Below are 57,671 nucleotides of genomic sequence, written 5' to 3'. Positions count from 1 at the left end.
GGGGAAGGAATTTGCGCACCGTGGTGTAGGAGCCCAGCAGGGCTTCTGGTGCCGGATCGTCATCCTCACTGGCCAGAAGCGCCACTGTGGCCATGGCGTCCTGAACATCCAGCTCACTCACGCAGGTCCGTACCGCCTCACGAATGCCCTGTGCAGGAATCTCCGAATCCATCACGATGCTGGCGACCGCCCTCAGGAGGAGCGCCGCATGATCGAGGTCGCGCAGGGTTCGCAACCGATCGACTTTGCGGCGGGCCTCGCCGGTGGTAGCTAGCTTGCCCATGAGTGCGTCGAAGACCGCCAGGGCGTCATCGGTGGCGGTTCGTTCCAGATGCTGAAGAAACACCAGCAGCGTCGCCTGACGACGCTCTGCGGCCATCCGGGCAATCACCTGCACTCGCACCGTCTGGGCGTGCCTCACCAGAACGCCTTTGCGTGCATCCGGCACGTCGGCGAGGTCAACGCTGGCGATGTCAAGCGCGCGAACCTGTTCGATTCGCGCTAGCGCATCTGAGAGTGCCGGTGCAGACACCCGGGTGGGCGGCGTGCGGAGCACCTCGAGTGGGGTATGCCGCTGTCCCTCTTGGAGGGTCAGCAGGTCTTCGAGCGTGGCGATCTAGTGGTCTGTCAGCCGCTGACTCAGTCCCTCAAAGGTACGAACGGCGTGCCGTTCGCGCACCCGAGCGATCAAACGGGCCAGCACCGTGACGCCGGGCAGAATGATTCTGTGCTTTTCCAAGTAAGCGGTGGCCCCGTCAAACAGCTCAATGGGGCGTGGGTTCCCCAACGCCAGCTGGGCGAACAGCCAGCGGATGAGACGAACCGCCTGAAACCCATTGAAGGTCTGGTAGGCCAGATAGTCACGAATGAGGCGCTGATGTTCTCCACGGGTCTCCTCGCGGCGACCGTATTTGCTGAACACTTTGACGGGCAATCGGAGTTGCTGGGCCACGTGCTTGACCGCGACGAGCGGCACTCGAAGAGGATCGGTCAGGAAGGTGCCCAGAAACCGCAAGGTGCAGAGTTGTACCTCAAAGCCCAGCGTGTTGTGCTTGCGGCGGCGCTGGGCAACCAAAGCGTGATCCTGCTCGCTGAGGGTGAAGTACTGGGCCAGTTGCTCTGGTGTCGGATTACCATCAAACTGGCCGTAACGGGCGGCCTGCTCATCGGTCAGGAATTCAACGGGCATGGCAGCCTGCGGGAATTTCCCTTATCACAGCATTTCCTAATCCAGTCCTCGATGAACAGCCAGTCCAAGCTCCCCAGGTCATGCACCTCGTTCTACACTTATCGCGGGAATCGAAATCGACATGGATATTGCTACCCTTCAGGACCAAAGCCAGCGCTTCCTCAGCGAGCTGACCCGCAGCCCGAACACGGTCCGCGCTTACCGCGCGGACCTCATTCACCTGATTGCTTGGTTACAGGAACAGGGTCTGGATGGAGAACAGCTTGGTCGGTACTTCGCGGCCCATCCGCAGTGGGCCCCGGCCACCCGGAGCCGCAAGCAGACCACCTTCGAGCGTTTCTGCCGCTGGGCCTTGCAGCGTGACCTGCTGGACCGGGACCCCACCCTGCACCTGGAACGTCAACGCCTCCCGCCTCTACATCCGCGAGGCCTGCGACGCGCCGAGGTTGAACGCATCTTCGCCGCCATTCCTTCAGAGCAGACCCGGGACGCCCTGCTGTTCCGGTTGGTCTTCGAGACGGGCCTGCGGATCGGGGAGGCGCTCAACATCCACCTGGAGGACCTCGATCTGACCAGGGGGGACGAACACCTGACGGTGCTGGGCAAAGGTGGACGGAAAAGGACGGTGCTGCTGGACGACCCCAAGCTGGTGAACGCGTTGCGGCGCACCCTGCGGACGCTGGCCACGGATTGCTGTTTCAGGCAACGAAGAATGGGCGCGGCGGACCGCTGCGGTATCAGAGCGTGCAAAGCCGCTGGCAGGGGTATACGGCGCGTGCAGGCGTGACCTGCACGCTGCACCAACTACGTCACAGCCACGCCACCGAATTGATGAACGGCAGGGTCAGCTTGGCGACCATCCGGAAGCGGCTGGGCCATCAGCATATCCAGACCACGCTGCGCTACGCCGAAGTGAACGACACTACCGCAGACGTGGAAGTCCGGCAATGGAGGCGACGCCAGTAACAGATGATCAAGCAACAGGGGTGGCCGCCTGGATAGCCGTGGTCCACCAACAGGTCCCCCACTTGGCCAAAGGTTCACGCTCAGACCCTTACGCTAGAGGTTCCTGCCGCAGGGCGACGCGGCGCAGCAAGCGCATGCGTTCCGTGGCTTCCTGGGTCTCCTGATGCAAGTGGTCGGCTTCATCGGGCTGCCCGGCCTCCCGGAGGTGTTTGCCTAGGTGTGCCAGCAGCATTACCTGCTCATCGAGCGCGCGTACGGTGGACCACATCGAGTCCTCCACCATCTGACGTACCCCGGAGATCAACGTGCCGGAGGTAAAGGCATGCCCGGTGTGGCAGCGAAAGCGGGTGAGGCGACCTTCCTTGATCTGCATCATCACCCCGTGGCACTCCGGACAGGTAAAGGGCGAGAGCGGACCATGATTCAAGATGCCCGCCTCAAAGGAAGCCTCCTCGCCCGCGATGCCCAGTTCAAGGCCCAGACGCCTGCGTTCCGTTTGATCCACGCTGACTTTCACCTCTCTGGTGCCCAGGGTGTCCGCCCAGGCAACGAGTCGGGAAGCGATCTCATGCACGGGCAGGATGTCGTCCACCTCAACCTGCCGCACGGCACTGAGCGGCATGTCCTGATACTGGGCTTCCTCCGGGCGCTGGACGATGGCCGTTCCGCCGAACTGCTTGATCGCCCAGAGGCCGGATGTTCCGTCGTCCTGCATACCGGACAGGATGAGGCCCGCTGCGCGCGGTCCAAAGCTGTAGGCCGCCGAGCGAAACAGCACGTCGATGCTCGGCCGGGAGCGGTTCTCGCGCGGCCCACGTGAGAGTTGAAGGGTGGTGTGCCGGGCCAGCAGGTGATGGTCTGGAGGCGCAACGTAGATGTGCCCCCCCTGCAACTGCTCGCCGTCCTCGGCGGCCTTTGCGGGCAGAGGTCCTGCCCGATTCAACAATTCGGGCAGGACACTCGGCTGATCTGGAGGAATGTGCACGACCACCAAAAGGGCCGCCGGAAAGTCATTCGGCAACCCTCCCGCCAGGTCCAACAGGCCACCCAGTGCCCCAGCGGAGCCGCCGATGACCACCAATGGCGGCCCGGTCACGCTTTCGGAGCGGCCATTCACGCCAGGTCCTCCCTCTGGGGAGTTCGGGGCAGACTCACCCAGAAGGTGGCTCCCTCGCCCACCTTACCCTCCGCCCAGGTACGCCCGCCGTGCCGGTGAACCACCCGCCGGACCAGCGCCAGCCCCACGCCACTGCCCTCGAACTCCCCCTGGCGGTGGAGCCGCTGAAACACGGCGAACAGCCGGTCTTTCTGACGCATGTTAAACCCCACTCCGTTGTCACGCACGCCGAGAATGAACTCGCGCTCGTTCTCACGGGCAAACACGCTGATGCGGGCAGGGGCGCGGCCTCGCGTGAATTTGAGGGCGTTGCCCAGCAGGTTCGCAAACACGAGCTGCAAGGCGAGGCTGTTGCCGTGCACGGTGGGCAGCGCGTCGACTGTCAGCTGCACATCACGGCCTTCCAAGTCCGCCGCAAAGTCCCTGCGGACCTCCTGCATCACGGAGTCGAGCTTGACCTCCTGAAAGCGTAGGCGTCCCTGCCCCGTACGGAAAAAGGTCAACAGCGTGCTGAGTTGCTGCTCCATACGGTCCACCGAATGCTCGACGTGCTGCGCGTAACGTTCCTGCTCCGCTCCCAGAGGCTGGTACTGTTCCACGAGCAGACCTATAAAGCTGCGGATGTGCCGCAGGGGCGTTTGCAGGTCGTGGGTCACGGCGTACACGAACGTCTCTAACTCCCCGTTAAGTTCCAGAACCCGCTGAGTTCGCTGCTTGACCCGCTCCTCCAGTGACGCGTTGAGCCGTAGCACCTCGTCCTGGGCCTGGCGCTGCGGCGTGATGTCGGTAACAGTCAGGCGGGCGTGCGGGCCGCGCTCCCCAGAACGCTGCACCGCCTCGCCCTCAATCTGGGCTGCGAAGCGGGTGCCGGCCGCACTAACCAGCCAGAGTTCGGCGGTCCGGGGCCCGGAGTGCTCCATCATCCGCCGCAGGAATAGTGTAAAGGTGCTGATGCTCGCCGGGTCGAGGAACGCAGAGAACCGCCGGTTCAGTAGCCGGGCCCGCTCCACGCCCAGCATCCGGCACAGCGTGAGATTCACGCGCTGAACGCTGCCCGCCCCGTCGAGCGTCAAGTAGCCAACAGGGGCATGATCGAACAGCTCCTGATACTCCTGTCGGGCCTCCTCCAGCTCGGCATTGGTCCGGACGAGTTCGTCGTTTTGGAGACGCAGTTCGATCTGATGGACCTGCAACTCCTGGCGCTCCTGCTGAAGTTCCCGCAGTAATTGCTCCGGATCATTGGGCACGGAAGGCAACGTGACGGGCGGCTGCGTCTGAAGTTCACGTTCCGCCTGTTCACGCAGGTCGTCGGTACCTTCGGGTTCTCTGCTCACGTTGACACCTGATTGAGTTCGGCCCGGCCTGCTGGTTCGGGGGGGTGTCGTGGCAGTTTGTCACATCCAACCTGGTTTTTGATGCAAATAGTCGGGAGAATGAAACCAAACGGCGTGGGTTCAAACGTCAGCATATCCCAGTCCTTAAGACTGTAGATCAGCGTGGACTTCACTTCGTCCTCAGTTTCCCGGGACCGCGCTCACCCGAGGGCACTGCGAAAAGCCTATGGTTTCGAGGATTCGATCATGTCAGATGAACGTCCAGTCACCACCGCACCTACACTCCTGCCAACCGAGCCAGTGGGTACTCTGACCACGCGGCCTACCATTATCGTGGGCATCGGCGGGTCAGCGGGGGCACTCGACGGCTACGAGCGCTTCTTCCTCAGCCTCCCACAGGGAAGCGGCATGGCGTTCGTGGTGGTGCCTCATCTCGACCCGCACCACCAAGGCTTGATGCCCGATATTCTGCAACGCTGTACGTCCATGCCCATTGTTCTCATTGAGGACGGTTTGGCGGCCCAGCCTGATCAGGTATACGTGCTTCCACCCGGCCACAGCCTCACCATTATGAACGGCATCTTGCTTCTCGACGACCTCGAGCTGGCGAAGGGCAAGGTCATCGACCATTTTCTAGAGTCGCTCGCCGCCGACCAGGGCGAGCGTGGCGTCGGCATCATCCTATCGGGGATGGGCCGTGACGGGACGCGCGGCGTGCAGGCCATCCGGGAACACTTCGGCCTGGTGCTGGTGCAAGACCCCCAGACAGCGGAGTATCCCAGCATGCCGCGCAGCGCTGCCGAAACGCAGCTCGCCAACGACGTGCTCCCCGCTGAGGAACTGGCTCCCAGGCTCTATACCTTCGTGACCCAGAAGGCGGCGTTACGCACGGAAGACGTGTCAAACGAGGGCGGCCAGCCGGGTGCGCCGCTTCAAAAGATCCTGCGCCTCGTGCGGGTCCGCACTGGCCATGACTTCACCCGCTACAAGCGCAGCACGCTGGTGCGGCGCATTGACCGCCGGATGAAAAGCCACCGTCTGGAGGACATCACCGCGTACCTGAGACTTCTTCAGGACTCCCCAGAAGAGATTCAGGCATTGTTTCAGGACTTCACCATCAACGTCACGAGCTTTTTCCGCGACGTCGAAGCCTTTGACGAACTCAAGGAGCATTTGCGGGACTACATCCCGGCCCACAAGCAGGAGATGGACAATGTCCGGGTGTGGGTGGCAGGCTGTTCAACCGGCGAGGAGGCGTACTCGGTTGCCATCGTGCTGCACGAACTGATGGAGGAACTGAAGGACGAGAGGGCCTTCAAGGTGCAGGTCTTCGCCACAGATATCGACCCGGAAGCCATTGAAAAGGCCCGTACTGCGCTCTACCCCCGCGAGATCGAGTACGTCGTCTCGCCAGCGCGACTGCAGCGCGCCTTTCACAAGCAAGACGGCGGGTATCAGGTGCGCCCGGAAATCCGGAATCTGGTGACGTTCGCCATTCACAACACCTTCGGGGATCCCCCTTTTACGCGGCTGGACCTGTTGTGTTGCCGCAACATGCTGATCTACCTGTCATCCGAGTTGCAGGCCGAGATCATGTCGGTGTTTCACTTTGCTCTCCGCTCGGGGGGCCTGCTGTTCCTGGGGGCGAGCGAGACGGTCGGTCGGGACCGGGATCACTTCAGCCCCCTGAACCTGCGCTGGAAAATCCACCAGCGTGGCGACGGCGTGTCCGCCGCGTTGCCAGTCGGTCAGGTGTTCAGCACCAACAGTCTGGTTCCTTCTCCTCCCCGAAGCGTGGCGCCGCCGCGTCCCGCTCGAACGGAAAATGTGGCGCAACTCGCGCAGGGTCTGCTGCTCGCCCAGCACGTGCCGCCGGCCGTCATGGTGGGAGAGTCGGGCGAGATCCTATTTGTCCACGGCCCCACCGCCCGTTACCTGGAACTGCCGGCGGGAACGGTGCTGACCAACGTCTTCGAGATGGCGCGCGGAAACCTGCGCTACGAACTCCCCGCCGCCGTGCGGCAGGCCATTTCGGAACGCCGGGAGGTGGTGCGGGCGGGCGTCCCCGTTGAGGTGGAGGGATTGCTCCGTACGGTGGACCTCACGGTACGTCCGGTGCCGGGACTCATGCCCGGCCTCCTGCTGATTGAGTTTCAGGAGCGGCCGGAGGGAGGGGCGGTGCCGACCCCACCAGACCAGGCCGACCCAATGCTGACCTTACAACGTGAGCTTCAGTACAGTAAGGAAACGTTGCAGGCCACTGTTGAAGAGATGGGCGTGTCCATGGAGGAACTCCGGAGCGCCAACGAGGAACTTCAGACGACCAACGAGGAGCTTCAGAGCACCAACGAGGAACTCACCACCTCCAAGGAAGAGCTTCAGTCCCTCAACGAGGAACTCACCACCATTAACGCGGAGCACCACCGCGTGATTCACGACCTCGCCCAGGCCAACGACGACCTGAAGAACCTGCTCGACAGCGCAGGCATCGCCACGGTGTTCCTGGACAACGCCCTCAAGATCAAGCGCTTCACCCCGCAGATCTCGCAGGTCATCAACCTGATGCCGGTGGATGTGGGACGGCCTATCAGCGACATCAGCGTCAACTTGCAGTATGAATTCCTCGCGCGCGACATTGCCCGGGTGCTGGACACCCTGGAGGTCTTCGAGGCGCAGGTCCAGACGCGGGACGGATTGTGGTACCTGATGCGGATCACCCCCTACCGTACTTCAGACAACTTCATCGACGGCGTGGTGGTGGCGTTTACCAACATCCACCTCGTCAAGTCTCTGGAGCAGCAGGTTCAGGACACGGCTGCCTACGCCGAGCAGGTCCTGAACAGCCTCCACGATCCCCTGCTGATTCTGGATAACGACTTGCGGGTTCTGACCGCTAACCGCGCCCTGCTGAGCCTGTTGCATGCCAGTTGGGCGCAAGTCAAGGGTGAGCGCGTATATAACCTGGGCAACTTCGCGCTGGATACGCCGGAGCTGATCGGCCTGCTGCACGACGTCGTCGCCACAGAAGAAGGGGTCGTGGACCGGGTCATCGACCTCCAGTTGCCCCATCTAGGCAGGCGCAGGATGAAGGTTGAGGTGGAACCCATCGTGAGCGATGACCGGGCAGGTGTCCTGCTGTTGCTCAAGCTCGAAGACGTGACGGCCTTGCTCCGCCGTGCGGCAGTGGAAGGCGAGGATCTCACCGGAGACGCGCAGGAACCTGGGAGTGATTCTTGAAGTTGGGCGAGGCGTCACTCTGGTAAGGGTTCTGCATCTGCCAAGGGCGTGTAGGTGAGCACCAGACGGTGTAGGAGGTTCGCCCGCTGCTCAAGGAGCTGGGCTTGGTTCAGTAGGGCCTCCGCCCGCGCGCCCGGCAGCCGTTGGCCCAGCCGCTCCAGCAACAGAAAGCTTTCCTCCATCACCCGCTGTGTCTGGTAGAGCTTGTCCTCAATGCTCTCGGACAGCTCGGCCAGCAGGGCGTGCGCCGTGTAACCATGCCCGGTGTGACACCGGAAGCGCAGCGCCTCCTCCTCCTGAATCTGCACCATGGCACCGTGACATTCCGGGCAGGTAAACGGGGTGTAAGGCCCGAGGCGCCCCACGCTTGCTGGAGACTCCGGTCCCTCGGCGGCCATCTGGACTTCCATTTTGAGGCGTCCCCGTTCCTGTTCGCTCATGTCAACCTCTGTCTGCGCAGGGGCAGAGTCCCGAATCAGCCGGGCGAGGAGAGCGCCCATGTCCCGAGCACGGGCCTGATAATCCACTTCCACCTGTTCGAGGGCGTGACGGGGCATATCACTGAAGGCGGCCTCTGCGGGATCTTGCACGACTGCCAGGCCGCCCAGCCGTTTGATGTTCCAGAGGCCCGAGGTGCCGTCGTCGAGCACGCCGGAGAGCACCACGCCGATCACGTTCGGCGCGCGGGTATGTGCGGCAGAGCGGAATAAGGCGTCGACCGCTGGTCGGAAGCGGCTTTCCTTGGGGCCTTTCTTGATACCCAGCCTGTCCCCATCGACCAGCAGGTGGTGGTCCGGGGGCGCGACGTAGATGCAGCCGGGGCGAATGGCCTCTCCGTCGGAGGGATGGTGCGCAGGAAGCGGCCCAGCCCGGCTGAGGATGTCTGGGAGGGCGCTGGGGGTGGAGGCATTCAGGTGCAGCACGACGCAGACCGCCGCTGGAAAATCGTGTGGGAGTCCGGCGACCAGGGCTTGAAGGGCTTCGATGCCGCCGGCAGATGCGCCGACGACGACGATGGGAGCAGAAACCATGATGCCTATTGTGGCGCTTGTAGGTGGACGGCGTGGTGGCACTCCAATAGAAGGGCAGCGTGCGCGACAGGCTTCAGCTCGAACGCCGGGCGAGGTCCACAGCTCCGTGACGGACCATTGAGCCAGCACTGCTGTTCATGCAAGTTAGACTCGCTTCCACCAGTTGAGAACTTTGACGGACCAAGAGGCTCGCTTGGTCCGTGTGGCGCTGGCACCTCAGAATCAGGCGGCGCAGTTCGTCGAGCTGGGCTTGCGCTTCTGCGGAAAGGTGGAGTTCAAGGCTTGTCAACTGGTCGGTCGTCATAGGGTCACCCGGCGTGGGAAGACACGCTAGTAGCGTGCGGGTGCAGAAGAACTGATCGCGGGATGGGACGCGGTCTTCAGAACCAGACAAACCGCCGCAGGTCTGCGACTGCCGCAGCTGCCTCAAGGCTTGAGGCGCTCGGACAGACGGAAGGCCGGTCACCGAGTTGAACCGAGTGTGCGCCCTTCTAAGGGCGGTGTGGTGTGAATCACGTGGAGCCCACACGCTGGGAGGCCAGGAGGCCGTGAGCCACCATAACGTTGCGTTATCGCTGGTGCCCACACCTGCAGCCCTGCATCCTGTTCCCGTCGGGTCCCGCAGGTGTTAAAGAGAAGCCCCCGTTGCACCTCCCTGGAGTGCTCTTGCCGTGGAATCCGTGTTGCATGAGTAAAATCGGAGCTATGCCGGTTCGTCAGTTCATGCCGACCGTGAAGCCGACTTCCAGAGCCGGGTCAAGGACCGAACTGTCGGTATCGCTGCCTGGTTGAACCTTCATCGCAGGGTGCACTGAGAAACCCGAACACAAGCCGATGAAGAAAAAAGGGAATGACCGATGCTGTGGGCATATGTCAACGTTTTGGAGTGAGTCTTCCGCCTTCTGCCACGCCGCGCCGCCGTTCACGTCTGCCCTGGGTCCTGCTGGGACTGGGTGTGGCGGTGACCGGGCTGCTCAGCACGGGCTGGCACTTCGCTGATGCCCTCGTGTGGGCTCCGGCGGTGCGTCGCCGCGTACCCCGAACCCGTGTACTCGGCGTTCTGGATGATGGGCAGCCCCCCAGACTCCTTCTGACCCGCAACCCGGCCACCATTCGTCCCGGGGTCCTGGGGCTGGAGTGGGACGATCCTGCAGGCGTCCGGTTCCTTGCCCAACTCGGACCCACACTGGAGCAGACCCGGCGCACCGTCACCCGCGCCGTGGAGTGGCAGGAAGCGGCGCTGCTCCCAGGTCAGGAGGTGCGGCCCAGCACGGTGGGCTTGGGCACCCCTGCCTCGCGCGGCCTGCCATACGAGGACGTGCTCGTTCCGGCAGAACACGGCCTCATGCCCGCCTGGCTGGTGCCCGGAGGCCCGGGCGGTGGGGCGGCGGGCACCGACTGGGTGATCGTGACCCACGGCTACAAGGGCCTGCGGCAGGACGCCCTGCGCATTCTGCCCACCTTCGCCCGGCTGGGGTTGTCGAGCCTGACCATCACCTACCGCAACGCCCACGGCGCGCCCCGCACCCGGCAGGGCGTGTACCGCCTCAGCGCCGAGGAGTGGCAGGACCTGGAGGCGGCGGTACGGTACGCCCGTGAGCACGGCGCGCGCCGCGTGCTGCTGATGGGCTTTAGCATGGGAGGCGGAATTACACTGGCCTTTTTGCGCTACAGCGCCCTGGCTCCCCTAATTCGCGGCGTGATTCTGGACTCGCCGCCGCTGGAGTGGCGCTCCCTGATTCGCCACTACGCCCGGCGCTACCGTCTGCTGCCCCTCGCTGGACTGGTGGAGTGGCTGACGGTGTTCAAGAGCGGGCAGGACTTCGACGCCATCGACCACCACAGCGTCATGTACCGCTTCACCACCCCGATGCTGCTGTTTCACGGCAGCGCGGACCGCACGGTGCCCGTGGCGCATGTGGAACGGCTGGCCCATGCCCGGCCCGACATCGTGGAGTACCACCGTTTCGAGGGGGCAGAGCACGTCCGGCCCTGGAACATCAATCCGGAGCGCTACGAGCAGGTGCTCACCCGCTTCGTACGCCGGGTCCTACCCGATGAGGAACTTTAGCCCTGCGACCGCAGACTCTATATTCTTCCTCCAGCTGGCTTGTTGAGCCACCTGCCTGAGGCGACAGGGATTCGACGCCCATGTAGAAGGTCACTTCCTTGCTGATGAACCGTTAGCGGGAAATTCTGTTCCAACTCTCGTGCGACCCCTGTGACAGAAGATGTGAGCTGGGGTCAAAGGGCTTGTCCCTACAGGTCATCAGCCTGCTTAAACCCGGTGCTGAGGCCTCTGCGGCCTTCCTGACCGCAGGGCGCAGCTCAGATCTCCGCACAAGCCGCTCACCCTCACTTACTCTAGGGACATGAGTTACCGCATTGCGCTCAGTAGGGAACAGAACGGCGGTCTGACGGCCGAACTGTATGCGATCTGCAAGGTTAGCTCTCAGCTGATTCAGGGGGCTGCTGGGCAGGAACCCACCTTCCGAGAGATTTATGCCGACACCGGCCAGCGCCAGATCAAGTTCACGCTTCAGGAAGACAGTGTGGTTCTGGAGCCGGGCATCCTCTCGTACGCCCACGGCCGCCTGAAATACGAGGTGATTCAGCAGCAGCCGGGCCAGGCGGGCGGCTTCCTTGGCCGCGCCATGCGCAGCGCGGGCACCGGCGAATCGGCCTACGGCACCCGCGTCTCGGGCACCGGCGAGGTCTGGACGGAACCCACCCACAAGCACTTTGTCTTTGCCAACATGGAAAGTGGCGACAGCATGCTGGTGGACGATAAGGCCTACTACGCCGCGCAGGGCACGCTGCGGCTCAGCACCCACCAGCACAGCAAAGTGCAGGGGGCGCTCAGCGGCAACGGGCTCATGCAGCCCCGCCTGGACGGCCGCGGCCTCCTGGTCATCGAGTCCCCGGTCAGCGTGCACGAAATCGAGATGCTGGACGTGCCCCCAGGTGAAACCGTCACCGTGGACGGCGACATGATGCTGATGTACACCGCCACCATGAATCCCCGGCTGGGGCCGCTGGTGCGCGGTCTGCGCAATTCTCTGCGCAGCGGCGAAGGGCTGGTGTACACCCTGGACGGCCCCGGTCAGGTCTTTCTGACCCCGACCCATATCGCCGTGAGCAGCCTGGCCTGAGCCGCGTCAGGGCCGCTGTGGTCTGAGGCCCTCCCCAGCGCACAGGACGCCAATTTAACCCGAGAGCGGACGGCCTGGGCGTGTCAGACGGCTTCGGTCTGTCAGGCCCGCAGCCCAGAACGGGTTTACTAACATGCCCCCTGTGCTGCACAGCTGTCCAGGGCCGCTCGGAGGGAGCCGTTCTCGCCGGCGGCTCTCCCGAAGTCGGTCTTCACACCCCAGGCTTTCGCCTGCCGTTTTACGTTCCGGAGATACCATGAAGGTTTATTTCAACAAGAATTTCACGGGCACCGCCGACCAGCTGCGCGCACTTCAGTACAGCGGCCATGAGGTCGTCGTGTCGCATACTGACCCCCATCACGCCATGCTGGACGCCGCGCGCGAATGCGGCATGACCACCCTGCTGGAGCCGAAAAATATCGAGTCAGAGCCTTACCTGGACTACATTGAAGACCTGCTGCGCGTGCTGCGCATTGACGCGTTCCTGCCAGGCAAGCTGGCCGAGCAGTTCGCCGAGCAGCCAGAGCGTTTTCCGCAGGCGGTCGTGCCGGCGGCCCCAGAGACCCTGCGCCTGATTAACAACAAGGGGCGGTTCATGGCCGATTGGCCCGAGGCCCTTCTCCCGCTGCCGCGCTGGGTGATGTTCCAGACCCTGGACGAGTTCGATGCGGGCCGCGCGGCACTGACCCAGGCGGGCGTGCGACTGTGCATGAAACCCACCGAGGGCATTTACGCCAGTGGCTTCCGGATTCTGAATGACGTACCGCGCGTGAATAGTTTTCTTAAGGGCCAGCTGTACGAGATGAGTACAGCCGCTGCCCGGGAAATGATCGCCGCCGCCGACACGTGGCCCGAATACCTGCTGATGCACACCCTGGAAGGCGACGAGCGCAGCGTGGACTGCGCCGCCCTGCACGGCGACCTGCTGGGGTGCGTGGTCCGCCGCAAAGTCCGGCAGGAACAGATTATCGAGCCCCGCCCCGATCTGGTCGAGGTGGCCCGCGAAATGGCGCACCGCTATCACCTGAGCGGCCTGTTCAATTTCCAGACCCGTGACGACCGCGCAGGGGTGCCGCATCTACTGGAAATCAACACCCGCGCCTCGGGCGGCATCCGCAACGCCCTGGCGTCCGGCGTTAACCTGCCAGGGCTGCTGTTTGACGCCCTGAGTGGTGTCCAGCGCCCAGAGGTCCTGACCCCCACCCAGACCATTCATGTCCGGGAGGACAAGCACGCCCGCCGGGCGTAAGGCCCTTCACCATGTCCCAGTCCTCTGACCACCACATCACACTGCCCAGCGGCACCCTGCACCTGACGCTGGACCACGAGCAGCGGCCACTCTCAGACCTCGTCGCCTACGCCGTCCGGGAAAACCCCAAGCGCGGCTTTCTCTTTGTCAGCAAGGTGCTGGGCAAGCACATTCCGGTCTCTCCTGAGGTGGCGGCCTGGAGTCACCAGGCCCTGGCGGCGGCCCTACCGTCCCTGCGCCGGCCCCACTTCATTGGCCTGGCCGAAACGGCCACTGGGCTGGCCGAGGGGGTTTACGCCGCCTGGCAGGCTGCGCACCCCGACCAGCCGGGCACCTATCAGCACACCACCCGCTACCTGACAGGCGAGCCGGTGCTGCTGTGCTTTGACGAGCCGCATTCGCATGCCCCCGCCCACATCCTGCACCAGCCGGAAGGCGAGGCCGGCGCAGCCCGCGACCTGGTCCTAGTTGACGATGAAATCACCACCGGCACCACGCTGACCAACCTCGCTCAGGCGTGGTGTGCGCGCTTCCCGCAGACCGAGCGGGTCATTCTGGTCTGCCTGACCAGCTGGGCAGACCCCCAGGCCCTGCAGGCGCGCCTGACCCCGCAGCTTCAGCTCGTCAGCCTCACGCAGGGGCAGTACCAGTTCACCCCGAACCCGGCCTGGCAGCCGCCTGTGACGCCGCCTGTGCAGGTCACCAGTTCGCAGGTGAGGCCCCATCTGGGGCAGTCCAGGCGCACGGCCAGCCGGCCTCTGACCCTGCCCAGGCTAGAGGCCCTGGGCCTCACCCCGCAGGCCCGGCTGCTGGTGCTGGGCACCGGCGAGCACCAGTACCCGGCGTTTGCCCTGGCGCAGCACCTGTTCCCTCAGGTGGCCAGTGTGGTGTTCAGCGCCACCACCCGCTCGCCGGTGCTGCCGGGCCTGGCGATGCGGCACAAGCTGACATTCACCGACAACTATGGCGACGGCATGCCCAATTATCTCTACAACGTTGACCCGGCCGAGTACAGCGACATTCTCGTGGTGCATGAGCCCGGCTGCGAGGTGCCTGAGATGCTGGGACTCCTCGGCCCACACGCCCGGAGTGTGATGCTGTGACGCCAGCCTTTCTCGCCTTCAGTGATCTGGACGACACCCTGTTTCAGACGCAGGCCAAGTGTCCCCCGGACGCCGATCTGGCGCTGGCCGCGCACCATACCGTGGCGGCCCGCCAGAGCTACACGACCGGCCCGCAGCGGCAGCTCATAGACGTTTTGCAAGCGGCTGGAGGCTGCCTGATTCCGGTCACGGGCCGCACGCCCGCCGCCGTGGCCAGGGTGCAACTGCTGTTTGCCGCAGAGGTGATTTGCGACCACGGGGCCACTGTTCTAGAGCCGGACGGCCAGGTCAGTGCCGAGTGGGCGGCACGCATCCAGACGCTGCTGGCCGACGGGGCAGTTCTCCGGGTGCAGGCCGCGCTGGGCGCGCTGGCCGCGCAGCACGAGTGCACGCTCAGCACCCACGAGGTAGACAGGGCGGCCTATATGCACGTCCTCAAGCACCCCCAGCGGGGTGACCTGCGGGCGGCATATCACGCGGTTCGGGCGCTGGGCCTGCCCGGCCTGACCGTGATCGCCAACCCGTCCCACATCAGCCTGTTACACGCGGGGGTGACCAAGGCAGCGGCGGTGGCCTTCGTGCGCGCGCGCTACCCGGCGCACCTGCTGACCCTGGGGCTGGGTGACAGCCTCTCTGATCTGCCGTTCATGCGGACGTGCCAGTTCTGGCTGACCCCCACCGGCACGCAGCTGGACCGCGCCTTTGACCCGGACGGAGCCCACCTGTGAACCATACCTTTCCGCCGGAGGACGTGGTCTTCCACCTGAACGAAGGCCTGCCTCAGCTCGTCAGTGTGACTGAAAAAGAGCGGCTGCTGCGTGAAGGGACATCGTACGCCAGGCTCCTGACCCCGGAGGCGGCGCCCGTCTGGGGGGCAGCGTTCGACCAGCTCTTGCCCCTCCTGGCGCCCCGCACGGCCGGGCTGGTGGCCCGCGTCACCGCGCAGATTGCCGCGCACCACAGCCAGCCGCTGCTCGTCTCGCTGGCGCGCGGCGGCACCCCCGCCGGGGCACTCCTGCGCCGCGCAGCCGCCCGGCAGGGGCTCGACTGGCCGCACCACAGCCTCAGCATCATGCGCGACGAGGGGCTGGACCTCGTGGCCTACCGCGAAATCCTGGCGGCCCACCCGGACCGTGAAGTCATCTTCGTGGACGGCTGGACCGGCAAGGGCAGCATCCGAGGAGCGCTGGACCGCAGCGTCCCCGGCGCCCGGCTGGCCGTGCTGAGCGACCCGGCCGGGGTCAGCACCTACGCGGGGACCTTTCAGGACGTTTTGCTGCCGCACGCCCTGCTGAATGCCACAGTCTGCGGCCTGCTGTCCCGCACCTTTCTGGAAGGTGCCGGGCGTCACGCGGTGCGGGTCGAAGCGGGGCTACAGCCCCATGACCGCACCTGCGCCTATCTGGACGCCGTCAGTCAGGCTGTGCCGGTGCTCACAGAGCCCGGCCTGCGTCCGGTGAACCCTTTTGCGGCCACACAGGGCGTGGCGGCCCAGTATGGTGTGACAGAGCCGCACCGCATCAAGCCCAGCGTTGGTGAGGCTTCCCGCGTGCTGCTGCGCCGCGCGCCGGCAGGGCTGCTGCTCCGTCAGACGGGTCACCCGGACACCCAGCACCTGGAAACCCATGCCCACGCCTGCGCTGTGCCCGTCCACGTCCACGCCGACCTGCCCTATCAGGCCTGTGCCCTCATTCGATAAGGACTGCCCATGGCCCACCTTGGCATTACCCTGTATACCCCCGCCACACATCCAGCGCTGGCGGCCATCAGCGCGGGCAAATATCCCGGCCTGACCAACCACGTCTGGTGCACCGAAGACGCCATCCGCGACACCGAGGTCGGCGCCGCTGTCCAGAACATCCTGCGGCAGCTGGAGCATGCAGAGCCCTTTACCTGCCGCCTGTACCTGCGGGTGCGGTCCCCCGAGATTCTGGCCGAACTGGTCCGGCACGACCTGTCGCGCGTCCACGGCTTTATCCTGCCCAAAGTTCACGACGGCAACCTGCGCGCGTACATGGACGTACTGCCCTCCACCCACGCCGCGCAGCTCACCCTGGAGACGCGCGAGGCCCTGAGCGAACACCGCATGATGGTGCTGCGCGACCTCATCTTTCAGGAAGCCTGGCAGGGGCAGGTCGAGGGCCTGCGGATTGGGGGCAACGACCTGATGAACGTGCTGGGCGTGCGCCGCACACCGGGCCGCACCCTCTACGAGGGTCCACTGGAACGCAGCGTCAGCATGCTGCTGGGCATCTTCCGCCCCTACGGATTCCAGCTGTCCTCGCCGGTGTACGAGGTCTTCAGTGACCTCGCCACGCTGGCCCGCGAGGTCCGGCAGGACCTGGAATACGGATTGTCGGGCAAGACCATCATTCATCCGGTGCAGCTGCCCACCGTGCTGGGCGGCTACCGGGTACCGGCCCAGGAGCTTGAGGAGGCGCAGGCGATTCTTGCGCCCGACGCCCCAGCGGTGTTTCAGATGAACGGCCGCATGTGTGAACCCGCCACGCACCGCCGCTGGGCACAGGACATTACCGAGCGCGCGGCCCTGTATGGCCTCCTGCCCCCCACACCCGGCGACGCCCTGCATTACCTGCCGTCGCTCGGCGCGGTCTAAAGAAAGCATTGACCTAGGCGCCCGGAAACGCCGGGGCAAATATGGCTCCTGCTCACCAGCACGCCGACATAATGAAGCTCCGGGTCGCCGTCAGGCGGCCCACCCCCTGAGGAGGCATCACCATGGGATTCCTGAATAAACTCAAGAAGCTGGCTCAAGACGGCTCGGACCTGGCGCAGCAGAATGTGGCCCGCTTTCAGAACGCCGGGTTTGCCGACGCCACCATGGCGGCCTGCGCCCTGATCAGTGCGGCCGACGGCTCGGTCAGCCCCGAGGAGCGCCGCAAGACCGCCGGTTTCATCATGTCCAGCGACAAGCTCAAGGCATTTGACACCAACAAGCTCCGCACCCGCTACGACGAGTACTGCGGCAAGCTGGACACCGATTTCGATTTTGGCAAGATCGAACTCATGCAGGTGGTCGGCAAGATTAAAAAGCCCGAAGAAGCCCGCGCCGTGATTCAGCTGGCCATCGTGATCGGCAATGCGGACGGCACCTTTGACGAGCACGAGCAGAAGGTCGTGCGCGAACTGGTCCACGCCCTGAAACTCGACCCCGCCGAATTCGACCTGTAAGCTCGGGAGACGCCCAGCGGCCTTTCACCCTCTCTCGATAAGGAGTTCTGCCATGCCCGTATCCCTTTCCAAAGGCGGCAACGTGTCCCTCAGCAAAGAAGCCCCCGGCCTCACCGCCGTGCGTATCGGCCTGGGGTGGGACCCCCGCGTGACCGACGGCACCGAGTTCGACCTGGACGGCAGCGTGTTTCTGCTCAACGACCAGGGCAAGGTGCGCGGTGACTCGGATTTCATCTTCTATAACAACAAAACCTCCGCAGACGGCAGCGTTACCCACAACGGCGACAACCGCTCCGGGCAGGGCGAGGGCGACGACGAGAGCGTCGAGGTCAAGATTGCGGGCGTGCCGGCCGACGTGCAGCGCATCGCCTTCGGCGTGACCATCCATGAGGCCGACGCCCGCAGGCAGAGCTTCGGGCAGGTGCAAAACGCCTTCATCCGCGTGATCAACGCGGCTGACGACAAAGAAATTGCCCGCTACGACCTGTCTGAGGACTACTCCACGGAAACAGCCATGATCTTCGGAGAGCTGTACCGCAACGGGGCCGACTGGAAGTTCAAGGCCATCGGACAGGGCTACGCCGGTGGCCTGGCCGCGCTGGCGGGCAACTACGGCGTCAACGTCGGCTGACCTGTCTTTCCAGCGGGCGCTGCGTTCGTGCGACGAATGCAGCGCCCGTTTTGTCCTCTCTGGCGGCGCCGTGGTCCTTGACACGGCCTCTGCTGAGCCCTGGCAGTTTTCTGTGGCTTAGCCGACCGGAGGAGAAAGGACGGATTTTGCGGTATGGAAGCGGAGGCGGTGTCTGCCGGCACTCCGCTGAAACGAAGCAAAATCCCTATGAGGAGCGTTCATGACCACACTTGTTGCCGGTCAGCGTTTGCCCCTGGCCCAGTTGGGCCTGGACGGCGCTTTCCCCCTGACGGTCACCTGTGACCTTCCGGACACAGATTTCACCCTGTTTGGCCTGCTGGACGGCCAGCTGAAAGACGACCGCTGGATGGTCTTTTACAACCAGCCGCAGTCGCCTGATGGGGCGCTCAAGCAGCTCAGCCCCCAGCAGTTCACCCTGGATCTGAAGGGGCTGGGACCGAACATTGACGAGGTCTACCTGACCGCCACGCACGCCACCCTCCCGCTGAGTGCGGCGTCTACCCTGAGCGTGGACCTGGGGGGGCACGCCTTCGACGCCCGGCCTGCCCTGAAAGACGAGAAAGCGGTGATGCTCGTGCGCTTTTACCGCAAGGACGGCGCCTGGCGGCTGGCCACGGTCGCCCAGGGGTTTAACGGCGGCCTGGGCGACCTGGTGCAGCATTTTGGCGGAGAAGTGGCCGAAGAGACGGCGCCGGCGCCCCCTACGCCTGTTACCCCGACGCCCGTCAGTCTGATCAAGCAGCGTCAGCAGGTGCTGCTCGACAAAGCCGAACAGACGCAGCCTGGGCTGGTCAGTCTGATCAAAGCCGCGTCTGTCAGTCTGGCCAAACGCGGGCTGGATGAGGCCCGCTACCGCGTCAAACTGGTGCTGGATATCAGCGCGAGTATGCAGGAGGAATACCGCAGCGGCAGCGTGCAGGCCCTGGCCAACCGCGCCCTGGCGCTTGCGGCTCGGCTGGACGACGACGGCGAGGTCGAGGTGTATCTCTTTGGCATCAAGGCCCACCGCAAGGGCTCTCTCAGCCTGGACAATGCCCAGGATTTCGTGGCCAACATGCGGGTGCGCCTGGAAGGCGGCACCCACTACGGCCCCGTCATGAAGCTGATTCAGGAAGATGTCCAGAAAGAAGGCGGCGATCTGCCCACGCTGGTGCTGTTCATCACCGACGGCGGCACCAGCAACCCGAATAACGTGGTGAAGCTCATGCGCGACCTGTCCCGCAAGCCGATTTTCTGGAAGTTCATGGGCATCGAAGAGGGCCGCGTGAACTTCGACTTTCTGGAGAAGCTGGACGACCTGACCGGGCGTGCGGTTGACAATGCCGACTTTTTCAAGGTCAGAGCCCCGGTCCGCGTGCCCGACGCCGAACTGTTTGACCTGCTGGTTCACGAACTGGACAGCTGGCAGCTCGGCGCCCAGCGCGCGGGCATCTTGCCTTCACGCCGCTAGGGCAACATCGGGCACACCGGGCCCGCGCGCACACTACGATGACGCGGGGCCCTGCCTCACCCCAGCCTTCAGCCTCTCTTCGACCTCTTTCTCAAGGTGGTGCTTCGCCCTCCATGCTGACCTTTCAAACCGGCCAGAAATCCCCTCTGAACCAGCTTACCTCTCACCAGATCCTGACCCTGTCGGTCCGGGTGACTGGGCCAGCGGCCGACTACGACCTGAGCCTGTTCGGGCTGGACCCGGCGGGCAAACTGAGCGACGACCGGTATCTGGTGTTCTATAACCAGCCGGCCACCCCGGAAGGGGCCGTGCAGATGCACAGCGGCGTGCGGGGCGAAAAGGTCTTTCAGATTGACCTGACCCGGCTGCCTCAGAGCGTCCGGCGCCTGAGCCTGACGGCTTCGGTGGACGCAGGGACGTTTGGGCAGATTGACCATGCAGAAATCACCCTCTCGGCCGGAGGTCAGCCGGTGGCCACCTACCGCGTGACTGGGCGGGACTTCCAGCAGGAGCGGGCCGTCATGCTGCTTGACATCTACTTCAAGGACATGTGGCGGGTCGGGGCGGTGGGGCAGGGCTTCAATGGGGGCCTGGACGCGCTGGTCAAGCATTACGGCGGAACCGTCTCGGACCGCCCAGCGCCCAGCGCGCCGCCGCCCTCACCACCCCTAGCGCCGGCAGCGGCGCCCGCCCCCAGCGCTCCACCCCTCAACCTCAAAAAGGTCACGCTGGAGAAAAAGGGCGAAAGCACCCGCATTTCGCTCAAGAAGTCTGGTCACGCCGAGCCCATTCGCGTGAACCTGAACTGGGACCGTGGGGGCAAGCGGGGCGGGTTGCTGGGGCGGGCAGCAGCGTCAGCCGACCTTGACCTGGGCTGCATGTTCCTGCTCAACGACGGCACCCGCAGCGTCATTCAGGCCCTGGGTAACCGCTTTGGGTCCGAGCGCCTGTCGCCGCACATCCTGCTCGACAAAGACGACCGCACCGGCGCGGCCACTGACGGGGAGAACCTCACCATCTTCCGGCCCGACCTGATTCATACCGTGCTGGTGTTTGCCTGCATCTATGAAGGTACGAACGACTTTACTCAGGTCGGGGCCCGGCTGTCACTCAAGGACACCCAGGACAATGAAATCCTGATGCACCTGAGTAACCCGGACATTCAGCGCACCTTCTGCGGCATCGCCCTGATCGAGAACATCGGCGGCGATATTCGCGTGACCAAAGAGGAGCGGTACTTCTTTGGCCACCAGGACTGTGACGAGCACTACGGCTTCGGGTTTAACTGGGTGGCCGGCAGCAAGTAGATTCTGTTCAAGGAGACGCGATATGGCATTAAGTTTGAAAAAAGGCGAGCAAATCAGTCTGGCGAAGACCAGCGGCACCACCCTCACGGCGGTCCGAATGGGCGTGGGCTGGGAAGGCATCAAGAAAAAGGGCCTGCTGGGCTTCGGGGCGGGGCGCGAGGCGGTTGACCTCGATGCCAACGCCCTGATGTTTGACGCCTCGGGCACCCTGGTGGATCAGGTCTGGTTTCGCCAACTACAGAGCAAGGACGGCTCGGTGCGTCACAGCGGCGACAACCGCACCGGCGACGGCGCGGGCGACGATGAAACCATCACCATTCATCTCAACCGGCTGCCACAGAACGTGGTGACGGTCATTCTGAGCGTCAACAACTACAGCGGCCAGAGCTTTAACCGCATCGAGACGGCGTACTGCCGGCTGATCAACGAGCAGGGCGAAAAGGAACTGGCCCGCTACGAACTCGCCGGCCAGGGGGACCACAACGGCCTGATCATGGCCAGCCTGAAGCGTGAAGGCACGGACTGGACCTTCAAGGCCATCGGCGCGCCGGCTTCGGGGCGCACCTACCACGACAACCTGCCCGACATGCGCGCCCACCTGTAAGCGCCCAGCGGCCGAACTCTAGCCCCTGGTTGCTGCGCGCCCCAGTTCCCTTCGCCTCATTCCTGTCCCCGGAGGACCCCATGGCACTCTCCCTGTCGAAAGGCGGCAACATCTCGCTGAGTAAGGAAGCCCCGAACCTCACCCGCATTCTGGTTGGCCTGGGCTGGGACCCGCGCGTCAGTGACGGTCAGCAGTTTGACCTGGACGCCAGCGCCTTTTTGCTCAATGCCAGCGGCCGGGTGCGCGGCGACCACGATTTCATCTTCTACAACCAGCTGCGCAGTCAGGACGGCAGCGTGGAGCACACCGGCGACAACCGCACCGGGCAGGGCGAGGGCGACGACGAAACCATCAAGGTTGACCTGAGCCGCGTGCCGCAGGACATCAGCAAGATCGTTGTGGGCGTGACCATTGATGAGGCCGACGCCCGGCGCCAGAACTTTGGGCAGGTGGGCGGCGCCTTTATCCGCATTGTGGATGAGGCCACGGGCCGCGAGATCACCCGCTACGACCTGGGCGAGGACTTCAGCACCGAAACGGCAGTCGTCTTTGGTGAGGTCTACCGCCACAACAACGAGTGGAAGTTCCGCGCGGTGGGTCAGGGCTTTGCTGGCGGCCTGGGCCCGATGGCCCGCGGCTACGGCGTGAACGTCTAACCCTCTTTTCACCTGACTCTTCACGCCTCCCGGCGGCCCCTCCTGGGGACTGGGAGGCCCCTTTATCAAAGGACACCATGATCAACCGAGAATTTATTTTTGCCTTTGGCGTCACCTTCGTCTCTCTGATCCTGGCCTTCGTGTATGGCCTTCAGACCGGCGGTATCGGGACGGCCCTGAACTACCTGTTTATCGCGCTCGTGCTGGGCGTGATGGAAGTCAGCCTCAGCTTCGACAACGCGGTGGTCAACGCTTCGGTCCTCAAAAACATGACCAAGAAGTGGCAGGACCGCTTTCTGGTCTGGGGCATCCTGATTGCCGTGGTGGGGATGCGCCTTATTTTCCCCATCCTGATCGTGGCGCTGACCTCCGGCCTGGGCTTTGGTGAAGTGGCCAACCTGGCCCTGAATGATTCGGAACGCTACGCGGAATACCTGGAGCGCGCCGAGGTGGCCATCAGCGCCTTCGGCGGCGTCTTCCTGCTGCTGGTCGCCCTGAACTACCTGATCGACCCGGAAAAGGACGTGCACTGGCTGGGCGGTTTCGAGCGCCGTCTGGCGGGCATCGGCAAACTGGACACCATTCAGGTGGTTGTGACGGTCATCGCGCTGATGCTGGTCACGAAGTTCATGGTGGCGCCCGCAGAACAGACCACGGCCCTGATGGCCGGCCTGATTGGTCTGGCGCTGTACCTGGCCATGAACGCCATCGGCAACCTGTTCGATGCCGATGACATGGCCGCCAAGGCTGGTGCGGCGGGCCTGTCGGCCTTCCTGTACCTGGAAGTGCTGGACGCTAGCTTCTCGCTGGACGGCGTGATCGGCGCGTTCGCCATCACCAAGGTCGTCGTGATTATCGCGGCGGGTCTGGCCATCGGCGCGGTGTTCGTGCGTTCGCTGACGCTGTTTCTGGTTCACAAAGGCACGCTGGCCGAATACCGTTACCTGGAACACGGCGCCCACTACGGCATCCTGGCGCTGGCCATCATCATGCTGCTGAGCACCAACCGGAACCTGCATGTGCCGGAAGTGGTCACGGGTCTGATTGGCGTAGGCTTCATCGTCTGGTCTATCTTCTCGTCGCTGCGGGCCAACCGGCGCGACGCCCTTGAAAATGGTGGCCGACCTCAGGCCGACTGAGCCGCGCGCACTGCTATGCTGCCTCTGGAGGCCCCTGTGGCCCCAGAGGCTTTTTCTTGTGCCTGCGGAGGCCTGTCGAGACGTGAGGACGATGTTGTGGTGGAAAGGGTGACGGCCCTGCTGTTTCTTGGGGAGACTGCTTGGTGCTGGGCCGGCCCCAGCGGTCTTGGCGGTGCTCCTCGGTTAGCTCTGCAAAGCAGAAGCATCCTGAGGCGCCCTGATGGTCTGAGCCTGAACGTCGTCCTTGCAGGCTCGCTGCCCTGGTCAGTTCCCCTGAATCTCGTTTCCCTGGAAGCCATCCGATGACCCGGACCCTCGCGGCTGACCACCCTCTGCGCACGCGCGCCCTCAAACTGCTGCAACTCGCCCGCCGTGGGGTGGGCGGCGAGCGCAGCAATGCGGCCCGCCTGCTGCTGACCCATCTTCAGACCCACGACCTGACGCTATACGACATTGACCCTGGCCTGCCAGTCACGCAGGACCTGTCGGTGCTGGCCAGTATCCGGGAAGCGCAGCTGTATCTGGCAAAACTTGGTACTGATGAGCAGGACGAGGCGTTGGGTCACCTTGTCGACGATCCGTCTCTAACAGCCGCAGAAATCGCCCGGGTGGTCGAGGTTCTGGACCTGACCCTGCTGGCCCAGACCCGCGCCGCCACCTGGGCCCACCTGGACGGCGCTGATGAACAGGCGTACCTGGGGGCGGCGGCGCAGGTAACGCCTGCCGCGCTCTCTGACTTCGGGGGCAGCATCGCTGCGCGCACCCACGAGGCGGTGCGGCAAGCGCTGTGGCTGGCGACCCATCCACAGCGGCTCCTCAGGGTGCAGGGCGAGCTAGAGCAGCTGCTGGTGAGTGGGCTGCTGGCTGGCCTGGGCGCCCGGCGAATCCAGACCACCCCAGAAGGTGTGCAGGCCCACCTCAGCGGAGAGCAGCTGGCCCTCGTCCGGTCCATGATGGTGCATGACCTTGAACCCCTGAAATGTCAACTGCTGGAAGCTGGAAAGGTGCTGGCTGAACAACACGCCCGGCGGCGCGCGCCCAAATAAAGGAGCGGCCCAGCTTGGCTTGGCGGTGGGCGCCGATTCGGCGGCTGGGCGAGGGTGTTCTTGACGGCGAAAGGTAAAGATTAGGGGCGAGGGTCCTGTAAGTCTTGCTCGTAAGCTTCACGACTTCCAAAACCAAGAGTCTCTGCCTTCAAGAAATAGGGCGTTCGATCCAACAGTTCCTCCTCGTCATCTCCTTCAGGCAAAGGGAGATCCCAGATGGCGTCCAACATCCAATCAAGCCATCTTGGCTCTGGTGGAAACTGCCGAAAATATTCGATTCGTGCCGCTTCGTCCAGTGCTTGGCTTCTCCACCACGGCCACCACACCATGATGAACTCTTCTCCGCCACCCATCCGCCAGCACATGCTGTAAAGATGCTCATTCGGAAACACTACCCATGGCGGCGGGACTGTGCCGTACTGCCCTTCGAGTGTCTCAATCCTCGTGACCATCCAAGGCTCCATACCTTGATGGTTGCATGCCAACTGTCTATATCTCTTTGCCTACACGCCATAGCCCAGGCCCAGTTCATTCCTTCTGCTCGCCCATGAAGCGCCAGCAGTGAACTTAAAAAGAGAGGAGACGCTGGCTAAACTGCAAGGCGAACCCCAGAGCCCCTCAATGAGGTCACTCTGGGGTTGCTGCGCGGCTCTGTCGAAAAGCCGGAGAGCCTGTAACAAACGGCAGACGACCGCTGTCGGCCCTCATCGCCGCTAATGGTTCGGGAGGTGTTCCATCGCGGCCGCCTCTTCGTAAGGCTGCACAACCACAAAGCCGTTGCCCTGAAAAGCCATCTGAAGGGTTTCGCCGCCGCCACGCCCAAACATTGACCGCAAGTCCTGACTGACGCGCAGGTCGGGCCGCAGGTGGTCGCTCCAGGCAATGGTGGCGTTGGGGTCGGTGAACACCGGTTCCTGGGGCGTGACGCGCAGGGTCAGTGGCTGCCCGTGGCTCAGGATGGCGACCAGACCGTTGCCGCGCACCTGCACACTAAAGAGGCCCCCCGCCACCATTCCCGCCATAGAGCGCTGCATGGTGATCTCGTGGGTCACGGTGTCTTCAAACGCCAGCAGGCTCTTGCCGTTGATGTTCAGGGTATCGCCCTGGAGCCGAATGATGGAGATTTCCTTGCCCTGATCGGCGAGGTAGCACACCCCCTGTCCCTGGATGCTGACCAGCGGCCCCATCTCGCCGCTGCCCATCCGCATGGCGGCGCCCAGCAGCGCGCCCATGCGGTTCCCCCCCGAGCGCATGCCGCCCATCAGGTCACTGAGGGTGCTGGCCCGCTGAAAGTCGAGGCGGCCTTTGTAGGCAATCATTGCCCCAAGTTTGCTCCAGACCCGCCCGTTGACCTTGACCTCCAGCATCTTGCTCGACTCCAGCTCGAACACGTCGCCGGGCCGGTCCTGCTCCGCACTGCTCCGCAGAAAGTCCGAGATGCTGGTGCCCAGGCCCCCCGCCCCACTGGACCCGCCTGACGCGGGCGGCGGCGCTGGGGGAGGGACAGGCGCCGGGTCGGTCCAGGCTGGCGCCGGGGCGGGTGCTGGCACCGAGGGGGCTGGGGGCTGGGGGCTCTGATTCTCCACCGCCTGACCGCCAAAGTAGGTCAGGAGTGAATCCAGGCCGCCCTGAAATCCCTGCGCGACGCTGCCCAGCCGCCACTCTCCAGCGTGCCGGTAGAGTTCAGCAATCATCAGGGCTCGCTCGGCGGTAAAGAGGGTGCCGTTCAGGGGAATGACGGCCTGTTCGCTGCCCTGGGCCGTCTGAACGCTCAAGCGCAGCTGGCCCAGCTGGCTCATGGGCCGCTGGTCATGCGAAATCACGAACACCAGCCGCTCAATGCTGGCCGGCAGCGCCGAGAGGTCAAGGTCGAAGGTGGCGCGGCCGCCCTCAAGGTTCAGCGTGACCTCGCGCCCAGGACTCTGAAGCTGGTTATAAAAGATGAAATACCGGTCGTCGCGGAGCTTCCGTTCGCGGTCCAGACCGAAGAGGCTAACATCGGCCTGGGCCAGGTCGTGCGTGACCTGAATGCGCAAGCGCGAGTCGGGGAAGAAGTCGGACAGCCTGCGTTTCTCGCCGGGTTGAAGTTGCGTCATGGGGCACCTCGCGGGAAGGAACAGGGCCATCGGGTGCCCTGCCGAACGAATGAACTTCAGACCAGTCTAGCTGTCCTGCGGGTGTTCTCAGCACCACGGCCCTGGTCAGCCGCTGGGGTGTTGGCCTGAAGAGGCGCAGCTGATGCGGGCGTCAGGCATGACCCACCGGGCTTGCCCAGGTCGTGACTCCTCAGCTGCATACCTGAACTACCGTTCCGGGCTTGAGCTGAGAAAGTCATCTGGGACGACGTTTATGCCTGACGAGAGGGGAGACAGCTCAAGCCTCTTCCCACGAGTCGCCTCCTCTGTGCCACTCCTGGACCCAGGCCAGCAGCTCTGGCGCCGCCATGGGCCGACCAAACAGATATCCCTGCATGGCCGCGCAGCCCAGATTCAGCAGGCAGCGCGCCTGTTCCGTGGTTTCCACGCCCTCGGCGATCACGCCCAGATTCAGGCTGCGGCCCAGCGCAATCACGGCTTCGACCACTGCCGAGGCCTGTGGATCGTCCGGCACCGTTTTCAGAAAGGACCGGTCTATCTTCAGGGTCTGCACCGGAAAGTTTTGCAGGTAGCTCAGGCTGGAATAGCCTGTGCCGAAATCGTCAATCGAGACACACACCTCCAGGGCCTGCAGCGCCCGCAAGGTCTGCTGCACGCGGGCGATATCGGTGATGAGCATGCTTTCGGTCAATTCCAGTTCCAGCAGCCGGGGGGACAGGCCCGTGTTGCGCAGGCACCGCTCGACCATGTCCACAAACCCAGGGTCCGTAAACTGAACCGCTGAGATATTGACCGAAACGGCGAGTTCTTCGCCCGAAGCCTGCGCCCAGGCGCGGCTCTGCTGACAGGCTGTTTCTAGCACCCAGGCGCCCAGCGGCACAATCAGGCCGCTGGCCTCGGCGAGCGGAATGAATTCCAGAGGCGAGATGGGCCGGCCATCCGGGCGCGTCCAGCGCAGCAGCGCTTCGACGCCCAGCACCTGCCTCGTCCAGAGGTTCACTTTGGGCTGATACACCAGACTGAACTGACGCTGGTCCAGGGCGCGGCGCAACTCCGCCTGAAGAAGTTGACGGGCCAGACTGGCCTCATGAATGGACCGGGAAAAGAAGCGGTGGCGGCCCCGGCCCTCATCCTTGGCGCGGTACATCGCGGCGTCGGCATGTTGCAGGAGGGTGTCGGTGTCCTCGCCGTCTTCTGGATAGAGGGCGACGCCAATGCTGAATGAGGTGTCAACCCGGTGGCCGGCCAGGTGATAGGGCGCGCTGATGACCTCCATCAATTTGCCGAGTACCGTTTCAACATCCGCCGTTTCCCGGATGTCGGGCAGCATCACGATAAATTCGTCGCCGCCCTGCCGGCTGACCGTATCTGACGCCCGCAGCGCCGCGCGCAGGCGTCCGGCAATGGACTGCAGCAGCTCATCGCCGACATGGTGACCCAGAGAATCGTTCACGTTCTTGAAGTGGTCCATATCGAGAAACAGCACGGCAAACCGCCCACCCTGCCGCCGGGCGCGTTCTATGGCCTGCGACACCCGGTCGCGCAGCAGCAGCCGGTTGGGCAGGTCGGTCAGCGAGTCGTGCTGGGCCAGGTGGCTCATGTGCCGGGCCATCGCGCGGGTGTCTGAAACGTCGTGAAACACCAGGACGGCGCCCAGCAGCTGGCCGGCCTCATTCAGAATCGGCGCCGCTGAATCCTCGACGCTGTACATCTGGCCGCTGCGGCTGCGCAGGTTGGTGTTCCGGGCCAGGCTGAGTGTCTGGTGGTCGCGCAGCACCTGGCGCAGCGGATTGGGCACCGCCGTGAGCGTGTCTTCTTCCAGCAGCGTCATGACCTCTTCGACGGGCCGGCTGTGGGCCTCGGCCAGGGTCCAGCCGGTCAGGCGCTCGGCGGGGGCATTCAGAAACGTGACCTGGCCCTGGGGATCTGTGGTGACCACGCCGTCGCCGATAGAAGCCAGGGTGACCCTGGCCAGTTCCTTCTGTTCCAGCAGCGCCTGCTCGGCGGCCTTGCGGGCCGTGATGTCCATCCCCAGGGCAATGAAACCGCGCACTTCCTCGCCTGACCCGTCAGGGACCAGCGACAGTTCGATGGTGCGGCGGCGGCCGCTGACATCGACGAGTGTGCCTTCAAACCGCTGCGGGTCGCCGCCCAGGGCCAACTGCATCAGCGGCAGGTTGAGCGCGTAGATCTCTGGGCTCATCAGTTCCTGAATATGCCGCCCGCGCATCTCGGCCGGGTCGAAGCCGTACCAGTCGGTGTAGGTCGGGTTGGCAAAGCGGTTTCGCAACTCCCGGTCCCAGTACCCGATCAGGGCCGGCAGATTGGTCATGACCATCTGGAGGTCCTGGGTCACGCGAACTCGCTCGGTCACGTCGGTCTGGGTGCCGGTAACCCGTTCGGGGCGGCCCTGGGCGTCGCGGGTGGTGACCCGGCCGCGCAGCTGAAACCAGCGCCACTCGCCGCCCGTCTGCCGCGCCCGGTACTCGGTATTCAGGGGCGCGCCGCTGTCCAGATGGGCCCTGTAGGCCGCGAGGAGCCCAGGTAGGTCGCCGGGATGCACGCGGACCAGCCAGGCGTCCAGGGTCGCCGGCGCCTGTTCGCTGGGGCCCAGCATCCGCCCAAATCGTTCAGATACGAACAGTTCGCCTGTCTGGGGCCGCCAGTCCCAGACGCCGTCCTCGGTGGCTTCCAGGGCCAGCTGCAGGCGCTCGTTCAGGGCGTGAAGCTGCGTCTCACCCTTGACCTGAGCGTCAATATCCTGAATCTGTGACACGAAGAAAGCGGGCGCGCCGTCCTCGTTCAGAATCAGGGAGACATTGAGCTGGGTCCAGACCAGGGTGCCGTCCTGGCGCCAGTAGCGCTTGCGCAGCTCGTACTGGTCAATCTCGCCGGCCAGCATCTGCCCCAGCAGCTGCAAATCGCTGTTCAGGTCATCGGGGAAGGTGATGTCCTGAAAGGTCAGGTTCAGCAGGTCTTCGGCCGTATACCCCAGCATGCGGCACAGCGCCTCGTTGACCGTCATGAACTGGCCACCGGGCGACACCAGCGCCATGCCAATCGGCGACCGCCGGAACATGGCCGCGAACAGCTGCGCCTCCTGCTCAGGCACAGGCGCACCGGCCGGCAGGTGAGCTGAAAGGGGCCATATGAGGATTGTAAGCCGCTCACGGCGCCGCCGGGCCTGCGGCCTCCCTGTCACTGGGGTGTCATCCCCAGCTGATTAGCGTCGTGGCCGAGGTAGACCTATGTTCCATCAGCCTGTTCGCCGGATTTCTTTTCTGACCCTCTTGCTGCTGTCGGCCTGCTCAGCGCCATCTGCGCCCGCTGGCCCGCCCACGCCTGCCCCAGGCACGCCCCCCACAGGGCCAGTCGCCACGCCAGATGAACTGGCAGCGCTCGACCGCCGGGCCGCCGCCCTGGCCCTGCGCGCCGCCAGCGGTGACCCGGCGGCGCTGCGCGACGCCCTGGCCGAAGCGGGCATTGCCGTGCGCCGCCTGAACGGCGAGGTGGTGCGGCCCGCCGCGCAACCGGCGCTGGGTCTGGCCCTGGCGGCCGACGACCCCGAAGCGCTGGCCCACCTTCAGGGCCAGGGCGGGGCCATCACGCTGGGCGACCTGGCGCAAACCCTTCAGACCGTCTGGCCCCAGGCGGACCCAGCGCGGCTCCCGGCGCTCATTCAGGCCGATCTGCGGGCGGGGGTGGGCAGTGCGGTGCCGACCGTGCGCTTCTGGTCGCGCTTCGTGGTGGCCCTGGGTGGCCCGGCGAACGACCTGCTGACCAGCCAGACCCCGCAGCAGGTCCCCCTGAACGCGGCGCAGCAAAGCCTGCTGCTGCTGCGCCTGTCGGGGGGGCTGGCGCGTCTGGCCCAGAGCCGGGGCGTCACGGTGCCCACGCAGCCCCCCGCCCTGCTGCGCGCCCAGGACGCCGCCCCGCCCTGCACCTTCGGCGGCACGGAAGGCACCATCATGGACGGCGCCGCCAGCGTCATCACCACCGGGGTCGGTGAGCTGCTGGGCTACCTGGACTCGGTGAGCGCCACGCCGGGCGAAAGTCCGGTGGACGCCGCCGCTGGGCTGCTGGGCAACGCGAATCTCCTGCTCAGCTACCTGAAGTTCACGCTGACGTTTGCGAGTTTCCAGCTGGACCTGACCACCGATACTGACACCCTTCAGCGCACCCAGAGCACGGTCCACGACGGCGACGGTGTGGTGACGGCGCGCGCCAAGGTCTGGTATGACCTGAGCGCCAACTGGCAGTACGCCAACTGTTTTCGCCTGGCCTTTAACGTGGCCGGGCTGGACTTCAGCGCGCCCAACGCCGGCGCGGTCGAGGGCGCTGACCTGCGCTGGCGCGTGTTTGCGGCGCAGGGGAGCGGCTCCTACGCCGACCAGCACACCAGCGTCGTCGCCGCGCGCCCCGGCGAGGAAGTGATGCACGACAAGACCGATGCGGCGGGCGTGGCCGAACTGCACTTCGAGGGCCTGCGGCAGAAAGAGGACCTGGGCGACGCGCCCAAGGCGGTCGAGAAGACGGGCGAGGTCTCCGTGCAGGCCACCATCAAGAGTGCGGCCCTGGCTGCTGATCTGGTGGACGCCCTGGGCACGGGGCTGGGCGGCCTTGGCGGGCTGGTGGGCATGCCCGCCGAACTGCTGTACCGCATGTGGCCCATCTCCTCAACCCTGCCGCTCAAGGTGCGGGACTGGGCGCCGGCCTGTTCGGACGTGCAGGGCGACACCTGCTGGACCGGCAAGGTCACGGTTCAGGACCGCCGCAAGGAAGAGACGGTGCTGCTGGACCCCACCAAGAAACCGGCCGGCACCGATCTGGAAACCGCCGACGCGGTGGCCGTCTACACCATCACGGGCGGCAGCGGCATCAGCGAACACAGCCACAATGCCGCCCTGGACGCGCAGGCAACCTTCAAGAGCGACTACGCCCACCACATCAACTATGACGCGGCCTATGCCGTGGAATGCGCCAATGGCAGCCAGCGCACCAACATTCAGAAAAATACGTCCAAGGAGGATTCCAGCGCCCAAGTGGCCGGCGACGACCGGCTGGGCCTGACGCTTGAACCGGGCGGGAGCTACACCCTGAACCTCTCGTACATGTACGGCGCCAAGACCCGGGCGGTGCCCGGGCAGATCAAGACCACCACCTATTTCAAGGGCGGCTGCAACCCTTACGGCGACCGCAGCGATGCCCGCGACGTGCCCAACGAGCGCACCCACAGCTGGGGCGGCTTCAAGGTGACTGGCCAGGCGAGTACCCAAAACGGCGTGACCACCCTGACCGGCCAGCAGACTTTCACGCTGCGGGTGGACGGCCTGCCCACCACGCGCACCGTCACCTGGACGATTCACCGCATCGAAGCGCCATAACGGCCAGCCCGAGGGGCGGCACAGGCCCGCTGAATAACTCGACAAAGAGGGCCTGAGGCGCCATTACTCAGGCCCTCCGCGCTGTTTGGGAGCAGCTCTGGAGAGTCTGGGCGGCAGGGGAGGGGCGAACGAGCCTGCTTAGGTGGCCGATCTCAGAGGGAGCCCATTCACTTCTGGATTGCAGGCCAGTAGGTAGTTGGTTCACGAGGCATGCCCGCGAGAGGCAGAGCCTTGCCTGCCCCAAGCCGCTTGAGGAGGACAGCCTAAGCGGCTCTGAGGCTCTGCTCTTAACACGTCACCTGGCCCCCTCTACCTCGTGTGCAGCGGCGCTAAGGAGCTTTCTAGCCGCCATGCCGAACCTCGTCTGCACTCTCTTTCCCGGTGCTCCCGTCTCTCCGTTCTGACCCTGTCACCCCCTGTCACCCAGCTGTCACTCTGATCTTCCTAAGGTGATGGCAACGGTCGAAGCGACCAAGTCAAGGAGCCTACCATGAACACCAAAACCAACCTCTGCTTCTCCCTTCTGTTCGCCCTCGCCTCCACCTCGGCCCACGCAGCCACCGTTCCGGCCGCCCTGCAAGGCCAATGGGAATACGGCTACGTGTCGCCCATCGAGTACTACGACCCCAGCACCGGCAAGTACGCCGAGGGCAGCGGCACCAGCGAAATTATCCGCATCAAGGCGGACGGCAGCTACGAGCGGAACGGCATCATCGTGGTGTCTACCTACGGCTGCACGTCCAAGCTGCTGACCACCAGTAAGGGCAAGGTCACCCTGAAGGGCAACATTCTGACCTTCACGCCGACCACAGCCCACAACAAGGGCTACAACTGCTCGCCCAGCAAGGTGTACGAGAACCACAAGCTGACCCCGTCGGTCTTTACCTGGAAAATTAACGGCGAGACGCTCTCTCTGGGCGACCCCAAGGGGGAGGCCAGAGACAGCCTCTACAACCGGCCACGCCTGCTGGGTGGCACGGCCGCCGACCAGAAGGTGCGGCGCGTAACGGGCCTGCTGAGCGCGCCTCAGGGCCACAGCCTCAAGGGCGCCATGGTGATTGCCTGCCGCGTGGACCTAGGCTGCGCCGATGAAGGCAGCATCCGCTTCGTGACCCTCTCGGGCACAGGCCACCAGCAGAGTTTCAGCATTGATGGTCTGGAGGCCACCCCCTACGAGCTGCTGGCCTGGGAAGACACCAACGGCAATGGCGAGCCGGATGAAGGGGACTGGGTGGACGCCGCCTCGGCCAAAGGACAGACCGGCATCACCCTGACGCCGCCCATGACCAACGTCTCGCTGAAGTTAGAGCTGTGGCGCTAGAGCAGTTCTCCGAATTCCGCCGTCTGGAGAAGAGCACCCCAGACGGCTCCATTCTCCGTCCTGCTCTGCGAAATTCACTCGCTCCACTCGGTCAAAAAGATGTCATCTTTTTGACAAATGCTCTAGGACGCCGGCCGTGAATGACCTCACCGCCGAGGCCTCAGGCGGCGCCAGCTACCGCCTGTCGGTCTGGCCCGCCGGGCCGGAACACCGGCTCTGGCGCGCCCGCATCGAGTGTATGAACGGCACCCACCACGAGTTTCAGGAACCCGACGACGCCCTGCTGTTTCTGTATCACCGCCTGATTCGGCCTGGGACAGAGTCCGTCTGTTCTGAGTTGTAAACGGAACAGAACTGAGTTGCACACTCCACGCTCGAACCCCGTCCTGCTCCTTCTAAGCTCCCTGTTTCCCTGTCTTCTACCGGAGGTTGAGATGTTACGTTTTCCCCTGGGTCTGGCTCCTCTGCTGCTGCTGTCTCTCGTCGCCTGCGCTGCCCCCAGCAGCCCAGCTGCCACTCCGAAAGTGGCGGCGCAGGCCACCGCCGCCACGGCCACTGTCGCCTACAGCGTTTCTAGCGACTGGAAGACGGGCTTTACCGGCAGCGTTACCATCACCAATACCGGCCCCGCCATCAAAGGCTGGACGCTGGAATGGACCTTTCCGGGTGCACAGGTCATCACCAATTCCTGGAACGGTGTCCTGACGCAGACCGGCGCGCAGGTCAAGGTCACGAACGCCAGCTATAACGCGGCCATCCCCACCGGGGGCCAGGTGACATTCGGCTTCACCGCGAAATATCCAGCGGGTACGGCCAATCTGGCTCCTGGCACTCTGACGTTCAGTGGCGCGGCCACCTCGACCCCGGCGCCCACGCCGCCCACCCCCGTTCCGCCTGGTCCTGTCCCGCCCACCCCCGTGCCGCCGACCACCGGCCAGCCCTGGGTGATGGGCTATTACGTGGGCTACCTGCGCGACCGCTATCCCCTGGACGCGGTGAAGTGGGACGCCCTGACCCATCTGGTGGTGGGCCGCGCTGTGCCCAATGCCGACGGCACCGTCAACACCCGCTTTGACATTGACAGCGTGGCTGGCCCGCAGTGGGCCAAAGGCGTCGTGGCCCGGACCCACCGGGAAGGCAAGAAGGCCATTCTGATGCTGGGCGGCGCGGGCGCTTACGCCGCGTTCGTGGGGGCTGCGTCGGACGCCAACCGCGCCCGGTTTGTGACCAATCTGCTTCAGGTGGTGCGGGACTACGGCTTTGACGGCATTGACCTCGACTGGGAACCCATCAAGGCCAAGGACGCCGCCCCCCTGAAAGCGCTGGCCGCCGAGTTGAAGGCTGGTCAGCCGGGGCTGATCCTCACGCTGCCAGTGGCCTGGGTCAATGCCAATTTTCCGGGGGATGCCAGGCTGATTTCGGCGGACCTGACTGCCCAGTTTGACCGCGTCAACATCATGAGCTACGCCATGAACGGGGTCTGGGGCGGCTGGCAGTCCTGGCATTCGGGCGCCCTGACTGGCGCGGCCCCCACCACCCCCAGCAGTCTGGAGTCCAGCGTGAAGGCTTACCTGGCGGCGGGGGTGCCGGCGGGCAAGCTGGGCGCCGGAATCGGATTTTTTGGCAGCTGCTACAGCGGCGTCACGGGTCCCCGCCAGAGTGCGGCGAGCATGACGCTGGTGGCCGACGACAACGCCATGAGCTACGCCAACATCGTCACGCAGTACCAGGGCCAGATGACGGCGCACTGGGACAGCGCGGCCGGGGTGCCTTACCTGAGTGCCGCTTCGCCCACTGGACCCAGGGGCTGCACCTTCGTTTCCTACGAAGACCCGCAGAGCATCGCCCTCAAGGGCCAGTACGTGCGTGAACAGGGTCTGGGCGGCGCCATCATCTGGAACATCAACGAGGGGTATATCCCCAGCAATCCCGCCGGCCAGCGCGACCCCCTGATGGACGCCGTGAAACAGGCGTTCCTGCGCTGAGCTTTCGCCGCTTGTTTCATGGGGTTTAGGGAGGTCTGTGTTTCTCCCTGACCCCCGGCCCTCTCTGGCCCGCCGCACGGTGGGCGCCTCCCAAGGACTGATTTATGCTTCGTCATTCTGCTTTCCTGTTCCTTTCCATCTTTTCTCTGACTTCCGCTACGCTGGCGGCGGCCCCGGCGGCCCTCACGGGCGAATGGCTGATCGGCACCGCTTACCCGGCCAATATCTATGACAAGGACGCCGAGGGCGCGCAGTCCTCGTCTACCCGCCTCCTGCTGCGCCCGGACGGCACCTATGCGCTGACCGACCTGCAACTGAGCTACATTCCCGGCTATTTCGGCAGCTACCTCGTGACCTGCGAGACGCTCAATGTCTTCACCGAGAGCGGCAAATACCAGGTGACGGGCAACAAACTCAGTTTTCAGCCGGGCGCTGCCCAGAAACGTATCGGCGTCTCGCCGGGCCGCCTCAATGCAGGCTGCAAGCGGTTTGAAGGCACGCGCGAAACGGTCAAGCAGGCCCCCTACCAGGGCACCTTTACCCTAGCGGGCGGCACGCTGACCCTGAACGCCCGCAGTGTCCGGCAGGCCTACAGCCGCCGCCCGGCTGAGACGGCCAAACCGGCCGCTCCGGTGCTGCCAGCGCCCTCCATCAGCTCAGTTCGGCCTGCGGTAACTCCGGCCTCGCCCGCAGCGCTCATCACCCCGGCGCCCTGGACAGCCACTGGCACCTGGGCGGCCCGTTTTGACACCCCCAACGGCCCGGTCGAGATGCGCTTTTCGGTCTATGACGACGGCGAGGGCGGCCTGAGTGGCAGCGGCACCGGTGACGACGACCTGCGTGGCTGGCTTCTGGGCAGCTCGGCAGGGCAGTTTAAGATCGGGCTGAGCAGCGGCGACGACGAGTTGAACCTGGAGCTCAGCGGCCGGTTCTCAGGTGACCGCTACGAGGGCACCTTCCAGGCCTCGGCTCCAGATGGGGAAGCGCTGCTCGGGGGCCGCCTGACTATGCTCCGGGACACCTCCACGTCGCCGTCCTCGACCTCCAGCGGCCCCGTGACCCCGCCCCGGCGCTGAGCCCTGCGCGCGCGGCGGCCCTCTGCTAGTCTGCGGAGGATGCCGCAGGAGGCGCACTGGACGCTGACACTCTGGGGTCCCCCCAGCCTGATTGACCCGCAAGGTCAGCGGCGCCGCTGCGAGGGCAAGCCGCTGGCCCTGTTGGTGTATCTGGCCTTGGAAGGCCGCGCTACCCGGCTGCGGGCCGCCGACCTGCTGTGGCCAGAAGCAGGCCAGGCCGGGCGCAACAATCTGGTCATCATGCTGCGGCGCATGGGGCAGAGCTACGGTGCCCCGCTGCTGACCACCGAGCAGGTGCTGACTCTGGCCAGTGCCGTTCGTGTTCAGGCGCTGGATGAGGGCGGGGCGGGCCAAGCCCTCCCCCTGGACGGCCTCCAGTATCCAGAGTTAGAAGAGTTTGACGCCTGGCTGCGCGAGCAGCGGGTGCGTTTGCGGGCCGAAGGGGCATGGGCGGCGCGGGCGGCGGCGCGGCCCCTGGAGGCGCAGGGCAGGGGAGAAGAAGCCCTGCCGCTGCTTCAGCGGGCCGCCTTCCTTCAGCCCCTGTCGGACGAGACGACCCGCGCCTTAATGCGCGCGCAGTACCTGGCTGGTGACCCGGCGGCGGCCCTGGCCACTTTTGGCCAGTTTCGCCAGAGCCTGCGCGGCGCTCTGCACACCGACCCCATGCCTCAGACGCAGGCGCTGGCCCAGGAGATTGAATGGAGCCGCCCGCGCGTTCCTGGGCCCCAGGGCCCCCCGGCAGCCCCAGACCTGGCCAGCGGCGCAGCGCAATTGGTCGGGCGGGATGACGTGCTGGAGGCGATCACCCAGGCGAGGCAGGCTGACCAGGTGGTGGTCCTGACCGGCGAGGCGGGCATCGGCAAGACGAGTGTGGCCCAGGCGTCGGCGGCCAGGCACGGCGCCGCCCTGACCCTGAGGGGCCACCCGAGCGACGCCCCTATTCCCTATGCGTCGGTTACGCGGGGGCTGCGTCTGCTGTTAGAAGCGCAGCCGGAGCTTCACCAGCAGGTCCTGACCCGGCCAGTGCTGGGGCTGCTGCTGCCAGAGCGGCTGGAGGCTGTCCTCCCTGAGGGGGACGCGCGCCCGGCGCTGCACGCCGCCCTGGCCCAGCTGTACCAGCTGGCGGCGGCGCAGGTTCAGACCCTGATGCTCGATGATGTGCAGCTGATGGACCCGGCGTCGTTGGATCTGTGCCTGTCGTGGCTGGACGCGCCGGCCTTCCCCACTGCAGTGACCGTCTGTTACCGGACCGGCGCCCTGCCGTCAGCAGCCAGTGGGCTGCTCGACGACCTTGTGCGGCGGGGCCAGGCCACGCAGCTGAGGCTGGCGCCGCTGACGACCGAGGCCGTGGGCGCTCTGCTGCGCGCGCTGGGCGGCCCCGAGCTGGAGGCCCACGCGCCGGGACTGAGCCACTTCAGCGGGGGCAATCCGCTGTACCTGCAAGAAACGGTGCGGCATTTGCTCACCCCAGAAGGCACGCTGGATCTGGGCCGCCTGCCCCGGACGGGCCGCGCCGAGCAGCTTCTCATCGGCCGCCTGGAACAGCTGTCGCCTGTCGAGGTGCAGCTGGCCAGGGCTGCCAGTGTGGTGGCCCACGACCTGCGCCCCGAGTTGCTCGCCACCATGCTGGGGGTGTCCCCAGCCGAGCTGGAATCGGCCTGGCAGGCGCTGGGGCAGGCGGGTGTGCTTGTGGGTGGCCAGTTCACCCACGACCTTCTCCGGGAAACCCTGGGCGCGCAGATGCCGCCGCCCCTGCGGTCGCTGCTACACCGGGCGGCGGCCCGCGCTCTGGCTGAGGCCGCTGCCCCGCCCGCCCAGGTGGCCCTGCACTGGGAAGCGGGAAGTCGGCCCGAAGAGGCGGCCAGTGCCCTCCGGCAAGCCGGTGCAGCGGCGCAGAGCAGCGGCCTGTACCGCGAAGCCGGCCGTTTTTTTGGGCGAGCCGCCGACCTGCTGGAGGCTGGCCCGCACTCAGAGGTTGCCTTTGAGGTCCGTATTGAACAACTGGAGGCCCTCTTTATCCTCGAAGATCAGGTGCCAGCCTGGCAGGGTGCTGTGGCTGCATTGGAGCGCCTAGCCCTGACCCCAGCGCAGCAGGCCTGCGCCGCTCTGCACCGGGCCCGCCTCCACTTCGCCCTTCAGGAGTTTGAGGCGCAGGTGCAGTGTGCGCAGCGTGGTCTGGTACTGGCCCGCCAGGCCCAGGCGACAGAGACGGAAGTCGCCCTGCTGGAAATCCTGGCGGGTTACGCCCTGCAACACGACTACCGGGCCTCGCCCCCTCTGCTGGAGGAACTGGAAGCCCTGGCCGCCCGGCTGGGCCGCCTGGAGATTCAGGCCCGCGCGTTAGAGGGGCTGGGTTTTGCTCTCCTGATGATTGATCCCCGGCGCGCCGGCCCTGTGCTGAACACCGCAGAGCAGCGGCACCTGGACGTCTCGGCTCCGCCCTTTGCCGCATCAGTCTGTGCCAAATGGTCGCGCGCGGCCTACCGTCTGGGCGATTTTGAGGCCTCGCTGGCCCACAACCTGCGCGCCCGCCAGCACCTGGGGACGACCGAAGGCTTTCGGGTGGTCGCGCTCATCAACGCCTACGGTGAGGCCCTGACCCGCTGGGCTCTGGGTGACCTGGAGGGTGTGAGGCAGTTGCTCGGCCAGCACCAGCATCAGGCGGCCGAGACACCGACTGAGCAGGGCTGGCTCAGTGCGCTTCATCTGGTGCAGCTCTGGCTGGAGGTGGCCCAGGGAACAGGTGAGCCCGACCTCCTGGCGGCGCAGGTTCAGGCGCTCCCCGACCTGCCCCCCCCTCTGAGGGTTGAGCAGCAGGCGCTGCTGGCGGCTCTTCTGGGCTGCATGGGCCAGAGAGAAGCGGCTCAGGGTCAGCTGGACGACCTGCTCGCCCACGTGCAGCGCCTGGGCGACGTGTACTTGCTGTGGCGTACTCAGATGCAACGCGCGGCCCTCACCGGGGACCGCGCAGTTCTGAGCGCGCTCGGTGATTCGGCGGCGCGGCGTGGGCTGTGCGGCCTGTCAGCGGCTCTGAGGCCCACTCCTCTGACGCGGCCCGACCCCATGCTGGCCGTCATGCTCAGGGTGTGTAGTTAAGCCGGCTTAGTCTGTCCCTGCCGGATTACAGTGCGGTATGGCGTCTGATTCTGTTCCCTGGCAGCTGTCCTTACTGGGCTCTCCCACATTATCAGGGGGAGGGGGTCAGCTGCGCCTGGACGGCAAACCGGCCGCGTTGCTGACCTTTCTGGCGGCGGAGGGCCCCCAGTCCCGCCGCACCTGCGCCGCGCTGCTGTGGCCGGACGCCCCGCCCGCCACGGCCCGCAACAGTCTGGTGCAGTTGCTGCGGCGGCTGCATCAGGCGGCGGGGCGCGTGCTGGTGTCTGGCCAGCAGATCCTGGCCCTGGCACTTGACCTGACCACCGACCTCCAGGGACCGGTTGCCCCCGGCGAAAGCCTGCTGCTGGCCGATCTGGACAGCGAAATCAGTCCTGCTTTTAGTGACTGGCTATCAGCCCAGCGCGCCGAGCGCGAAGCCGCGCAGGCCCAGGCCAGCCGCGAAGTGACTGAGCGGCTGACTGCCCAGGGTGACCCGGCGACGGCGCTGGCCCTGGCGGCGGCCCGCGTGACCCGCGACCCTCTGGATGAGGATGCCCATCAGCAGCTGATGCGGCTGCACCACCGTAGCGGCGACCGCGCCGCCGCACTTCAGGCGTATCAGCGCCTGCGGGCCATCTTCGCCCTGGAACTGGGTCTGGAGCCATCTGCTGAAACGGCTCGGCTGGCCCGGCTGATCGACACAGAACCTGCCCCCGGCGCCGAGCAGCCTGCCCTGCCCCTCAGTTTTCTGCGCCCTCCCCAGCTGGTGGCCCGCGAGGACGCCTGGGCGCAGATGGAAGCAGGCTGGGCTGCTGGCGTCGGCGTGGCCCTGGTCGGCCATTCTGGCAGCGGCAAATCCCGGCTGGCGCTTGACTTCATCCGTGCCCACCCGGACCACCACCTGCTGCTCTTGCAGGGCCGCCCCGGCGACCAGGACGTGGCGTATGCCACGCATGCCCGCACCTACCGGCAGACGCTGGCGGCCTTTCCCGACCTGGCCGCGACCCTCCCCGCCTGGGTCCGGCAGGAACTGGCCCGCATCATCCCCGAGCTGGGGGACGCGCCGCCTCCCCTCACGTCTGCTGAAGACAAACTGCGCTTCTACGACGCCAAGTACGAGGTGCTGCGGCGGGTGGCTGATCGTGGTCCGGTCGTGCTGCTCTCGGACGACCTGCATTTCATGGATGACGCCTCTATCGAGGCCGGCGCTTACGTCTATTCCAAGTTCTGGGGTGACAGTCGGGCCGCGCTGCGGTCCATGTTCTGCTACCGCGAGGGGGCCCTGAGTCCGGCCACCGCAGCGCTGTCCCGCCAGATGTATGACTCCGGGGCGGTGCGGCCGGTGCAGGTGCAGCCGCTGGCGGATGAAGACACGCTGGCGTTTCTGGCCCAGGTGGGGCTGCCGGCTGTTCCTGGCCTGGCCCGGGAGGTTCAGCGCTTTGCGGCCGGGAATCCCCAGCTGACTCTGGAACTTGTCAAATACTTGCACGAGGCGCAGGATTTCAGTCTGGACGGTGTGAGGCGCGCGGCAGGGCAGACCTTGCCGGCCTTGTTGACGGGGCGCCTTGAGAGGCTTTCCCCAGAGGCGCTGGAAGCGGCGCAGGCAGCGGCGGTGCTGCGCAGTGACTTCTCGCTGGAGCAGGTGGCTGACATGCTGGGCTGGCCTATCCTCCGCCTCCTGAATAGCTGGGAAGAACTGGAGCGGGCCCAGGTGGTGCGCGGCGAGGGTTTCGCTCATGATCTCGTCTATAACGCGGTGCTCAGCGCCACTTCTGTCTCCAGCTGGCAGCGGCTGCACCGGCAGGCGGCTGGCCTGCTGAGCCAGTCGGGCGGCACCCCGGCGCGTGTTGCCCGTCATTGGCAGGAAGGGGCTGAGCCGGGGCAAGCGGCCCCCTGGTGGGTGGAGGCGGCCCACCAGGCTGAAGCGACCCTGCACCCGGCCGAGGCGAATGAGTGTTACGCCAGAGCATCGGCGGCGTATGACGCCGTGGGCGATGCCAGAGCCTCTCTATACAGGAGGAGTGTTGCCCCCTAAGTCGCCTCAGGTGTGTCAGAAAAGTCGGCTGGGTCTGTATCGCTGTCCCTCATATTTTTCTCCGAAAGGCCGAGGCTCTGGGCTACACCTTGAGCCAGAGCCAGTGCGGTCTGAAATCCTGACTGGTCGTCGGCGTAGCCTGCTGATTCAGACGTATGTGGAAAGTCCCGCAGTGAGGCGCGGCGGAGTTCTCGCAGAGGGAAAAGGCGAATCTTAGCGTCCAGGCTGGCCAGATAGGCGGCCTGCCGCAGGGCTGCTGGCGTTTCATAGGGAAATACCCGCGCCTGGGGGTCACTGAACACGCCGCCACTGTGGGCTTGCCAGCGCAGTAGGCTCTGGACGCTGGGGTCATCCAGTCGCGTGATGGTATGGGCTCGGAGGACTTCGCCAGGATTGAGGCGAATAGCCTGCCACTGAAGTTTCAGAAGTTCCTCTAGTCGGAAGGCGTGATGATAGAGCAGGGTCAGGGCCGCGTGCAGGGCGTGTTGCCGGCGGCTGGCTTGAAGAAGGGCTTGAATCTCACCTGCTGGTGGTGGTGGGGAAGAAGTGCGCTCTTGCGGTGGCCGCTGCAGCCCACGGAGGGGGTTGGCGGTCAGGACTCCACGGTCAATCAGGCCCTCGTAAAGCAGATGCAGTGCGCTGATGCGGGCGCGGGCCGTGTTGGGTTTGACTGGCCGGCCACCCTCACCCAGAAGGGCAACGTGATTGACCCAGAGATGAAATGAGGCGGGAGGACGTTGGAAATCGGTGCCTTCCAAACGTGCCGTGGAAAAGAAGGGAAGAAGTCGGGTGTATTGCAGGGCGGCGGCGCGTGGATGGGTAGAAGAAGGCCCGAGCCGTGTCAGGAGAACATCAAGGTCGTAACGCCGTAGGGCGTGAAGTAGCAGGCGCGTATCGTCATAATCTGGACTGGCTTCCGGTGGCATGCATAATATTATGTGATATCAAATTAACTGACTATATTGCGCGCAACGACGCTATCTGTCATCAGAATTGAGTCAGATTGTCAAGAGAGGGTCATCATTCCTGCCCTTGAAATCGAGCTGCGGTACGGTAAGCCATGTGCCGCATGGCATCAGCGGAAGCGAGAGCGCCATTCCAGCGCCAAGCCACCCAGATATTGTGGGCACTGGCGCCCGAGTATCTTCTCACTCTCCTGCCTCCCGGAGCCTTTTTGGATTTGTTACCTCAGCTTCAGCTTCTGAAGCCGCTGATTTGTGAAGCTGTGAAGCATAGCAGGATGACGTGAATCTCCTGCTGTCGGGCGAAGGCTCTCCAGTCTGGCTCTGGGACAATCCCTTTCTGGCGAAGCGGGGCTGGAGCGCGGGTCTCCTGCAACTTAAGCTTATCTGCGTTAATAAATCAGAATGCAATATAATGATCGGAAGCGATAGTGTGGGTCATGCGGCCTCTGGTACCAGCAGTGGCAAGAGTTGCATTCCGGCGTCGAGTTGCTGAGCTGGTGTGGGTGCAGGCACCTGAGCAACTGTTAACACTGCTTAGTACTTATGGCCTCTTGAGTGTGAGTGCACAGATTCAGTTTCTTCGGCTTTTGATTGCAAAAGCCCAGCGGGACGATGTCAATCTTTTGCAACCAGGGATAGATTTTCAATTTTGGCTTGTAAAAGCCCTATTTATAACGAAAAATGGGAATGGAAGGGTATCGCAGAACACTGCACGTTGGCGTTTACAGATAATGACTGGACTATATACTTCTCTTCAAGAGCTGGGTATAATTGAGGACCATCCTCTGTTGGGAATGGGTCCAATTCCTTATGTGGAATTACCTCCGCGTGACCCTCCACTCTTGCCGCGTGTAGATCTAGCGCGTGTGTTTCTTACTCTCCAGTCACCTTTGATGCGTGTTGTCTTTTTGCTTGCATATGAACATCAATGGCGAGCTCCGATGGTATGGGATTTAAAGTGGAAAGATGTTGATTTGATAAAGGCTCAAGTGAGAGGGCAATACGTTAGTGATAGATTATTGCTTGCTCTTCAGGCTATTGCGCCTGATGGACTTCCTCTTTTTCGAAAAGGTGTAGACTCGCAGCCTGTTATCTTGTTTATAACTACGACAGATTTTTAAGATGAGATGAGAAATATAACTCATAGTCTTGGTTGTGGACATTTGACATTTATTTCATTGATAAATGCAGGGAAACGTGATTGTAACTGGGGTGTCTACGATTCTTGGCGTCCTGTAAGTGTATTATGGGACCGGGGTGTGGTGAGGCGTCACATCATTTGGTCACCTCAAGATGCAGAGTGGCTTTGGTGGGATAATAAGCAGTGTCAGTGGAGCATTTTTTAATTGCATTTCATGTTGTTTTAGTATCGGGATGTTCTTTACATGGAGGTGTTTATATCTTACTTAAGGCATTAACGATGGAAATTTGTATTAAGAATCTAATTTTAGAATATGCAAATTTTATTTTAGGAGATGTTTAAGAGCAGTCTTCAGATAGATGTATTTTTTTCACTTGGACCTCTGGTCTCATAAAGTTAGTTTTTCGGGGTTAGACCCTCTGCAACGGCTCTGGCTAGTTGGGTCGCACGCTCAAGTTGTCGCTGTCCATCCTCTGGTGCGTAGCCAGCGGTCTCTGGTGTGTGTGGGTGGTCACGTAGACTGGCTCGGCGCAGATCGCCCGGGCTGCTATAGGGCACGTTGGCTCCTCGGCAGGCCCGCATGAGTTCAGCCCGCAATGCTACTTCCGTTCCCCATGGAAAGAGGCGCCGGCGGGTGTCAATGCCCTGAAGGCCCAGGCTTTCATCGGTGAGGAGGCCCCCTGCCTGAATCACCAGCGGCATCAGGGCGTCTTTGGCCTGCTGTGACAGAGGACCACGGCCGGCTGCTCGGGCCACCTCATATGCAGTGAGATTGAGGTGATCCCAGGTCAGGGTGAGGAGTTCGGTGACTTTGAAGGCGTGTTCGTCAATGAGGACGAGGGCTGCGTGGAGTGGGGCTAGGTCGTCTTGTTGGCGCGTGTACGTGTGGAGTCGTTCGACTTGGTGGCGTGGGGTGGCAGGGAGGTCAGCGAACTCTTTGGGAGGCCGCTGAATGCTTTGCATGGGGTGGGCGGCAATTACCCCTACAGACAGGAGATAGGTGTAGAGGGCGCTCATGGCACCTAGGCGGGCCCGAACGGTATTGGGGCGGGCCATGGTGCCGTTGCGGTTGGCAGCGGCCACACGGTTGAGGAGCTCGGTGAGATCAGTTGAGGCCAAGTGTAACGGGACCTCAGTTGCTTGAGCCTCGGTGAAAAAAGGTGACAGTAAACGGAGCAGATGGTCTGTGCGAATGCGGATGTGATCTTTGACGAGTGGGAAGATCTGGTCGATGTCGGCAGCGAGGAGGGCTTTTTGGAGACGTTCAGTGTCCGGTGACATAGCTTAACTATAGTAGATTCGGGAATCTTTTATGGATGAATGATAGCTTCCACTCCCTCTCTTGTCTGCCTTCGCTTATGCTTCTGCCTGTGTTTCAAGACGATTGGGCTCACTACTCCTATTGAGCAACTTACTGTTGAGATTATTTCAAGAGCCCGTATTGACCACTACTGAACTATCTGACTTATACACGGCAGTGATGTCTTAGAGGGGCTTAGCCTTGGCTTATGCCGAGGCGTGAGGGAGGAAGGGGGTAGAGGTGGTGGTGTTACTCTAAAAAAGATTCCCGAATCTATTGATTATTAGACCTCTGCGCTTTGCTAGAGATCGCCTCTCTGCTGCGCCTGGAATAGCGCGCCTTTAACTCCCATAAGCGGACCCTCCTGCGCGACGACGTGGTCACGCCACTCACTGGCCAGGCCGCCACTGTCCTAGAGCGGCTGCGCTGCTGCACCATCTCTATCCCGACACGCTGGCCAACACCTAGAGCAAACGGATGTTCCCCTATAGCACGCTCGATGCCCTGCGGCTGCGGGTGCTTCAGACCTGCACTACGGCGAACCTGAAGTTCATTCCACTGGAGCTGATTGAAGCACCCAGCGTGACCACGCCCGGAGTGCCGCCCATCTGGGTTACCGCGTTGAAGACCATTACAACAAGGTCGTCGCCCTGGCCCAAGAGGTGAGCAACCACAGCCAGTGACTGGCCTGAACCAGGACCGCGCTACCCTGGCCAGGTGTCCATCGTGCTTTTGATTTCTGCCGTCCTGATCGTGGCTGTGGTGGTAGGTTGGCTCTCGACGCTCAACCAGCCCACAGGCCGGGGCCGCATCGTCCCCACCACCCTCCCCGTTCAGGCCAAACGGTATTTCTTCGCCCGCAGCGAGCGGGCCCTCTACGACCTGTTGATCCAAGCGCTGGCTGGCAGCTCGTATCAAGTCTTCCCCAATGTGCGGCTGAACGATTTGTTCTTGATCAAAGAAAAGGGTACGGCCTATCAAGCAACGCTGGGGCGCCTGCGTGACAAGCACGTGGATTTCGTAATTGTGGACGCCCGGCAAGACTTCCGGCCCGTCGTGGCCATTGAACTGGACGGGGCCAGCCATGAGGCGGCCGCCCAGCAGTACCGCGATCAGGTCAAAGACGTGATTTTCCGCAGCGGTGGCTTGCCGCTCCTGCGCCTCAAAACCACGGATACCCAGTCCGTCGCCAGTTTGAAAGTACTCTTGGCACCGTATCTAGAAGGGAACTCACTGAAAAAAGTTCCGTCCAGGCCGCGCTGAATCCAGACGCCTTCGGTCGCATCTTGCCTGGAACATCCGCTAGAATAGACAGGTCCCAGCGATGGGACGGGGTGCATGACAACGGGGGACAGAGGCGCAATACGGGATATGCGAACACGCACCCGATTGCAACTCGGGTGCGTGAAAAGGAGGTGCTTCCTTATGGCTAAACATCGTAAGGATACACCGAAGCGCCCGCAAAAGCCAGAGAAGTGGGGTGAAGTGGCCGTGCTCATTGCGGCTCTCGGCACCTTCCTCACTGGCCTCGCGGCACTTCTCAACGCCCTGAAATAAGCCTCTCGCCCCCGGTGTGCACCCTTCACCCGCTCCGGCACCACCGCTGGAGCGGGTTTCGTGTCTCAGTTCAAACTCGTCGGCTCCCGCTGCAGCGCGAGGAGCGCCGGCGGCAACTCCCCCATCTCCGCCTCAAACCGCCGCCTCAATCGCGCCACCGCCGCTTGCCGAGCCGGATGTTCCCCCAACTCGTGAACCGCACGAATCATGAACGCGTTCACTGACTCATCGAACGGGTCCACTTCCAGCAGCCGGCCCGCCAGCGTCACGCACTTCTCGTACTGCTGCGTCCTCGACCAATCCTCCATCAACTCCAGTCCCACTTGAATCAGCTTCCACGCCATATCTTCGCGTTCTCCCTGGACCCATTCCCCCTCTGCTCTCGGAAGGAACGGCCCCGCATACAGATCAAGGGCTCGGTGCACCCCCACCTCTGTCCGCTCCGCCAAGGCTACCGCCATCATCTGAACATCCCATGTCAGCTGCACCCCATCCCCCTTCACCTCATACGTGCGCTTCGGGGAAGCAGAGATAGTCAGACCTTGAATTTTCTCTGCCAGGTCGTACCGCACCTGATGGAAATAGTTGCGCGACCGCTTTGGATCCTGATCGAACAGCGCTGTGATCACGTCCTCCGCCGACGCCCGGGGACGCCGCAGCAGAAACGTCAGAATCTCCATCCCTCGCGTGTAGTCCAGCGCGACCGGCTGCCCATCCACCAGAATGACGGACGTCCCGAGGGTCTGAAGATGAACTCGCATCGGTCGCACCTGAGCCTGGCGAAGATCAGCCTGCAAGGCGGTAGCGTAATGGTCCACTGGTAAGTCCTCAAGCAGTGCCAGGAGCCTCGGCAACGAGCGCAGCTCCGGCACGAGCGACGCGCCACTGTGCATCGCATGCCGCGCGTCCACCGCGCGGCTCAGCGCCTGCTCTGCAGCCTGAGGTTGCGCCAACGCGAGCGACGCCTCCGCCGCCTGCAGCCAGGTCCACGCGGCTTCGCGCATTCGCCCACCCACCTCAAACGTGGTCCCGAGCGTGGCCAGCTCAGCCGCTACGTCCGACGTCCCCTGACCCGCTTGAATGGCCAGAGCCGCCGTTCGCAGGTCGCGGAGATGCTCAACATGCGGGTTGACGCCCAACAGCCGCAGGCCGGCCAAGTGTTGTCGAGCTGTCTGCAGCTCACCTTTCGCCGTGTGCACGGTGACCAATGCCAGGTGGACGTACGCCTCAAGCTCACGGTCTCCAGAGGCCTGTGCCCATTGAAGCGCCTGCACCTGGACGTCCACAGCCTCTTGCAGAGCACCTGTTGACCAGGCCAGGAGGCCGGCGGTATAGCGCACAATGGCCCCTGCTGTGGGTAAGGCCCCCAAGAGCGAGCGGTTCAGCCTCGTCCAAGTCGGCCTTGGCCTCTCTAACCCGCCCCAGATAGATTCGCCTTAAGGCCCGGGCGGCGAGGACGTACACGCGGCGGGCTGGAGAGGACGCGGCCAGCGCGTGGGCCAGAAACACTTCAGCCTGCTGGTCCAGACCCCGAACGCTGTACATGAACGCGAGCGTCTGCGCCACTGTGCCCTTGAGCGCACCCCCTTCCGGTGAAGCCAGCACGGCTGCCCAGGCGTGTTCCAGCGCGTGCGTCGCGGCGGACAGCTGCCCTTCGACGTAGCGCAGCGCACCGATCTCGCGCCAATACAAGGCGAGATTGAGCGCATCCAAGTTAGCCGGGTCTACTCGCTCCAGCGCCGCCCAGGCCAGCGGATACTCGTGGGTCATCCGGTAGACCGTGGCCAGGCCAACTCCAGCGCCAGGGTAGGCGTCCCGCGCTTGGAGGAACAGGTCCTTGGCCAGGGGATTCTGGTCGAGATTCAGGGCGCACGAGCCGGCCCACCGTTGGTCCGCCGCCGTGGGCTGGTGAAGGGCGTTGAATTGCGCTAGGCCCTGGGCGTAGTTACCGCTGAGAAAGGCGTTGAGGATGCTGTTCACGGGTCCTCCAGAGATTAGCGTCCAGTGTACCCAATACAGACGCCGTTTTGACCGGTATTAGAGGAATACGCAGGCTTTCTACCTTGCCTCCCACAACGGAGGCACAAATGAAGCTCAAGCCTTTCCTGGCCGGTGTTCTCACCGTCTTGGTCACTCTTTCTACGGTCGCCCACGCGGACCCCATCGGGTACATCGGCCCGAATGCCGCTCCACCTGTAGCCCCGAGCACTGGAAAGTAGGACAAGCTGAGAACGCGGTTCTCACTCTCGCGAACGGTCAGACATCAGCGGTTACCTCTCTACAACTTTTCTTGTCATTCAATACCAAAAGTTCAGGCTTGAAAAGTATCTCATTACCTAAACTGACCTAAGTAAATATCTTTTCAAATGATTCTCTATTCCTGTTGCAGAAAGGATGGCATGACATCGCAACACATCGTTGACCTCATCATTCAAGCTATCAGGACAAAGACGCCTATTGAGGCCACATATGGCGGTCATCATCGTGTCCTCTGCCCACATACCATTGGGTACAAGAACGGTGTATTGAATATGCTCGCGTATCAGTCGGGAGGCGAGAGCAGCCGTGGCTCAGTCCAGCTTGGCTCAGGACACTCGCACAACTGGCGCTGCATGCAGGTGGCCAAACTTCACGGTGTCTCCGCAGCGAGTGGCGACTGGAGTACCGCTGACAACCACTCAAGACCTAATCAGTGCGTCAATCAGGTTCTAGCTGAAGTGACAATCTAACGGTAAGAAACTCAAACAGGAGTCTGCATGGCACCAGGTCGACGGCGCGTTACCTGAATTCAAAAAACGAATCGTAGGAATGCCCATGAGCGCATTCAAGCCATTGAAGGGTCTACAGGTGCGGTAGGGGGTGGTCCATGGCAGCTTTCAAGTCAAGCTGCTATTGCCGGGATCGAGAATGGCGCCTACACCTTTCATGTGTACGCTGGGGGTCACGAAGTTGATGTGATTATTGCCACCAGGAATAACGTCAAGTATTTGAAGACGAAAAATGATGGAGAACAACCTGACAACCTCTTGAGTTTGCCAGAATGCTCAGCGTAATTAGGAATTACTTGAGCAGATAAAGCAATTTACAATGTATCCATTATCACTTCTGCTTTAGACATACGACGGAGATCTCTAAGAGCGTGGCTACCGAAAAGCATTTCTGAAAGAATATACGAATGTTCTAGTTAATGGGGTATATAGATTCTGCATGTACGAAGTCTCATCTGGTAGACACTCTCCTTTGCCCAGAGGATGCCTCTGGGCACTCGCCTCTTTCACGTTACACAATGGCTGAATTTCTCCAGACGGAAGCCTTCAAGTTCGCCGGCGAACAGGGCGAACAACGGGTCTTCGAGGCCGTCAAAGTCGCCTTCCAAGACCGCGAGGCCTTCGGCTGGTGGCGCTACCCGCTGGTCAGCGACACCACCGTCCGTGAGCCGGACATCTTGATGATTGATCCGGAATTGGGCGTGATCGTTATTGAGGTCAAAAGCCTCCCGCTGGCTGACCTCGCGGGGGTTAGCGGCTACCGCTGGCGCCTCCAGCGGCCTTACTTTGGCAAGACCGAGATCAATCCCTACGAGCAGGTCAAAGCCCAGCTGCAAGTGATCATGCGCACGCTGCGCGGCCGTCCGGGCCTCGATCGTGTGCCGGGACGGGTGATTGTCGCTACGCCGCTGATCACCCGCGACGAATGGGACGACGCGCCGTTCAACACCCTGATCGGCGACACGCCCCTGCTACACGGCGATCAGCTCACGCCCGCCCGCCTGATGAAAGCCCTGGACCGCACACCCCTCGTCGCGCAGGGCCAGCCGCTCAACGACGCGCAGTGGCTGGCCCTGCAGCGCGCGTTCAGTACGAGTGGCAATATCCCGAAGCCAAAGGAAGAGCCGGTCGTGGCCGCACCCCAGAGCCGCTCAGCGCTCGTGCAGGCAGTGCGCGCGGCCGAGCGGCCCCTAGACTTGCAGCAGGAACGAATTGCCAAGACCGTGCCTCCAGGTCCGCAGCGCATCCGTGGCCTGGCGGGGAGTGGCAAGACCGTCCTCCTGGCGCAGAAGGCCGCGAACATGCACCTCAAGCATCCTGACTGGGATATCGCGCTCGTGTTTTTCAGCCGATCACTTTATGACCAGATTACCGGGCAGGTCGATCACTGGCTGCGGCTGCATTCAGGCGGGGACACTCGGCTTGCGGACGCCAAGCACAAGCTGCGCATTCTGCATGCTTGGGGCTCCCGGGATCAACCCGGCTTCTACCGGGTGCTGGCCGATCATGCGGGTATTCGGCCCCTCACGGTCACGGAGACGCCGTATGGGTACCAGGCGGCCAAGAACCTCATCTACTGCGCGCACGACCTGCTGCATAAAACTGAGGAGGGGCAGGCGAATCTAGAGTTCTTCGACGCCATCCTAATTGATGAGGGCCAGGACCTCGTGACGGAAGCGCCGGAACTGCGCTATGCCGAGCGGCAGGCCTTCTACTGGCTGGCACATCGCGCTCTGCGGCCTGTCGCGGCGGAACCCACGCTCTTCGAGCTGGCGTCTCCGGCACCCGCCTTGAAGCGCCTGATCTGGGCGTACGACGAGGCGCAGAGCCTAGACAGCTTAATGATTCCAAACACGAGGACGCTGTTTGGGGATTCCTGGCAGGACGTATTCGGGTCGGGTGCGGCGTACAAGGGCGGCATCGGGAAGTCCGAAGTGATGCGCGTGTCGTACCGCACACCGGGGCCGATCCTAGTGGCGGCGCACGCGCTGGGGATGGGCCTGCTGCGCGCGGGCGGCATGCTGTCTGGCCCGACGCGCAAGGAGGACTGGGACCGCCTGGGGTACGAGGTGCAGGGTCGGTTTAACAGCAAAGAACCCGTGACCCTGCACCGCCCGGCGGCGAACAGTCCGCATCCTCTGCATATGCTGACGGGGGAGCCCCTGGTGACCTTCGAAAGCCATCTGGACCGCGAGGCGGAAGTGGCGGCGCTGGTGCGCCACATTCAGCGGGACCTGCACGAAGGGCTGATCCACTCGCGTCAGATCCTCGTGATCACTGTGGGCCGCTGGGCTGTGGATGTACAGGGCGCCGCCGCAGGGGCACTCCGTCGGGCAGACATCCCGTATTACGTGCCGGCCGCGAGTGGCGTGAACCAGCAGGGCGACAATAAGGAGCCCAATCGCTTCTGGCATGACGGGGCCGTCACGGTGACCACGGTACACCGCGCGAAGGGCAACGAGGCGGATGCGGTGTACGTGCTGGGGCTAGATCAGGTGGGGCTCGACGAACAAGACCTCGCGGTACGGAATCAACTGTTCACCGCGATGAGCCGCAGTCGAGGATGGCTACACCTCTCGGGCGCGGGCATGGCCGGCACGCCGTTTGAGCAGGAGGTCCAAGCCGTTCTGATGTCTGGGGATACGTTGCGCTTTGTGCCTCACGTGCCGCGGCGGCGCATGGACGATGAGGACCTGTATGCCTGACCTTCCTCCAATGTGGCGTGAAGAACTGCACCAGATCTTGGCCCTTCCAGTTGAACGACACAAAGATGAACGAATCCGAGGCATGCGCCGAACGCACCGCCGCGCTTACTGTCCTTGGTCGCCCGCCGAGGAGGATCTGGTGGCGTTGAGCAGACATGGGTGGACTAGTGACGCCCTAGCCCACCTTTTGCAGCGACAGCATGGCGCCCTTACATCCAGAATCAAAAAGCTAGCGGAGGAGGGGCTGTTACCTGCTCTGTCTGCCCTGTCCGCATCTCAGGTCAGCGCCCCTCAATTACAGCAAGAGTTGAGTCTTTGGCTAGAACAAGTTGAACGTGGAATTTCAGTCGACATTGTCGAGGGTGACGTAGTGGTAGCACGCCTTATCCCGCCACACAGGGAAAATCACGTTTAATATTTCAATATGGCGCTGTCACCATCAATCAACAGTGATCAGATCAAGGAAAAGCGAGTCCTCTGCTGATTCATTCGAGACTCAAGGTGCTGTGTCTACTCTACACAGTGCCGGCAGGACCTAAAAGGCATTGAGATTCAGCTGGAAATGTTTGGGTATGTCAATTCTTGAGGCATTCAGATGAAAGGCTCCTGCTCTGTTTCGCGCGTGCTAGCACCTCGCTGATGAGACTTGAACACCTAAATCCATCTCTGCTAGAGCATGAATTTTAGACAGGAATTACGCTTCTGACAGATTATGTTGCTAAGCTAATGTGAGATTCCTCATAACCGCATGACTGCCCCGCTTTTACGGCCCCCATGTCCTTACCCCAGAACCCACCCTCAACTCAGTCCTAGGAAGGAGACCACCATGGCCGACATTCAGCGACAATTCGAAACATTCATCAACACCATCAAACTCAGTGGTGAGGAAGAGACACTCCGCCAGAAGCGGACGGCCATCGTCAACGCCCTGCGCACCGGCCTTGAACGCGATTTCAAAGCGCGTGGGGAGGCCGTGCCCACATTTACACACTTTAACCAGGGCAGCTACAGCCTAAAGACCGGCATCAAACCTGAAGGCAGCAGCAATGACTACGACATCGATGTCGGTATCGTCTTCGCTGAAAATCCCAGTGACCACACTGATGACCCAGTCAAACTGAAGCGGTGGGTGCGCGATGCATTAGATGGCCATACAAAGGACATCCGCATCAAATCGCCCTGCGTAACCGTCAAGTACCAAGCTGGATACCACGTTGATCTCGCCATCTACGCTCATCCTGACAAAAAGACCAGCGGTGAACTGCCGCTGTCCTGGGGCAAAGAACATGGGGCGGTGCAGGAGTGGCAAGATAACCACCCCAGTGAACTTGCTCAACGCATCAAGCAAACCTTCCCTGACAAAGAGCAGCGTCGGCAATTTCGGCGCGTATTGCGCGCACTCAAACGCTGGCGGGATCGCAAGTATAAGAGCGCTACCAGCCATGCCGCACCTGTAGGCGTCGGCCTCACAGTGGCTGGCCTGACTTGGTTCCGCCCGCAGATCGACACTTTCAATCAGACGGCAGATGACCGACTCGCTACGGAACAGTTTGTCCGTCAGTTGCTCGCCAATTTCAGAGGTGGTGTGTGGAGTTCGAAAGACCAGGCGTCCGGCCGCCGCCTCGTAGTGACGCTCCCATTCACGCCCTACAAGGATGTCTTCGAGCGCATTAACAACGGCAACATGGGCAAGCTCGAAGATTTTCTCAAGGCCCTTCTGACTGATCTGGAAACCGCCGGCTCCGTCACGTCCAAGAAGGACGCATGCGCCGCTATGCGCCGTCAGTTCGGACCCGATTTTCCCGAGGCGGATGATGGGGACGGCACCACCGAAGGGTCCAAGAAGCACCCACCAGTGATGGTGCCCTCCCACACCTTCGGGTGACCGTACCTCCACCCACTGCTGAGACACTGGCCACCCTCAACGAGTTTGCCGCCAGCGGCGCCTTACAGGGTGCCCAGGTCAAACGCGCTACCCGCCACCTGACCTGGGCGACGAACCACGACATCGTCGCTTACACCGAAGGGCAACTGACCATTCTGGGCTGGGGAGTACATATGCGGGTGGGTGTCACTTCGGCCTTCCCGCACGATCTACCATTTGTGCAGGTGGCAGCCACTGAAGACGATCTCGATGGCCAGGTCACCGGGCACCTAGAAAGCGATGGGAACGTGTGCTTCACCGCGTCACGCGATGTCCTGTTCGACCCCCAACGCCCCGTGGACCTCCTAACTGCTTGCCTTAGCCTCGCCACTGCCACTCTCAGTGAGGCGCGGACAGTCCCTGACAACAGCGGCATCCTAGACGAGTTCGCCAGTCATTGGATTCACGCTCTCCCAGCCAGGCAGCAGGTGCCTTTCCTTCAAATGTACTTCACGCCCGACGGCTGCCTGAGAACCGTGCACGCCTGGCGGAAGGCTGATCGCCGCACCGCGCAGCAACTCACAAAGCGGGCGTCAAAAGCGCCAGCTCCCGCTAGCCAGTTAGACATCATTGCGGTCGCCGATGACCCTGCCGCAGCCCGGCAGTTCGATCAACTCACCCCGGATCGGTTGGTACCGCCTACGGCCACAGCGCTCTACATCCCCCTCCAGGCTGGTCCGTCCCTGCTGCCCCCTGCGCCCGGGCATCCCTGGACAGCGGCCGGGCTGCGGGATGTGGTGAGGCAGCACCTCCAACCAGACACCCTGATTGCACTGGACTCGCTACTGGTGGAGCGGCAGTCTCCACAGGATCTGATCATCCTGGGTATTCCCCGACCGACAGGCACTGGGCCTGGACGGTACGCTGCCGTGGCCGTGCGCCTGAGCGGCATGCGTGCTGGGCACGCCCTCCTGCCTGCCTCGACGCTGACCCACGCCCGCCTGACCATGCAGTCCGTGCGGCGCCTTGACCGGGCATATGTGATGCAGCGGGGTGGGAGCAATGACCAGCTCAGCAACCGACGCGTACTGCTGCTCGGGAGCGGCGCGCTGGGCGGGCACCTCGCGTTCATGCTGGCGGCCGCTGGAATCGGCGCGCTGACCCTGGTTGACCTGGACACCTTCACCCTGGACAACACGTTCCGGCACGCGTTGGGACGGCGCTTCGTGGGGAAGGCGAAGGTGGAGGCGATGGCGCTGGCCCTGCGGGAGCGCTACCCATATTTGCAGGTGACGCCCGTGCAGGGGCGGACAACGCAGGTCGTCGGGCGTGACTTCCACTTCGGCGACTTCGACCTGATTGTCGACGCGACCGGGAGTGCCACCCATCACCTCAGCCTCGCCGACCTCCTGAGGGCCGGGCCGCATCCCCCTGTGCTGCTCTCCTGGCTGGACGCGCTGGGTCTCGGGGGGCATACCGCGACGGTGTACGCCGATCAACCTAGCTGCCCCCGATGCTTGTACAGCGACCCGGCCGCGCCTATGTGGAATGCCGGATCGTTCATCGCGCCGGGACAGGATGTCGGTCAGGATGCACTGGGCTGCGGCACGGCCTTTACACCCTTTACGGATCTGGACGCCATCCGGACGGCTGAGTTTACTGCGCGTCAGGCGGTGGCCATCCTCACCGGACCGGAGAAGCTGTCTTTACTGCGCTCTTGGAAGGGCGACCGCGTCGCTCTCAGCGCGGCCCATGTAACACTCAGCGCACGGGCAGCAAGGAAGCGGCGGCACCTGAATGCCGGCGAGGGATTCGCTCAGGTCACCTGCCCGATCTGTGGAGACGCATGAATCTGGAATTGCCCTTACCGACGGGCGGCACCCTCACGGTCACAGTGGCCGTCCTGAACACGCTGTGGGCCTTCGTGCAGCATCAGCCGGACGCCACAGAGGCCGGCGGCATGCTGATCGGCCACCACCCTGAGGCAACGCCAGGCATCATCCTCGACCGGCACACTACGCCACAACAGGAAGACCAGCGCAGCCGCTACCGTTACCACCGGGATCAAGCGGCGCATCAGGTGCTCCTGAGTATGCAGTGGAGCCTGAGTGGCCACACGCGCACGTACGTCGGAGAGTGGCACACGCACCCGGAGGCTGTACCGACCCCGTCCAAGTTGGACCGGCGTAGCTGGAAGGCGGCGCTTCGGGAGACCGACTTTCGCGGGCCGGGGCTGGTGTTCATCATCATCGGCACCCGACGCACGCGTGTGTGGTTCGGGCAGAAGGGTCAGACAACGTTCCCTTTGTTGGTTGAGATGCCCACAGGAGGCCAGCATGGCACCCAAGAAGAAACAAGCAGTTGATCAACCCGTCACGCCCGCCGTCACGGAAGTTCTGGAACAGAAGAAAACGGGGAGGCGTACTCCATTACCACCAAAGGTGCAGAACGAGGTGTGGGGTCGGGCAGCAGGCCGCTGCCAATTCGGCGGCTGCAATAAGTCCTTGTTCAATGACGATCTGACGGGTCAACGACACAACGGGGCCACCATTGCGCACATTGTCGCGGCCGCCGCAAACGGCCCTCGCGGTGACGCCGTCCGGTCGCCTCTTCTGATCAAGGATCCTGCAAACCTTATGCTCACCTGCAAGGCGCATGGCAGCTTGATTGATAACCACGACTATGTCGACCAATACACCGAAGCGGTCCTGCAGGAATACAAGCAGGCGCATGAGAAGCGCGTCCGTGATGCGACTGCCGCTCTTGATGATCAGAAGACGGCTCTGATGGTCGTCCAAGGGCGTATCGCTGGGAAGGAGAGCCACATTGACCTCAACGAGATCCGCAAGGCCATTCAGCCGCGGTGGCCCGGCAGTGACGATGGCGTGACAGTCGATCTCAATCACCTGACGTTGGGAGAAGACTGGGATGCCTATTGGCAAGAGGCCAGTGCCAGCATCAATGAAGGCGTCAAGGACATCACCAGAAAGGTTCGGCAAAGCTCGGCGCATGTTTCTGTGTTCGCCCTGGCACCTATCCCCCTGCTGACCCTCCTGGGCTTCAAGTTAGGGAGCCGCTTACCGGCTGACCTATTTCAAAAGCACCGAAAAAAGCCAAATAACCCCTGGTGTTGGGATGACGGAGAGCCTGGTATCGCCGACGAGTTCAACCTGTTTAAGCCTGAGGAGGTAGATGTCACCCTGACCGATGTGGCCCTGGTGGTTTCCGTGTCGCGGCAAGTCAACTCCGACTTGGTAACAAGGAGCCTTGGTATCCCACACGCTCGCTTTGAGATTCAAGCCCGGTCAACAGGAACTGACTTCCTGAAGTATCGGAGCCAGCTCGAATTGTTCGCAACGGAATACCGCTACATTCTGAAGTTGATGGGCGAGCAATTCCCGAACGTCGAACGAATCCATCTGTTTCAAGCGTCGCCGGCACCACTCGCAATTGAGGCAGGACGGAATCTCATTGAGAAGGCTGATGCTGAACTGGTCGTCTATGAACTCAACGGCACCAAGTACTATCCGGCCCTACGACTGAACGGCGGGCGGCGGTCCAAATGAATGCTCCGCAGAGGTTTGCCCTGATCCGTCAAGCGGATGCGACGGGCGTCAGCGGGACGGGCCACGTCTTGGATGGCGTGATCTTTCACACAGGGCAAGTCGTGGTGTGCTGGCGCTCAGCCTTCGGCAGTATCACCATCTTTGAGAACTGGGAGGCATTCATCGGCGTGCATCTGCAAGCTCATCCTGAAAACCGTGCCTCACTCGTATTTCTAGACGACGAATCAAAAGAGGTGTGACGCTGTAAAGAACGGCAGCTCTCCGAGCCTGAGTAGACTTGTCACTCTGAGCACGACCAGGCCCATGTCCTATGCCCCCGAACAGCCCACTGGGCACGGGTACGGAGAATCCAGAGCATACCGTCCAACACGGCTCGGTCTGAATGTCG

45 protein-coding genes and 1 pseudogene (1 of these 46 running past the window's edge) are annotated in these 57,671 nt (G+C 63.3%); 34 read left to right on the top strand and 12 right to left on the bottom strand.

Annotated elements, in window-relative coordinates:
- Both K7W42_RS02770 and K7W42_RS02765 read right to left on the bottom strand, forming a co-directional pair.
- Positions 1 to 556: the start of a hypothetical protein gene (locus K7W42_RS02770; RefSeq protein WP_224572046.1), read on the bottom strand. It extends 578 nt beyond the left edge of the window; the window shows 556 of its 1,134 coding nt (coding positions 1–556); its start codon is at positions 554 to 556; its stop codon lies off the left edge, out of view.
- Positions 557 to 616: 60 nt separating this feature from the next.
- A complete protein-coding gene (locus K7W42_RS02765) occupies positions 617 to 1,189 on the bottom strand; it encodes a DUF4158 domain-containing protein (RefSeq protein ID WP_224572044.1) in 573 nt (190 codons plus the stop codon).
- Positions 1,190 to 1,310: 121 nt separating this feature from the next.
- Between K7W42_RS02765 and K7W42_RS02760 the strand changes: the two are divergent.
- Positions 1,311 to 2,155, top strand: a pseudogene (locus K7W42_RS02760) (tyrosine-type recombinase/integrase).
- 88 nt (positions 2,156 to 2,243) lie between these two features.
- Here the strand turns inward: K7W42_RS02760 and K7W42_RS02755 are convergent.
- Complete coding sequence (locus tag K7W42_RS02755) at positions 2,244 to 3,272, bottom strand: chemotaxis protein CheB (protein WP_224572041.1); 1,029 nt, start codon at positions 3,270 to 3,272, stop codon at positions 2,244 to 2,246.
- Positions 3,269 to 4,606 carry a sensor histidine kinase gene (locus tag K7W42_RS02750; RefSeq protein WP_224572038.1) on the bottom strand — a complete coding sequence of 446 codons (1,338 nt, stop codon included), beginning with the start codon at positions 4,604 to 4,606 and terminating at the stop codon, positions 3,269 to 3,271. The genes K7W42_RS02755 and K7W42_RS02750 overlap by 4 nt, the downstream gene beginning before the upstream one ends.
- Positions 4,607 to 4,768: 162 nt before the next feature.
- Between K7W42_RS02750 and K7W42_RS02745 the strand changes: the two genes are divergently transcribed.
- Entirely contained in the window at positions 4,769 to 7,843 is a 3,075-nt protein-coding gene (locus K7W42_RS02745; protein ID WP_224572036.1) for a CheR family methyltransferase, read from the top strand.
- A gap of 14 nt (positions 7,844 to 7,857) precedes the next feature.
- Here the strand turns inward: K7W42_RS02745 and K7W42_RS02740 are convergent, their stop codons facing one another.
- A complete protein-coding gene (locus tag K7W42_RS02740) occupies positions 7,858 to 8,874 on the bottom strand; it encodes a chemotaxis protein CheB (protein ID WP_224572035.1) in 1,017 nt (338 codons plus the stop codon).
- Positions 8,875 to 9,760: 886 nt separating this feature from the next.
- Between K7W42_RS02740 and K7W42_RS02735 the strand changes: the two genes are divergently transcribed.
- From K7W42_RS02735 to K7W42_RS02665, 15 genes are all read left to right on the top strand, one after another.
- Positions 9,761 to 10,945: an alpha/beta hydrolase gene (locus K7W42_RS02735; RefSeq protein WP_224572032.1), complete on the top strand. Its 1,185-nt coding sequence runs from the start codon at positions 9,761 to 9,763 to the stop codon at positions 10,943 to 10,945.
- A 301-nt stretch (positions 10,946 to 11,246) separates the two neighbouring features.
- On the top strand, positions 11,247 to 12,026 hold the full coding sequence (locus K7W42_RS02730; RefSeq protein ID WP_224572031.1) for an AIM24 family protein: 780 nt from the start codon (positions 11,247 to 11,249) through the stop codon (positions 12,024 to 12,026).
- A gap of 256 nt (positions 12,027 to 12,282) precedes the next feature.
- Positions 12,283 to 13,275, top strand: a complete 993-nt coding sequence (locus tag K7W42_RS02725) for an ATP-grasp domain-containing protein (RefSeq protein ID WP_224572029.1) — start codon at positions 12,283 to 12,285, stop codon at positions 13,273 to 13,275.
- Positions 13,276 to 13,286: 11 nt separating this feature from the next.
- Positions 13,287 to 14,378, top strand: coding sequence for a phosphoribosyltransferase domain-containing protein (locus tag K7W42_RS02720; RefSeq protein WP_224572026.1), 1,092 nt, complete (start codon positions 13,287 to 13,289; stop codon positions 14,376 to 14,378).
- Complete coding sequence (locus K7W42_RS02715) at positions 14,375 to 15,106, top strand: HAD family hydrolase (RefSeq protein WP_224572024.1); 732 nt, start codon at positions 14,375 to 14,377, stop codon at positions 15,104 to 15,106. The genes K7W42_RS02720 and K7W42_RS02715 overlap by 4 nt, the downstream gene beginning before the upstream one ends.
- Positions 15,103 to 16,077: a cysteine protease StiP domain-containing protein gene (locus K7W42_RS23175; RefSeq protein ID WP_224572022.1), complete on the top strand. Its 975-nt coding sequence runs from the start codon at positions 15,103 to 15,105 to the stop codon at positions 16,075 to 16,077. Before K7W42_RS02715 ends, K7W42_RS23175 begins: the two co-directional genes overlap by 4 nt.
- 9 nt (positions 16,078 to 16,086) lie before the next feature.
- Positions 16,087 to 16,995, top strand: coding sequence for an HpcH/HpaI aldolase/citrate lyase family protein (locus tag K7W42_RS02705; protein ID WP_157459630.1), 909 nt, complete (start codon positions 16,087 to 16,089; stop codon positions 16,993 to 16,995).
- A gap of 122 nt (positions 16,996 to 17,117) precedes the next feature.
- The gene (locus tag K7W42_RS02700; RefSeq protein ID WP_157459631.1) at positions 17,118 to 17,570 is read left to right on the top strand and encodes a tellurite resistance TerB family protein; all 453 of its coding nucleotides are present in this window, start codon (positions 17,118 to 17,120) and stop codon (positions 17,568 to 17,570) included.
- 52 nt (positions 17,571 to 17,622) lie between these two features.
- Positions 17,623 to 18,201 carry a TerD family protein gene (locus K7W42_RS02695; RefSeq protein WP_157459632.1) on the top strand — a complete coding sequence of 193 codons (579 nt, stop codon included), beginning with the start codon at positions 17,623 to 17,625 and terminating at the stop codon, positions 18,199 to 18,201.
- 220 nt (positions 18,202 to 18,421) lie between these two features.
- Positions 18,422 to 19,672 (top strand): VWA domain-containing protein, encoded by a 1,251-nt coding sequence (locus K7W42_RS02690; protein WP_224572020.1) that lies wholly within the window; start codon positions 18,422 to 18,424, stop codon positions 19,670 to 19,672.
- A 113-nt stretch (positions 19,673 to 19,785) separates the two neighbouring features.
- A complete protein-coding gene (locus tag K7W42_RS02685; protein ID WP_224572018.1) occupies positions 19,786 to 20,979 on the top strand; it encodes a TerD family protein in 1,194 nt (397 codons plus the stop codon).
- A 22-nt stretch (positions 20,980 to 21,001) separates the two neighbouring features.
- Complete coding sequence (locus K7W42_RS02680; protein WP_157459635.1) at positions 21,002 to 21,583, top strand: TerD family protein; 582 nt, start codon at positions 21,002 to 21,004, stop codon at positions 21,581 to 21,583.
- A gap of 80 nt (positions 21,584 to 21,663) precedes the next feature.
- A complete protein-coding gene (locus tag K7W42_RS02675; RefSeq protein ID WP_157459636.1) occupies positions 21,664 to 22,239 on the top strand; it encodes a TerD family protein in 576 nt (191 codons plus the stop codon).
- A 77-nt stretch (positions 22,240 to 22,316) separates the two neighbouring features.
- Positions 22,317 to 23,378 (top strand): DUF475 domain-containing protein, encoded by a 1,062-nt coding sequence (locus K7W42_RS02670; protein ID WP_224572017.1) that lies wholly within the window; start codon positions 22,317 to 22,319, stop codon positions 23,376 to 23,378.
- A gap of 302 nt (positions 23,379 to 23,680) precedes the next feature.
- Complete coding sequence (locus K7W42_RS02665) at positions 23,681 to 24,424, top strand: hypothetical protein (protein ID WP_224572016.1); 744 nt, start codon at positions 23,681 to 23,683, stop codon at positions 24,422 to 24,424.
- Between the two features lie 80 nt (positions 24,425 to 24,504).
- Here the strand turns inward: K7W42_RS02665 and K7W42_RS02660 are convergent, their stop codons facing one another.
- The 3 genes from K7W42_RS02660 to K7W42_RS02645 all read right to left on the bottom strand — a co-directional run bounded on the left by K7W42_RS02660 (position 24,505) and on the right by K7W42_RS02645 (position 29,632).
- Positions 24,505 to 24,876, bottom strand: coding sequence for a hypothetical protein (locus K7W42_RS02660; protein ID WP_224572015.1), 372 nt, complete (start codon positions 24,874 to 24,876; stop codon positions 24,505 to 24,507).
- A 261-nt stretch (positions 24,877 to 25,137) separates the two neighbouring features.
- Positions 25,138 to 26,520, bottom strand: coding sequence for an AIM24 family protein (locus K7W42_RS23170; RefSeq protein ID WP_369411306.1), 1,383 nt, complete (start codon positions 26,518 to 26,520; stop codon positions 25,138 to 25,140).
- Between the two features lie 277 nt (positions 26,521 to 26,797).
- Complete coding sequence (locus K7W42_RS02645; RefSeq protein ID WP_224572014.1) at positions 26,798 to 29,632, bottom strand: sensor domain-containing protein; 2,835 nt, start codon at positions 29,630 to 29,632, stop codon at positions 26,798 to 26,800.
- A gap of 136 nt (positions 29,633 to 29,768) precedes the next feature.
- Here K7W42_RS02645 and K7W42_RS02640 point away from each other — a divergent pair, with 136 nt between their 5' ends.
- The 7 genes from K7W42_RS02640 (at position 29,769) to K7W42_RS23105 (ending at position 41,417) form a co-directional block, all read left to right on the top strand.
- Entirely contained in the window at positions 29,769 to 31,904 is a 2,136-nt protein-coding gene (locus tag K7W42_RS02640; RefSeq protein ID WP_224572013.1) for a hypothetical protein, read from the top strand.
- Positions 31,905 to 32,394: 490 nt separating this feature from the next.
- Positions 32,395 to 33,225, top strand: coding sequence for a hypothetical protein (locus tag K7W42_RS02635; RefSeq protein ID WP_224572012.1), 831 nt, complete (start codon positions 32,395 to 32,397; stop codon positions 33,223 to 33,225).
- Between the two features lie 136 nt (positions 33,226 to 33,361).
- On the top strand, positions 33,362 to 33,568 hold the full coding sequence (locus K7W42_RS02630) for a hypothetical protein (protein WP_224572011.1): 207 nt from the start codon (positions 33,362 to 33,364) through the stop codon (positions 33,566 to 33,568).
- Positions 33,569 to 33,659: 91 nt separating this feature from the next.
- Positions 33,660 to 35,210 (top strand): glycosyl hydrolase family 18 protein, encoded by a 1,551-nt coding sequence (locus K7W42_RS02625; protein WP_224572010.1) that lies wholly within the window; start codon positions 33,660 to 33,662, stop codon positions 35,208 to 35,210.
- A 104-nt stretch (positions 35,211 to 35,314) separates the two neighbouring features.
- A complete protein-coding gene (locus K7W42_RS02620) occupies positions 35,315 to 36,286 on the top strand; it encodes a hypothetical protein (RefSeq protein ID WP_224572009.1) in 972 nt (323 codons plus the stop codon).
- A gap of 39 nt (positions 36,287 to 36,325) precedes the next feature.
- Positions 36,326 to 39,382: an ATP-binding protein gene (locus K7W42_RS02615; RefSeq protein WP_224572008.1), complete on the top strand. Its 3,057-nt coding sequence runs from the start codon at positions 36,326 to 36,328 to the stop codon at positions 39,380 to 39,382.
- A gap of 37 nt (positions 39,383 to 39,419) precedes the next feature.
- On the top strand, positions 39,420 to 41,417 hold the full coding sequence (locus K7W42_RS23105) for an ATP-binding protein (RefSeq protein WP_304524141.1): 1,998 nt from the start codon (positions 39,420 to 39,422) through the stop codon (positions 41,415 to 41,417).
- On the opposite strand, the gene K7W42_RS02605 is transcribed toward K7W42_RS23105, so the two are convergent.
- Positions 41,414 to 42,343 carry a site-specific integrase gene (locus tag K7W42_RS02605; RefSeq protein WP_224572007.1) on the bottom strand — a complete coding sequence of 310 codons (930 nt, stop codon included), beginning with the start codon at positions 42,341 to 42,343 and terminating at the stop codon, positions 41,414 to 41,416. The genes K7W42_RS23105 and K7W42_RS02605 overlap by 4 nt on opposite strands.
- Before the next feature lie 596 nt (positions 42,344 to 42,939).
- Here K7W42_RS02605 and K7W42_RS02600 point away from each other — a divergent pair.
- Positions 42,940 to 43,503: a hypothetical protein gene (locus K7W42_RS02600; protein ID WP_224572006.1), complete on the top strand. Its 564-nt coding sequence runs from the start codon at positions 42,940 to 42,942 to the stop codon at positions 43,501 to 43,503.
- A gap of 416 nt (positions 43,504 to 43,919) precedes the next feature.
- On the opposite strand, the gene K7W42_RS02595 is transcribed toward K7W42_RS02600, so the two are convergent.
- Complete coding sequence (locus tag K7W42_RS02595) at positions 43,920 to 44,540, bottom strand: site-specific integrase (protein ID WP_224572005.1); 621 nt, start codon at positions 44,538 to 44,540, stop codon at positions 43,920 to 43,922.
- 1,000 nt (positions 44,541 to 45,540) lie between these two features.
- On the opposite strand from K7W42_RS02595, the gene K7W42_RS02590 reads away from it, so the two are divergent.
- Together K7W42_RS02590 and K7W42_RS22850 are read left to right on the top strand one after the other, a co-directional pair.
- Positions 45,541 to 46,086 carry a DUF2726 domain-containing protein gene (locus K7W42_RS02590; RefSeq protein WP_224572004.1) on the top strand — a complete coding sequence of 182 codons (546 nt, stop codon included), beginning with the start codon at positions 45,541 to 45,543 and terminating at the stop codon, positions 46,084 to 46,086.
- Positions 46,087 to 46,248: 162 nt separating this feature from the next.
- Positions 46,249 to 46,380 (top strand): hypothetical protein, encoded by a 132-nt coding sequence (locus tag K7W42_RS22850; RefSeq protein ID WP_255638981.1) that lies wholly within the window; start codon positions 46,249 to 46,251, stop codon positions 46,378 to 46,380.
- Between the two features lie 65 nt (positions 46,381 to 46,445).
- Here the strand turns inward: K7W42_RS22850 and K7W42_RS23165 are convergent, their stop codons facing one another.
- Both K7W42_RS23165 and K7W42_RS02580 read right to left on the bottom strand, forming a co-directional pair.
- Positions 46,446 to 47,666 (bottom strand): AfsR/SARP family transcriptional regulator, encoded by a 1,221-nt coding sequence (locus K7W42_RS23165; protein ID WP_224572003.1) that lies wholly within the window; start codon positions 47,664 to 47,666, stop codon positions 46,446 to 46,448.
- Complete coding sequence (locus K7W42_RS02580; protein WP_224572002.1) at positions 47,614 to 48,360, bottom strand: tetratricopeptide repeat protein; 747 nt, start codon at positions 48,358 to 48,360, stop codon at positions 47,614 to 47,616. Before K7W42_RS02580 ends, K7W42_RS23165 begins: the two co-directional genes overlap by 53 nt.
- A gap of 806 nt (positions 48,361 to 49,166) precedes the next feature.
- Between K7W42_RS02580 and K7W42_RS23160 the strand changes: the two genes are divergently transcribed.
- From K7W42_RS23160 to K7W42_RS02545, 7 genes are all read left to right on the top strand, one after another.
- Positions 49,167 to 49,433 (top strand): DUF3892 domain-containing protein, encoded by a 267-nt coding sequence (locus tag K7W42_RS23160; RefSeq protein ID WP_224572296.1) that lies wholly within the window; start codon positions 49,167 to 49,169, stop codon positions 49,431 to 49,433.
- A gap of 233 nt (positions 49,434 to 49,666) precedes the next feature.
- A complete protein-coding gene (locus K7W42_RS02570) occupies positions 49,667 to 51,853 on the top strand; it encodes a DEAD/DEAH box helicase (protein WP_224572001.1) in 2,187 nt (728 codons plus the stop codon).
- 826 nt (positions 51,854 to 52,679) lie between these two features.
- Complete coding sequence (locus K7W42_RS02565; RefSeq protein ID WP_224571999.1) at positions 52,680 to 53,738, top strand: nucleotidyltransferase domain-containing protein; 1,059 nt, start codon at positions 52,680 to 52,682, stop codon at positions 53,736 to 53,738.
- The gene (locus K7W42_RS23155; RefSeq protein WP_224571997.1) at positions 53,735 to 55,567 is read left to right on the top strand and encodes a ThiF family adenylyltransferase; all 1,833 of its coding nucleotides are present in this window, start codon (positions 53,735 to 53,737) and stop codon (positions 55,565 to 55,567) included. Before K7W42_RS02565 ends, K7W42_RS23155 begins: the two co-directional genes overlap by 4 nt.
- Positions 55,564 to 56,082 carry a Mov34/MPN/PAD-1 family protein gene (locus K7W42_RS02555; protein WP_224571995.1) on the top strand — a complete coding sequence of 173 codons (519 nt, stop codon included), beginning with the start codon at positions 55,564 to 55,566 and terminating at the stop codon, positions 56,080 to 56,082. Before K7W42_RS23155 ends, K7W42_RS02555 begins: the two co-directional genes overlap by 4 nt.
- Entirely contained in the window at positions 56,054 to 57,283 is a 1,230-nt protein-coding gene (locus K7W42_RS02550) for an SAVED domain-containing protein (RefSeq protein WP_224571993.1), read from the top strand. Before K7W42_RS02555 ends, K7W42_RS02550 begins: the two co-directional genes overlap by 29 nt.
- The gene (locus K7W42_RS02545) at positions 57,280 to 57,522 is read left to right on the top strand and encodes a hypothetical protein (RefSeq protein ID WP_224571990.1); all 243 of its coding nucleotides are present in this window, start codon (positions 57,280 to 57,282) and stop codon (positions 57,520 to 57,522) included. The genes K7W42_RS02550 and K7W42_RS02545 overlap by 4 nt, the downstream gene beginning before the upstream one ends.
- Positions 57,523 to 57,671: the final 149 nt, after the last annotated feature.

Source organism: Deinococcus betulae (assembly GCF_020166395.1).
Lineage (GTDB): Bacteria > Deinococcota > Deinococci > Deinococcales > Deinococcaceae > Deinococcus > Deinococcus betulae.
This window is presented reverse-complemented; position numbering and strand designations above follow the sequence as displayed.

Bases quoted from the DNA above. Each gene is read 5' to 3' on its own strand.
- K7W42_RS02685 (WP_224572018.1), top strand. From the start codon at position 19,786: ATGCTGACCTTTCAAACCGGCCAGAAATCCCCTCTGAACCAGCTTACC.
- K7W42_RS02720 (WP_224572026.1), top strand. From the start codon at position 13,287: ATGTCCCAGTCCTCTGACCACCACATCACACTGCCCAGCGGCACCCTG.
- K7W42_RS22850 (WP_255638981.1), top strand. From the start codon at position 46,249: ATGGCTAAACATCGTAAGGATACACCGAAGCGCCCGCAAAAGCCAGAG.
- K7W42_RS02665 (WP_224572016.1), top strand. From the start codon at position 23,681: ATGACCCGGACCCTCGCGGCTGACCACCCTCTGCGCACGCGCGCCCTC.
- K7W42_RS02545 (WP_224571990.1), top strand. From the start codon at position 57,280: ATGAATGCTCCGCAGAGGTTTGCCCTGATCCGTCAAGCGGATGCGACG.
- K7W42_RS02680 (WP_157459635.1), top strand. From the start codon at position 21,002: ATGGCATTAAGTTTGAAAAAAGGCGAGCAAATCAGTCTGGCGAAGACC.
- K7W42_RS02565 (WP_224571999.1), top strand. From the start codon at position 52,680: ATGGCCGACATTCAGCGACAATTCGAAACATTCATCAACACCATCAAA.
- K7W42_RS02690 (WP_224572020.1), top strand. From the start codon at position 18,422: ATGACCACACTTGTTGCCGGTCAGCGTTTGCCCCTGGCCCAGTTGGGC.
- K7W42_RS02615 (WP_224572008.1), top strand. From the start codon at position 36,326: ATGCCGCAGGAGGCGCACTGGACGCTGACACTCTGGGGTCCCCCCAGC.
- K7W42_RS02670 (WP_224572017.1), top strand. From the start codon at position 22,317: ATGATCAACCGAGAATTTATTTTTGCCTTTGGCGTCACCTTCGTCTCT.
- K7W42_RS23105 (WP_304524141.1), top strand. From the start codon at position 39,420: ATGGCGTCTGATTCTGTTCCCTGGCAGCTGTCCTTACTGGGCTCTCCC.
- K7W42_RS02695 (WP_157459632.1), top strand. From the start codon at position 17,623: ATGCCCGTATCCCTTTCCAAAGGCGGCAACGTGTCCCTCAGCAAAGAA.
- K7W42_RS02725 (WP_224572029.1), top strand. From the start codon at position 12,283: ATGAAGGTTTATTTCAACAAGAATTTCACGGGCACCGCCGACCAGCTG.
- K7W42_RS02555 (WP_224571995.1), top strand. From the start codon at position 55,564: ATGAATCTGGAATTGCCCTTACCGACGGGCGGCACCCTCACGGTCACA.
- K7W42_RS02740 (WP_224572035.1), bottom strand. From the start codon at position 8,874: ATGGTTTCTGCTCCCATCGTCGTCGTCGGCGCATCTGCCGGCGGCATC.
- K7W42_RS02700 (WP_157459631.1), top strand. From the start codon at position 17,118: ATGGGATTCCTGAATAAACTCAAGAAGCTGGCTCAAGACGGCTCGGAC.
- K7W42_RS02595 (WP_224572005.1), bottom strand. From the start codon at position 44,540: ATGAGCGCCCTCTACACCTATCTCCTGTCTGTAGGGGTAATTGCCGCC.
- K7W42_RS02605 (WP_224572007.1), bottom strand. From the start codon at position 42,343: ATGCCACCGGAAGCCAGTCCAGATTATGACGATACGCGCCTGCTACTT.
- K7W42_RS02640 (WP_224572013.1), top strand. From the start codon at position 29,769: ATGTTCCATCAGCCTGTTCGCCGGATTTCTTTTCTGACCCTCTTGCTG.
- K7W42_RS02705 (WP_157459630.1), top strand. From the start codon at position 16,087: ATGGCCCACCTTGGCATTACCCTGTATACCCCCGCCACACATCCAGCG.
- K7W42_RS23170 (WP_369411306.1), bottom strand. From the start codon at position 26,520: ATGACGCAACTTCAACCCGGCGAGAAACGCAGGCTGTCCGACTTCTTC.
- K7W42_RS02635 (WP_224572012.1), top strand. From the start codon at position 32,395: ATGAACACCAAAACCAACCTCTGCTTCTCCCTTCTGTTCGCCCTCGCC.
- K7W42_RS02625 (WP_224572010.1), top strand. From the start codon at position 33,660: ATGTTACGTTTTCCCCTGGGTCTGGCTCCTCTGCTGCTGCTGTCTCTC.
- K7W42_RS02660 (WP_224572015.1), bottom strand. From the start codon at position 24,876: ATGGTCACGAGGATTGAGACACTCGAAGGGCAGTACGGCACAGTCCCG.
- K7W42_RS02730 (WP_224572031.1), top strand. From the start codon at position 11,247: ATGAGTTACCGCATTGCGCTCAGTAGGGAACAGAACGGCGGTCTGACG.
- K7W42_RS02765 (WP_224572044.1), bottom strand. From the start codon at position 1,189: ATGCCCGTTGAATTCCTGACCGATGAGCAGGCCGCCCGTTACGGCCAG.
- K7W42_RS02620 (WP_224572009.1), top strand. From the start codon at position 35,315: ATGCTTCGTCATTCTGCTTTCCTGTTCCTTTCCATCTTTTCTCTGACT.
- K7W42_RS02675 (WP_157459636.1), top strand. From the start codon at position 21,664: ATGGCACTCTCCCTGTCGAAAGGCGGCAACATCTCGCTGAGTAAGGAA.
- K7W42_RS02570 (WP_224572001.1), top strand. From the start codon at position 49,667: ATGGCTGAATTTCTCCAGACGGAAGCCTTCAAGTTCGCCGGCGAACAG.
- K7W42_RS02550 (WP_224571993.1), top strand. From the start codon at position 56,054: ATGGCACCCAAGAAGAAACAAGCAGTTGATCAACCCGTCACGCCCGCC.